This window comes from Pseudomonas sp. PAMC 25886, assembly GCF_000242655.1.
Classification (GTDB): Bacteria; Pseudomonadota; Gammaproteobacteria; order Pseudomonadales; family Pseudomonadaceae; genus Aquipseudomonas.
In genome coordinates this window covers 57,672-107,527 of sequence record NZ_AHHC01000031.1, presented here as the reverse complement: position 1 = coordinate 107,527, position 49,856 = coordinate 57,672, and the positions used below count along the sequence as shown (strand labels likewise).

Below are 49,856 nucleotides of genomic sequence, written 5' to 3'. Positions count from 1 at the left end.
CCGCTGCACCATGTGTTGCCCGCGCAGTTGCCGCCCGGTCGTCGCGTGGTGTTGTCGGCCGGCATGTTACCGGGGTTGTCCGGTCTGTTTCCCAAGGTGTTGGCGGCGTCCTTTGAACGTGTCGACACCGTGCGTTGCTATGCCGTCGGGCTGGGGCGGCTGTCGACAACGGCCGCCGAGGATTTTCTGTTGAGCCTGGGCAACGGCTACGGCCAGGCCTCGATGGGTTGGGCCGAGGGCCGTGCAGTCAAGTCCGCCGTGCCCGCCGATGAACACTTCGAGCGGCCCTGGCTGGTGGGCGGTGCGGTGACGGCCTATCCCTACCTCACCACCGAACAGCGACGCCTGTTTACGGCGTTGCGGGTGCCGCAAGCGGAGGGCTACAACCTGTTCGACGGCGGGCACCTGCGAGCGGCACTGGGGCGTATCCAGGGTTCGCCGCCGGCACTCAGGCACTCGGCAGAAAACGTCACCAGCCTGGTGCAGGCCAGTGCCCTCGACCTGGCAGGGCGCACGCCCTACCAGTTGCTCGCGGTGGAAATGGAAGGCCTGCAACACGGCGAACCTCAGCAGGCCAGCGCCTGGCTGCGTGCCGGTGATGGTTCGGCGTTGACCGGCACGGTGGCGGCCATCTGCGCGCTGCAATGGGCCCGGTTGCCCGAGGGCACGCACTACGCCGCTCAGGTGATGGACGCCGACGACTGCCTGCGCCAGGTGCTGCGCTGGTTGCCGCACACCCGGATCCACGTCACCACTGAGCTGGAGGAGGGCGTGCTATGAAAAAAGTCGCCAGCCCGTGGCTGCGGCGTTACCCGCAGCCTCACACCCCGCGTTGCCGATTGGTCTGTCTGCCCCACGCGGGCGGCAGCGCCGGATTTTTCAGTGGTTGGCAGGCGCTGTTGCCGGTCGACATTGAAGTGGTCAGCGTGCAATACCCCGGCCGCGAAGAGCGTCTGGCCGAGACCTGGCCCGGCAGCCTGGAATGGATGGCAGGCACCATTACCCGGGCGCTCTGGGACCTGTCCGACCGGCCGTTGGTGCTGTTCGGCCACAGCATGGGCGCTGCCTTGGCCTATGAGGTGACGCGGCGCCTGCACCGTCAGGGCAAGGCCCTGCAACGGCTGATTGTTTCCGCCCATCCGGCGCCTCACCGACAACGCCACAGCCAATTGCACCAGGGGCCGGATGCCGGGTTGCTGGCGGATGTGCGACGCCTGTCGGGGGGTGCGCCTTCGCCATTGGATGACCCCGAGATGCAGGCACTTTATCTGCCCGCGCTGCGCAATGATTACCGCCTGATCGAAACCTATCGCGGCGATATCGGCGAGCTGCTGGACGTCCCTGTGAGCGTGTGCCTGGGCACCACCGACCGCGAAGTGGACCAGGAAGAAGCCCACGCCTGGTCGGAGGTCACGCGCCAGGTCACCGACTTTCGAACCTTCGACGGCGGGCATTTTTACCTGCGCGACAGCCAGGCCGACCTGATCGAGCACCTGGAGCTGTTGCTGGGCAGTCCCGCCGAACCGGCCTGGCAGTGCTGGCCGTCGACCCCATGAGCAGAGAATCCTATGAAAACACCTGAGCAGTGCACCGGGCTGGAAGACGTCCGCCTGGGTATCGACACCCTGGACGAGCACATCATCCGCGCCCTCGGTCAGCGATTGGCCTATGTGAAGGCTGCGGCGCAATTCAAACCGACCGAAGCCAGCATCGCCGCCCCCGAACGGGTCGCCGCCATGCTGCCCCATCGCCGTCGCTGGGCGGAGCGCGAAGGGCTGGACCCGATGTTTGTGGTGCCGCTGTTCGCGCAGATCATCCAGTGGAATATCGACCAGCAAGTGCGCCATTGGCGCCAGCAGCATCAAGGAGCCGAGCATGAGTGAGCGTCTGCCGGGATTGCTTCAGGCGCTGACCCAGGGCGAAACCCTGGCGCGCGATAAGGGCGCCGCGGTGCTGGTGGTCTTCAGCCTGGCCTGGGAGCGCCTGGACCCGCTGCGGCTGTTCGCCGCCAACCGCCAGGTGCTCGGGCAGAGCCTGTTTTGGTCCAGCGACCGGGGCGCCATGGGCGTGGCCGGGTTTGGCTGCACCGAAGAAATCAGCCCCGGGGTGGATGATCGCTTCAACGCGAGCGCCCTGGCGTGGCAAGCGCTGCTGAGCGAGGCCCACCGGGTGGGGCCGCGCCAACCGTTGCTGTGCGGCGGTTTTGCCTTCGACCCGCAGGGGCCGCGTTCGCTCAAATGGCAGTCGTTTGCCGCAACGTCCCTGGTGCTGCCACGCATCCTGCTGCTGCGCGAGGCCGAGCAACACCATGTGATCTTCAGCCAATGGCTGGAGCCGGGGGCCGACGCCGAGCGTTGCGCCCGGAGCCTGGAAGCTCAGTGGGCCCTGCTGTTGTCGCGCTACGCCAGTGCGCCACGCCAGGAGATTCCCCTCGGCACCCCCAATGACGAAAACGTCATCAGTGCCCAGCAGTGGCAGGACAGCGTGGCGATGGCCGTGCAGCGCATCAACGCCGGTGACCTGCGCAAGGTGGTACTGGCCCGCGAAGTACGGCTGTGTACCGAGCGCACCATTCCCTGTGGCCCGCTGCTGGAAAACCTCAAGGCGGCCTATCCCCAGGCCTACCTCTTTGCGTTCAGCCGGGGTGACAGCTGCTTTCTGGGCGCCACCCCCGAGCGGCTGGTGCGCGTGGCCCGTGGCACACTGAACACGGTGGCCCTGGCCGGCACCTGTCGCCGTGGTCGCCATGAGCAACAGGACACCGAACTGGGCCAGGCCCTGATGGACAGCCCCAAGGACCGCCACGAACACGCCCTGGTGGTGCAAACCCTGCGCGACGCCTTGCAGCCGTATTGCGCGATGCTCGACATTGCCAGCCAACCGCAGTTGCACCGGCTGGCTAACGTGCAGCACTTGTTGACGCCGGTGATGGGCCGCTTGCATCCCCACGTGCAACTGCTGCAACTGGTTCAGGCGCTGCATCCGACGCCGGCGGTGGGCGGCCTGCCACGCCGTGAGGCAATGGCGTATATCCGCGAACACGAGCAACTCGATCGGGGCTGGTACGCCGCGCCGGTGGGCTGGATGAATGCGGAGGGGGACGGTGAATTCGCCGTGGCATTGCGTTCGGCGCTGATCCGTGGCTGTGAGGCGCACTTGTTCGCCGGCTGCGGCATTGTCGCCGAGTCGGACCCGCAGAGTGAGTACGAGGAAACCTGCCTGAAACTGCGGACCATCCGCGATGCCTTGCGGCCCTCGGGAGTGGCACAGGTGGCATCAGCCTGAAGAAGCTTCTCGCCCGGCAGGCCGGGCGAGAGTATGACGGGTGTTGATCAGTTCAGGCCAAGCTTGCCACGCAGCGTGGACAGGTCTTCAGCCAGGGTATTAACCGGGCCAACCAGGGCTTTACGGTCGGCTTCCTTGACCTTGTCGTAGGTCTCAAAACCGCCATCCTTGGTTTTGTACTTGGCCAGGATCTTGTCCACGGTGGCGAAGTTTTTGTCGACTTTGGCAACGAACGCCTTGTCTTGCTTCTCGATCTGCGGACGGAACAGGTCGACGATTTTCTTCGCGCCGTCGATGTTGCCCTGGAAGTCATACAGGTCGGTGTGGCTGTAACGGTCTTCTTCACCGGAGATTTTGGTCGCGGCGACTTCTTCAAGCAGGGCAGCAGCACCGCCTACGACTTTTTCCGGCGGGAAGGTCAGGCCGTCCACGCGGGTTTTCAGGTCTTGTACGTCGCTGTTGAGCTTGTCAGCCAGGGCGTCCAGGCCTTTGGTGGTGTTCTCGGAGAACAGGGTGTACTCGATGCGGTGGAAGCCGGTGAAGTCTTCGGCTTTCACGCCTTTTTCGTGGTCGTCTACGCGTGAGTCGATGGAGGCGTCGAGGTCGCTGAACAGCTCGGCGATCGGCTCGATGGACTCATAGTGAACGCGGGTTGGCGCGTACAGCTTCTTGGCCGTCGCCAGGTCGCCTTTTTTCACCGCATCGGTGAACGCCTGGGTCTGGGTGACCAGCTCACCGATTTCTTCGGTGACGTAGATTTTGTAGTCCGACACCGGCCCTACCAGATCCAGTGGCGCGGTGGCGGCAAAGGCGGCCAGCGGCGAAAGGCTCATTAACAACGACAATGCGAGAGACGACTTCTTCATGGGACGATTTCCGCTCTGGGGTTTGTTTTAGGTATTGGCAGTGGTTTGTGGATGTGTCGCATCAAGCAGCGTGCGCCCGATGAAATCCTGGGGCCCGGTGACGCCTGGCAAGGTGAAGAAATAACCGCCGCCGACCGGCTTCAGGTATTCCTCCAGGGGCTCGCCGTTGAGCCGGGTTTGTACGCTGATAAAGCCTTTCTCCAGGTCAGCCTGGTAGCAGATGAACAGCAGCCCCATGTCCAGCTGACCGTTTTTATTGACGCCGTTGGAGTAGTTGAACGGCCGGCGCAGGATCAGGTTGGCCTGGGTCTGCGGGGTACGCGGGTTGGCCAGGCGGATGTGCGCATCGAGCTTGGTCAACTTGCCTTCCGGGTCCTTGCTGTAGTCCGGGACCTGGGTTTCTTTCTGGCCGTCCATGGGCGCGCCACTGGTCTTGATCCGGCCAATGATGCTTTCTTGCTCTTGCAGGGGCGTGCGGTCCCAGCGTTCGACGAAGTTGCGGATGATCCGCACCGCCTGGTAGCTGCCATTGGCGGCCCAGGCCGGTTCGTCACTGCCGGGTTGAACCCACACAATCTGGTCCATCGCCTTGTTGTCGTTGGAGTTCGGGTTGGCCGAACCGTCGCGAAAACCGAGGAAGTTGCGCGCACTTTGTGCCGGCTCACCGGGACGGGCAGGGGCCTGGGGCGGCACGCTGCCTTCCTGTTTCCAGCGCACCAGCAACAGGTCCGGCATGTTCTTCACGATGTCGCGCAGGGCGTGGATGTTGGTGTCCGGGGTGTTGGAGCTGAACTGCAGGCTCAGGTCGCCGTGGCACTGCGCCGGTTCCAGCGCATCGTTGGGGAAACCGACCATGCGGATCAGGCGCTTGGGCTTGACGGCGGCCAGGCCGAAACGCTCGTCGAACAGCGACTCGCCGACCGAGACGGTGATGGTCAGGTTATCCGGCGTCACCACCGGGCCGAGGATGCCGGAATCGGTAGGCGGCAGTTTCGGGTCGACTTGCACCACGGTGCCGCCGGTCATCAGGAACGCGATGCGCTCGTTGAGGGTGCGGAACAGCCGCTCCAGGTCTTCGCGGTCACTGGCCAGTACGTCAAACGACACCAGCATGCCGCAGGCCGGGCGCGGGGTGACGATGCCGGTCTGGTGCTTGCCATGGAAATCGTGATGGTCCTGGGTTTTTTCACTGCTTGGCGCGGTGGTCACTTGCGCAGCCGCGTTGGCGGCCATGGCCGGGCAGCTCAGGCTGCTGCCGGCAATGGCGGCGCCGGTGGCAGCCATGCCCAGCAATACACGACGACGCTGGGCGGAAAATTGTTCTGAATCACTCATGTCTACGGTCGTCTTCACTTCAGGCCGGAAAGGCCAAGGGCGGGGTCGATTCCATCGAGTGCAACGGCCAGAGCCTTGGCCTTGTCGGCGATCTGCTTGCGCTGATCGGCGGTAACGCTGTCATACGTGGCGTAGCGGCCATCGACTTTCAAGCCGTTGAGCTGGGCGTCGAGGGCGGTGATCGCACTGTCGATGCCCGGCAGCAATGGCTCGGCCGATTTGGTCAACAGGGGGCGCATCAGGTCGACCACCTTGCGGGCGGCGTCCAGGTTGGCGGCGAACCCGTTCAGGTCGATATGGCTGTAGCGTTCTTCCTCGCCACTGGCGGCGCGGACGTCAGCCAGGCTGTTGAGGTTGCGCACCACAATGCTCACCAGTTGTTCCGGCGGCAGCGACTGGGCCAGCAATTGTTGCTTGAGGCTGGTGACGTCGGTGACCAGGCGCTGGGCGACCGGGGTCAGGCCGTCGAGGTTGCGCTGCTGGAACAGGCCGTATTCAAGGCGGTGGAAGCCGCTGAAGGCCGGGTCCTGCTCGCGTTTTTCAAAGTAGTCGGCGCGGGCGTTGATCGCGTTGTCCAGTTCCGCCAGGCGTTGCGAGGCCGGAGCCAGGCGCTGGTAAGCCTGGCGGGCCGGCACGTACAGTGCCTGGGCCTGGGTAAGGTCGCCGGCTTCGATGGCTTGTTCAAGCGCGGTAACGGCCTTGACCAGGGCGCTGCCCTGGCTGCTCAGGTACACGCGGAATTCCGACAGCGGGCCGATAAACGCCACCATCGACGGCTTGGCCTTGGCTTGCGCGTCTGACTCGGCTGTTGGCGTGACCTTCAAGGTGCCGCGCGGGTTGCTCAGCAGGCCGCAGGTGATCTGGTAGTCGCCGGGCAGCAGGTTGGCGTTGATCACCTGGCTCAGGCCCGGGGCGATGTTTTCGCGTTCTTCGACCACCAGCACGCCGTCAAGGATTTCCCACTCCACGGCACGGTCCGAGCGGTTGATGATGCGGAAACTGGCGTGGCCGGCCGGCACCGTCAGCGCGTTCGGCTCGCAGCTGTGGGCGTGGATGGTCACGGCAATTTCATTGTGGTTGGCCTGGCGCTTGGAGGCGGCCAGTTGCGAAGCGTAGTAGAACAGGCCACCGGCGGCGATCATCACGACCACCGAGCCGCCCACCGCCCAGCGCAAGGCGCGGGAGGGCGGAGCCGGTTGAGGGGTTTGGTTGGACAAGAGGCGGTCCTTACTGGCTGGAAACGGAAGAGGTTGTACGGGTGGCCGGCTTGCTCGGCGGCGCCGGCAAGAAGAACATCACCAGGGCCACGGCCAGGTAGATCAGGTAGGCCCCGAGGGTGCTCACGGTCGGGGCGTCCTGGTAACCGAACATGCCGGCCAGCACCGAGCCCAGCGGGCCATCCATCGGCAGCGTCGCGCTGAAATCGAACAGGACGGTTTGCAGGTGGTTCCACACCCCGGCTTCGTGCAGGGCTTGTACCGAGTTGGCCAGGATGCCGGCGGCCACCACCAGGATGAACAGGCCGGTCCAGCGGAAGAACGCACCGAGGTTCAGGCGCATGCTGCCGGTGTAGATCAGGAAGCCGACGATGATCGCCAGGATCAGGCCGAGCAGGGCGCCAATCGGCGCGCCCGGGCCTTCGCTCTGCTGGAACACGGCCAGCAGGAAGAACACGGTTTCCAGGCCTTCGCGGGCCACGGCGAAAAACACCATGGCGATCAGCGCGGTAACCTGGTGTTTGGACCCGGCCAGGGCGTGATCGAGGGATTCATGCAGGGAATGCTTGATGGAGCGCGCCACCTTGCGCATCCAGAACACCATGGAACTGAGAATGCCCACGGCTACCAGGCCGACGATACCTTCAAACAGTTCCTGTTGTTTTTGCGGGAATTCGGCACTGACCAGCTCCAGGCCACCGCCCACCAGCAGCGCCAGGGCGGCTGCCAGAAAAACGCCGATCCACACTGCTGGCATGTACTGGCCACGGCCAGTCTGCTTGAGATAACTGGCAATAATGCCAACGATCAAGGCCGCTTCTATGCCTTCACGCAGCATGATTAAAAATGGAACAAGCATTCGGCACCGAATCATCATTAGATAGGATGCTAAGTTGTAACATAATGATACTCATTACTAAACAGTAAATATTGACCTTTACTGAACCTTGACTGAACGGTGGTGGCAAACCGCAACCGCCACTAGAATGCGCGGCATCGTTCCAGCCACCGGACTGCGCCATACCCCATGTCGGAAAAAGACACGATCTCCATCCATCTGGTGCGCGAAGCCCTGTTGCAGAGCTGCGCGCCGGGTGCGGCGACCCACGAAGTGCTGACCAAGGTCGGGATTGATCCGGCGCTGCTGGAACAGCCAGCCGCACGCGTCCCTGCGACGGCTTACGCGCGTCTGTGGCGCCTGCTGGCACGGCGCATGGACGATGAATTTTTCGGCATGGACCCACGCAAGCTCAAATCCGGCAGCCTGGAATTCCTTTGTCGCGCCTCGATGGCACAACCGACCCTGGCCGCAGCGCTGGAAACCGGCCTGGGCTTTCTGTCGCTGATGTTCGAGCGCATGCCTGCACAACTGGTACACCAGCAGAGCCTGGCGGAAATCGTATTGTGGGAGCCGGAGCCGGAACCCAAGCGGGCCTTCACCTATTTCGCCTACTGGATGATCGTCCATGGCGTTGCCTGCTGGCTGGCAGGGCGGCGCATCCCGATCCTGGCGATTGAATTGCGCTGTCCGCAACCGGACTTTTGCGACGACTACCAGGTGATGTTCTCCGACAACCTGCGTTTCGACCGGCCCCGCACCCGGATGATTTTCTCCGCCGACTGCCTCGACCTGCCGATCAAGCGCAGCCCGGAAGAGCTCAAGCGCTTCCTGGCCCATGCCCCAGCCAATATCCTGGTCAAATACCGCGACCCCGACAGCCTCGCCACCCGCATCAAGACCGACCTGCGGCAAATGCCCGCCGACACCTGGCCGGAAACCGAAGGGCTGGCGGCGTCCCTGTGCATCTCGGCGTCGACCCTGCGCCGGCGCCTGGCGGAAGAAGGGCAGACCTACCAGGGCCTCAAGGACAGCGTGCGCAAGGAACTGGCGATCGTGTGGCTGGCCGATGCCGACATCAGCTTTACCGAAATCGCCACCCGCCTGGGGTTTGCCGATGCCAGCTCGTTCTACAAGGCGTTTCGCAAGTGGTCGGGCTCAAACCCCGGGCATTACCGAAGTTTGATTCTCAATGAGGCCAGTTGAATCACGCAGCCTCGCTATATCCATTTGCTACCTCTTCAGGGAGATATCTGTTGCGAAAATTATGGGCTGTGTTTTTTTGCTGCGCGCTCTTCCCGCTGACCGCCTGGTCGGCGATGGGTATCGGTGATTTCACCCTGGGCATGCCGCGCCAGCAGGTCATCGAGATCCTGCAGCGCCATTTTCCGGCAGTGACACTGGAAAAGAACATGCTGTTTGAGCCGCCGATGCCTTACTACAGGGCACTTGAACCGAACCGCGCCTATAACCTGGGTGATGTTCCGATATACGTTGTGCGGGCCTACTTCGATGGGGCCGACCGGCTCAGTCAGCTCGGCATAAGCTTCAACACTACCGATGCCGAGCGGGTCAAAACGCTGGTGCCGTTGATGCGCCAGGCGCACCTGGCCCCAGGCACAGATGAAGGTCGGTACGAAGCGCTTTTCGATGACGGTGAGCTGACCTATTCAGTCAACAATTTTTATGAGTGGACAACCGTCGAGATCGCTGACAAACGCATGTCAGACCTGAATATTCGGATGCGCGTCCACGACGACCAGTTCGCCCGTTCGGTCCGGGAAAAGCACCCGCAGCTCTTCACGCCGTCCAAGTAGTGTGTGAAAAATCCACGCGCCCGTTCCTGGTCGTTGATCCAGGCAAAAAAAAGCCCCGCGACCGAATGAGTGCACGGGGCAAAAAATTGGCTGGATGCGACCAACCAAAGGAGCTCTTTAAATCACATCACTTGGCACTGGCGATGGTGGTACTCGGCTGCCAGCCACCCCCCAGCGCCTTGTAGATCGCCACGATGCCGCGATACAGATCCACCTCGGCCTGGGCCTGGGAATCCTCGGCGGCCAGACGCTCACGCTGTGCGTCCAGCAACACCAGGAAGTCCACCGTACCTTCGCGGTAGCGAATCTCCGCCAGATCGGCAGCGGCGCGGCTCGACTCACTCTGACGAATCAGCGAGACCAGGCGCTGCTGGCGTTTGCCGTAATCACTGAAGGCATTTTCTGATTCTTCCAGCGCCAGCAACACCTGCTGCTCATACGTCGCCAGGGCACCATCAGCCTCGGCATCCGCGCCCCGCAACCGCGCCCTCACGCTGCCCAGGTCGAACGCCGCCCAGGTAATGCTTGGGCCCAGGGACCAGGCATTGGCTGCTGCCGAACCAATCTGCGAACCACGCCCGGCGGTAAAGCCGAGGAAGCCGCTGAGGCTCACCCGCGGAAACAGATCAGCCTTGGCCACGCCAATCCGCGCGGTGGCTGCTGCCAATTTACGTTCGGCACTGAGGATGTCCGGGCGACGTTGCAGCAGTTGCCCCGGGTCCCCAATCGGCAATGCCTTGGCAATCGCCGGCAAGTCTTTCGGGCTCAGGTCCACGGTCAACTTGTCCGGGCGCTCGCCGAGCAGGGTGGCGATGCGGTTACGCTCGCGCACTTCCTCGGCCTGCAGTTGCGGCACGCTGGCTTCTACAGCGGCCAGACGCGCATCGGCACGCACCACGTCGAGCTGATCGCCCACACCGGCATCCCGCAGGCTGACGGTGATGCCCCGTGAATCTTCCTGGTTCTTCAGGTTGGCAACGGCGATTTTCTCGCGCAGTTGCGCGCCCCGCAGTTGACCGTAGGCATCCACCAGCTCGGCAATCATGGTGACTTGCAGCTGATACAGATCGGCTTCGGCTGCCTGTTGGTCAGCGTCGCTGGCTTCCAGGTTGCGGCGGATGCGCCCGAACAAATCCACTTCCCAGGCCATGTCCAGGCCCAGGTCATACCGCTCGCTGTTGACGCGGTTGGTGGTCTGGCCGGGAATCTGGCCTTTGCCCACGTCGCTGCTGACGCGGCTGGTGATCACCGGCATCACGTCGTTGGCGGCGTCGTCACGAATCGCCCGGGCGGCCCGCAGGCGGGCAAATGCCACCCGCAGGTCACGGTTGCCGTTCAGGGCTTGAGTCACCAACTGGTTGAGGGTCGGGTCGTCGAATTGCTGCCACCAGATGCCTTCGTACTTCGCGTGGTCGTACTGCTTGGCGTCGGCGGCGGCCGTTACGTTGGCCGCCTCCAGTGGCTGGGTTTTATAGTCCGGGCCCACGGCACAGGCGCTCAGCGCCAGTACCAGCAAGCTCGGCAGAAATACTTTCACGCTCATTGCTGTGTCTCCAGCTTCAAGGCCTTGGCCGCTTTGCGGGCCTCACCGCGCTCAACAAACCGGCGGATCAGTACATAGAACACTGGCGTCAGCAGCAGACCGAAGAAGGTCACGCCGATCATCCCGGAGAACACCGCCACACCCATGGCATGACGCATCTCGGCACCGGCACCGCTGGACAACACCAGAGGCACCACACCCATGATGAAGGCGAACGAGGTCATCAGGATCGGCCGCAGACGCAGACGGCAGGCTTCCAGTACCGCGGCGAGCGGGTCGAGGCCTTCCTGCTGTTTATCCTTGGCGAACTCGACGATCAGAATCGCGTTCTTACAGGCCAGGCCCACCAGTACGATCAGGCCAATCTGGGTAAAGATGTTGTTGTCGCCGCCGGAGATAATCACCCCGGTGATGGCCGACAGCAGGGTCATCGGTACGATCAGGATCACCGCCAGTGGCAGGCTCCAGCTTTCGTATTGGGCGGCCAGTACCAGGAACGCCAGCAGTACGCAGAGCGGGAACACGAACAGCGCGGTGTTGCCCGAGAGGATTTGCTGATAGGTCAGGTCGGTCCACTCGTAGGTCATGCCGTTGGGCAGTTCATCTTTCAACAGTTTCTCGATCGCCGCCTGGGCCTGGCCGGAGCTGTAGCCCGGTGCGGCGTTGCCGTTGATCTCTGCAGTGATGAAGCCGTTGTAGTGCATCACGCGGTCCGGGCCCGAGGTGTCGCTGACCTTGATGAAGGTCGCCAGCGGGATCATCTCGCCTTTGTTGTTACGTACTTTCAACTGACCGATCTGGTCTTCATCCAGGCGGAACTGTTGATCAGCCTGCACGTTGACCTGGTAAGTCCGGCCGAAGCGGTTGAAGTCGTTGGCATACAACGAACCCAGGTAGATCTGCAGGGTGTCGAAGATGTCGCTGATCGCCACGCCGTGGGTCTTGGCCTTTTCGCGGTCGATGGCGGCATCGACCTGGGGCACGTTGACCGTGTAGCTGGTGAACAGGCCGAACAACTCGGGGGTGGTGCGGCTTTTGGTAATGATGTTCTGGACTTCTTTATACAGCTCGTCGTAACCCAGGTTGCCACGGTCTTCGACCTGCAGGCGGAACCCGCCAATCGTACCCAGGCCCTGTACCGGCGGCGGTGGGAAGATCGCCATGTAGGCTTCCTGGATACTGCTGTATTTGCCGTTCAGTGCACCGGCAATCGCGCCGGCCGACATGCTCGGGTCTTTACGCTCATCGAACGGTTTCAAGGTCACGAACACGATGCCGCTGTTCGGGCTGTTGGTGAAACCGTTGATCGACAGGCCCGGGAACGCTACGGCACTTTCCACGCCTGGCTGTTTCAGCGCGATGTCGGACATGCGCTTGATCACGTCTTCGGTACGGTCCAGGCTCGCGGCGTCCGGCAATTGCGCGAAGGCCACCAGGTATTGCTTGTCCTGGGCCGGTACGAAACCGGTAGGTGTGTGGGCAAAGCCCAGCCAGGTCAGGACCATCAGGCCGGCGTACAGGAACAGGGCGATACCACTGCCGCGAATCACTCGGCGCACAGTGCCGACGTAACCATGGCTGGCCTTGTCGAAGAAGCGGTTGAACGGTTTGAATAACCAGCCGCCCAGCAACTTGTCGAGGAACTTGGAGAAGCCGTCTTTCGGTGCGTTGTGACCTTTAAGCAATACCGCGGCCAGTGCCGGCGACAAGGTCAGCGAGTTGAACGCCGAAATCACCGTCGAGATCGCAATGGTCAAGGCGAACTGCTTATAGAACTGCCCGGTCAAGCCGCTGATAAAGGCCGCTGGAATGAACACCGCACACAGTACCAACGCGGTCGCGATGATCGGGCCGGTCACTTCGCTCATGGCCTTTTCAGTGGCCGGGAACGGTTCCAGTCCAAGCTCGATGTTCCGCTCGACGTTCTCCACCACCACGATGGCGTCGTCCACCACGATACCGATGGCGAGTACCAGGCCGAACAGTGACAGTGCGTTGAGTGAGAAGCCGAACAGGTGCATCACCGCAAACGTACCGATCAACGATACCGGCACCGCCACCAACGGAATGATCGAGGCGCGCCAGGTTTGCAGGAACAGGATCACCACCAGCACCACGAGGATCAGTGCCTCGAAGAGCGTGTGTACCACCGCTTCGATGGAGCCACGCACGAAGATGGTCGGGTCATAGACGATGCTGAAATCCATGCCTTCCGGGAAGCTCTTTTTCAGCTCCGCCATCTTGTCGCGTACTTCGTTGGAGATCTGGATTGCGTTGGAACCCGGGCGCTGGAAGATCGGGATCGCCACCGCCGGCTGGTTGTTGAGCAGCGAGCGCAGGGCGTATTGGCTGGAACCCAGCTCAACCCGTGCGATGTCTTTGAGGCGGGTGATCTCACCGTTATCGCCGGAGCGGATAATGATGTTCTCGAACTCTTCCTCGGTGACCAGGCGGCCCTGGGTGTTCACCGACAACTGGAAGCTGGTGGCATTCGGTGCAGGTTGCGCACCCAGGGCACCGGCGGCCACTTGACGGTTCTGCTCGCGAATCGCGGTCACCACATCCGTGGCGGTCAGGTTGCGCGAAGCGGTCTTGTTCGGGTCCAGCCAAACACGCAGGGAGTAGTCGCCCATGCCGAACAGTTGCACGTCACCCACGCCGCCCAGGCGTGCCAGCTCATCCTTTACGTTGAGCAAGGCATAGTTGGACAGGTAGAGCATGTCGTAGCGCTTGTCCGGGGAGGTCAAGTGCACAACCATGGTCAGGTCGGGGGAGGCCTTGTCCACGGTAATACCGATACGCGTCACTTCCTCAGGCAGCTTTGGCTGAGTCCGGGTGACACGGTTCTGTACCTGTACCTGCGCGTTGTCCAGGTCGGTGCCCAGGGCGAAGGTGATGGTCAGGGTCAGCTTGCCGTCGGCGGTCGACTGCGAGGACATGTACAGCATGTTCTCGACGCCGGTGATCGCTTGCTCCAGGGGGGCGGCTACGGTTTCACCGATGACCTTGGGGTTGGCGCCCGGGAAGTTCGCACGTACCACGACGGTCGGCGGCACCACTTCCGGGTATTCGCTGATCGGCAGCTGGAACAGCGAGATCGCACCCGCGATCAGGATCAGCAGCGAGAGCACCGCTGCGAAGATCGGCCGCGAAATGAAGAACTTGGAAAAATTCATCTTGAGTTGTATCCCTTAACCGCGTGGAGTCGCGACACTGGCGAGCTTGGGCGCGGCTTTATCCGGCGCCACTTGCTCCAGGTTGCTGGCTTCAAGCGCTTGTCGTTGTTGTGCCAAGGCGGCGAGGGTTTCCTTGCTGGCCATCGGGATGGTTTCCGGCGCAACCGGCGACCCCGGGCGAACGCGCTGCAGGCCCTTGACGATGATCGTGTCGTCCTTGTTCAGGCCGCTGCGCACGATGCGCAAGCCTTCGATCTTCGGCCCCAGTTCCACGGCGCGATAGGCGGGCTTGTCGCCGTCCATCACCAGTACGAACTTCTTGCCAAGGTCAGTGCCCACGGCTTCATCGTTGATCAGCACGGCGGAGTAGGTGCCGCTGCCGACCAGCTTCAGGCGGGCATACAGGCCAGGGGTGTATTCACCCTTGCTGTTGTCGAACACGGCGCGACCGCGAATGGTGCCGGTGGCCGGGTTGACCTGGTTGTCGACGAAGTTCATCTGGCCCAGGTGCGGGTTGCCGTCTTCATTGGACAGGCCCAGGTACACCGGGGTGGTGGCGCCACGGCGACCCTGGCGTGCGAGTTCGGTGTACTTGAGGTACACGCGCTCATCGGCGTCGAAGTAGGCGTAGACCTTGTCGGTGGACACCACGCTGGTCAGCGCGGTGACATCGGCGGTCACCAGGTTGCCGGCGGTGATCTCGGCACGGCTGACACGGCCGCTGATGGGCGAGGTGACGCGGGTGAAGCTCAGGTTCAGCTTGGCCAGGTCCAACTGCGCCTGGATCCCGGCCACCGTGGCGTGGGCTTCCTGGGCGGCGGTGGTGCGCGAGTCGGCCAGTTCGGCGGAGATCGCATTGCTCTGGCGCAGGCGTTCGCCGCGCTGGGCTTCGTTATCGCTGCGGGTGGCGGCGGCCTTGGTTTGGGCAAGTTGTGCTTCGAGGCGGCGCACTTCAGCCTGGAACGGACGCGGGTCGATCTGGAACAGCAGGTCGCCTTTCTTGACCAGTGCGCCTTCGGTAAAGGCTACCTGATCGATCTGGCCCGACACGCGCGGACGAATCTGCACGGTTTCCGGTGCTTCGAGGCGGCCGGTGAACTCGTCCCACTCGTTGACCGGTTGTTCCAGCACCTTGGCCACGCTGACGTGGCTCGGTGGCATGGCGGCCGCTTGTTCTGGGGTCTTGCCGCACGCGCTCATCACCATCACGGCCAAAATGGCCAGGGGATAGCGCAAATGTTTGAGTGACTGTTCCATGAGGTGCATCCGCCAATGTATTTAAGATGGGCGGATCATGCTCGGCGGGGTGCTATCTCAGAAATCGAATGAAACAAAGGTAACTATCATTCGGAATGATATAAGCGTAAAGCGAGCCCTCTAGCATGAGGGTTTCGTTAGGGAGCTATCAATAGCGTTGATGACAAAGGAGTGTTGCGCAGGATGCAAGGAACAGCGCGCCGTGCAAACTGTCGAGGGTGGCTGCTATTCGAATGTGCACAGCGCGGGGTTGGTTGCCTTGCATTCGTTTCCTGTCCAGGCGCTGCCAACAGGCTTGGCGTTGGCTTGGTTTTTCAGGGTCATGCTCACCGGTTCATGGTTCTGATCGAGGTAGTGGCATGCCACAGACGACTGACCCTGGCTGCTTTGGATCACCGCCTTTTCGAACTGGACCTGGTGCAGGTCCTTCTGCTCTGTCATCGGGTTTTGCCCGGTCCATTGCTGACCGCTCGGGCCGGACGCGGTGTAGGCAACCACTTCGCCGGACGGCGTCTTTTTGAAAGCATCTTTAAGGGCATTGGTGGGCGGGCAGGCGCCAGCCCCAGCATAGGCGTTGCCCACCAACGCCATCAGGGTAATCACGAGGGCTGAGGTTTTCTTGAGCTGCCTATTCATCACGCGTGCTCCTGATCTTGAGAAACAGTGACGTGAAGACTAGCCCAAACCGGTAACGCCGGACGCTGTTAAATCCACACGTCGTTGATCGCGGTGCGCTCCCCACCTTCCGTGCCGGTATTCAACACACCGCAGGGCTCGATCAGCAGCAACTTCACCTCACCCAATGCGTGCGGCTTGTGCTCGACGCCTATGGGCACCACGTACATTTCCCCTTGCCGGATTGTCACGGCGCCATCGCGAAAGTCGATGCGCAGCGTGCCTTCCAGCACGATAAAGGTTTCATCGGTGTCGGCATGGTCGTGCCAGATGAAGTCACCTTCAATCTTCACCACCTTGAACTGGTAGTCGTTCATTTGCGCGACGACCTTGGGCGCCCATTGCTCGCTGAACAGGGCGTATTTGCTGGCGAAGTTGATCGGTGTGTAATTCGTCGAGGTGGAGGTGGCAGGCATTGGAGGTTCCAGGGTTTCATTAGGTCGGAGCCCTAAGTTAGGCGCATCGGTCCCGCCGGATATTGAATGATCGTGCAGCGCGCAACGCTGGGGTGTGGACGCAACTGTTGGCTGGGCAACAGCAGTCGGACAGTTGTGGTTTGCGCGGGACAGCGCAATACCGAGTGTTGTTTTCATCCAGTTGATTTTATTGATATTTATTTGTGGCACGGGCTCTGCAATACACACAGGTGAACCCTTTCACCCGTCGCTCAGCGGAGCCTTGTATGCCTTGCACCTTTTTCTCGCGTTCACGTTTCATCTGGCTGGGCGCAGCGCTCTTGCTGGGCCACGCCGCCATCTCCCAGGCCGCCGAGGGCGACGACACGGTGCCGTCCCTGGCCGGCAAGCGCATTGCCGTGAGCATGACCGGCACCAGTCACTATTTCGATATCAAGGCCTTCCAGGCACAGGTCGACGAGATCAAGCGCCTCGGCGGCACGCCCATCACCCTGGATGCCGGGCGCAATGACAAGAACCTGGTGACCCAGCTGCAAACCGTGGTCACCCAGAAACCCGATGCCGTGATCCAGACCCTTGGCACCCTCAGCGTGATCGACCCGTGGCTCAAGCGCATCAGCAAGGCCGGCATCCCGCTGTTCACCATCGATGCGCCTTCGCAGTACAGCCTCAACAACACCACCTCCGATAACGTCGCCACCGGCAAGGCCCTGGCCGACCAGTTGATCAAGGACGCCGGTGGCAAGGGCAAGATCCTGGTGTTCAACGGCTTCTATGGCGTGCCGGTGTGCGCGATTCGCTACGACCAGCTGAAGCTGGCGCTCAAGGATCACCCACAACTGGAGATCATCCAGCCGGAGCTGCGGGATGTGATCCCCAACACGGTGCAGGATGCCTATTCCCAAGTGTCTGCGTTGCTCAACAAGTACCCGGCCGGCAGTGTCTCGGCGATCTGGGCGGCGTGGGACATTCCGCAACTCGGCGCGAGCAAGGCGTTGATCGATGCCAAGCGCACTGAGATCAAGACCTACGGGGTGGACGGCACGCCTGAAGTGCTGGAACTGCTTGGCCAGGCGAACTCGCCGGTGGGCGCGGTGGTGGCCCAGCAACCGGCGCTGATCGGCAAGACCGCGGTGCAGAACGTCGCCCGTTACCTGGCCGGGCAGCGGGACCTGCCCAAGGAAACCCATGTACCGACGTTGCTGACCACCGCTGCCAACCTGGCGCAGGTCCAGCAATTGCGGGGTGACTGATGGCGGCGTTGCACCTGCAGCATCTGCGCAAACGCTTCGGCGCCACCCTGGCGCTGGATGATGCGAGCCTGAAAGTCGAGCGCGGCACCATTCACGGCCTGGTGGGCGAGAACGGTGCCGGCAAATCGACCTTGATCAAGGTGTTGGCGGGTATCCATAAGGCGGATTCGGGGCAGGTGAGCATTGACGGTCAGTCGTACGCCTCGCTCTCGCCGCGCCAGGTGGACGCGCTGGGTGTGCAGTTCATTCATCAGGAGCGGCTGTTGCCGGCGAGTTTCACCGTGGGCGAAGCGCTGTTCTTCGGGCATGAGTTGCGCCGGGGCCCGTTTGTCGATCGGCGGCGGCAACAGCGCGAAGCCGAGCGCTTGCTGGCGAACTATTTTGAACTGCAACTGCCGGCCGGCGCACTGGTGGGCGAGCTGAACAGCGCTGAACGCCAGGTGCTGCAAATTACCCGGGCGTTGATTCGCCAGCCGAAGATCCTGGTGTTCGACGAGCCCAGCGTGGCCCTGGTCAAGCGTGAAGTCGATCAATTGCTGCGGATCGTCAAGCGTCTGCGGGACCAGGGGTTGTCGATCCTCTACATTTCCCACTATCTGCAGGAAATCGACAGCCTCTGCGATGAGGTGACGGTATTGCGCAATGGCCGCGATGTGGCGGTGGTGCAGCCGCGGCACACCTCCAGCGCGCGGATTGCGCGGTTGATGGTCAATCGCGACGTCCAGGAGATGTACCCCAAGGCGCAGGTCGAACCCGGCGAGCCGTTGCTGCAAGTGCGCGGGCTGAGCCTTGCCCGGCGCTACCGGCAGGTCGACCTGGAACTGCGCCGGGGCGAAATCGTCGGCCTGACCGGGCTGGTCGGCTCGGGCGCCAAGGATTTGCTCAAGACCCTGTTTGGCGTGGTGCGTGCCGACAGCGGCAGCATTCATCTGGAAGGGCGTTTGTTGCGCCTGCGTTCCCCTGGGGACGCCATCGCCCAGGGGATTGCCCTGGTGCCGGAAGAGCGCCGCAGCCAGGGGATTTCGCCGCTGCTCTCGGTGCTGGAAAACCTCACGCTTGCTGGCCTTGAGCGCTTCAGTCGCTGGGGTGTGCTGAGCAAACGCCAGGAACAGGCCGAAAGCCTGCGGCTGATCAATGAATTGGCAATCAAGGCGCCGGGCCCGCAGGCAGCGGTCAGCCAGTTGAGCGGCGGCAACCAGCAGAAGGTTGCCCTGGGCAAATGGCTGAGCCGGCGCTCGGCGGTGTACCTGCTGGATGAGCCGTGCGTGGGGGTGGATGTCGGCGCCAAAGTCGAAATTTATCGCCTGATCGGGCGTCTGGTGGAAGAGGGCGCTGCGGTGCTGGTGCTGTCCTCGGACCTGCCGGAGCTGCTGGGCATTTGCGACCGCATCCTGGTGTTGCACCGAGGCGAGATTGCCGGCGAATTCCAGGCCGGTGAGGCGGACAGCGATCAACTGCTGGCGTGTGCGACGGGCGCGGTGCTACCCACCGCATCCGTACCGGTGAAACAGGAGGTGGCGCATGTCCCTGCTTGAAACGGCTACCCCGGGTTTGTCCCAGCGATTATGGGTGCTGCTGTTGCGCCGTGGTTCGGCGGGGGTGTTCCTCGCGATCTTGCTGGGGTTTGCCGTCTCTGCGCCGAATTTCCTGTCAGTGGGCAATATCGCCAATGTGTTCAGCCAGTCGGCGATTCTCGGTGTACTTGCCTTCGGCCTGACCTGCGTGATTATCGGCGGCGGCTCCAACGTGGTGGCCGGCGGCCTCGACCTGTCGCTGGCGGCAAACCTGGGGCTGTGTGCGGCGGTGTTCAGCCGGCTCAACAACGCCGGCCTCGACCTTTGGGCCAGCCTGTTGCTGACCCTGGCCTGCGGCCTGGCGGTCGGTCTGCTCAATGGCCTGGCCGTGGTGGTGCTGCGCCTGCCACCCTTGCTCGCGACCCTGGCAAGCATGAACGTGCTGGCCGGGCTGGAGCTGGTCCTGACCGAAAACACCGTGGTCTCCACGGACTCGCCGTTGCTCGACCTGCTCAGCGGCGGGACCTGGCTGGCCGTGCCGGCGCTCGCCTGGGTGTTGCTGGTGACAGCCTTCCTGCTGACGTTGCTGATTCAGCACACCGCCTACGGGTTGCGCCTGCATGCTGTCGGCGAATATCCACACGCTGCCGAGGCCGCCGGGATTCGGGTGCCGGCCTATGTGCTTTCCAGCTATTTGCTGTCGGGGCTGTGTGCAGCGGTGGCGGCCTTGTGTTCAGCCGCCTTTTTCAGTGGCAGCACCACGGGCTCCGGCGACATGCTGTTGTCGGTGGTGGCGATCGCTTTTCTCGGGGTGGTGTTTTCCCGGCGACTGGTGGCGAGTATTCCCGGGACCTTGCTGGCGACCTTGTTGATCGGCTTTTTGATCAACGGATTTCAGTTGCTCAACCTGTCGAGCTTCTGGGTCAACGGTGTGCAGGGCGTGCTGATTCTGCTGGTGGTCGCGGCCTCCAGCGCATTGAACCGGGGAGAGCGGTCATGAGTCGGGTCACAGCGTTAAAGGTGCAAGGCGGCTGGCGTTCGCTGTTGCCCCTGACGTTGCCGCTGGTATTCGTGGCAATCGTGCTGGTGTTTGCCTGGCAGGCGCCCGCATTCCTCAGTGGCGGCAACCTGAAAAGCCTGGTGCTGAACAACTTCGTGCTGCTGGGGATTGTCGCCATCGGCATGACCTACGCGGTAGCGGCCGGTGGCATTGATTTGTCGGTAGGCACCGCGCTGGATTTCGCCAGCTTCAGCTTCGTGGTGTTGCTGAATGCCGGGCACGGGTTGGGTGTGGCGATTGCTGGCGCGTTGGCCGCCGGGTTGCTGGTCGGGCTGTTCAATGCCGGGTTGATCGCGGGGCTGCGGATCAGTCCGTTCCTGGCAACCCTGGGCACCTTGTTTATCGGCACCAGTGCCCAGCAGTTGCTCTCGGACGGCGGCCAGCCGATCTACATCGCCCAAGGCTTCAAGCCCGAGCTGGCGAGCTTCAGCCTGTTGGGCGTGCCCTTGCCGTTATTGATCGTGCTGGTATTGGCCGTGGTCTACGGCTTGTTGCTGGCCCGTGGACGCCTGGGGCGCGAACTGCTGGCCCAGGGCACCCAGCCGTTGCTGGCGTATTACTCGGGGCTGTCGGTGCGGCGCATCGTCACCACCACGGTGCTGGCGGCGGCGCTGGCGTGCGCGGTGGCGGGGATTCTGCTCAGTTCGACGGTAAGCGCGTATGTGCCGCTGTCGGGCAATGCGTTCCTGCTGAATGCGATTGGCGCGGTGTTTATCGGCACCACCCTGAATCGGCAAGGTCGGGCGAATATCCCGGGCACGCTGCTGGGGGTGCTGTTTATCAATGTCATCGCCAATGGCTTGCTGTTGATCGGCTGGAATTTCTACTGGCAGCAGGTAGCCACCGGTGTGCTGATTTTTGTGGTGCTGGCCTTCAGTTTTATCAGCCGCAGGATTGCGCAGAACACCTGAGGCGCGGCGCCCCAGGTGTGCATCTGGCCGTTACTTTTCCCAGTCAGCCTTGGGAATCAACAGGCCGTGGTTGCCGTTATAGGCGGCGCGCTCGGGTTGTTTCCAGCCCTCCAGCAGCGCGTCGTCAAGGCGGTAGATCTCAACCCCCAGCGGCCGGCAGACCTTCAGCGGGTCTTCGGCGTCCGGCCCCCACATCGGCAGCGACAGGTCGCCACCGGGGCAGGTGGAGAGGGCGCACAGCAGGTCGATTTCGGCAAAGAACTCCAGGTAGTCGCCCTGCTTGGCCGGGCAGGCTTTCATGAAGTACATGTCGTCGTGATTGAGGCCGGTGCACTGGAAAATGTTCAGCACGTCATGCACGTCGAACTCGGTCAGGCCGTGGGGCAGCACCGCACGGGTCAGGTTGGAGTGGCAGTGGTGGTGGAAGTCTTCGCCGGTGAGCATCTTGTTCACATAAGGGTCGCAGCGCGTGCCCAGCAAGTCGTGCAGGCGCCCGCCGTGTTCGTCGATGCCGTAGTCGGCCAGGCTGTCGTCGGTGATGGTGACCATCGGCCGCAAAAACGGCAGGTTCGACCACAGGCGGTCGTAGGTCGTGACGTGGGCGCCTTGCAGTTGGCGGGTGCGTGCCGCCCACATGCGTTCGCGGGGGTCGTTGGCGCTCCACACATTGAAGTCGCCGACCTGCGGGCCAACCGGTGTGGTCACGCGGAACACATGGCCCGCCGGGACTTTCCAGGCGCGGCCGGTGCGGATCGGCACTTCGAACTGCTCGATCAGGGTGCGGCCATCCCGGGACTCGCGCACGCGGTCATAGAAAGCCTTGTCGACCTGCAAGGCAGCACCTTTGCTGACTTGGTAGGCGGCTGGGTAGTCCTTGTACATGGTGGGTCCTCGCTTCAGGGTTTTGGGTGGCTGCTGAGGATGTCCAGCAGCAGCGATTCGGAGTCGTTGAGGTAGCTGGCGAGGGCTTCGCCGGCGGCTTGTTTGTGGCCGTCCACCAACAGGTCGTGGATCTGCCGGTCACGTTCCAGCCAGGGCCTCTGGAAGGTTTCCTCGCTGGGCGCGTTGGAAAACACCAGGCGCATCTGGGCCGCAATATGGGTGAAAAACTCGTCGAATAACGGGCTGCGCATCAGCCCGACGATGTGTTGGTGAAACCGCAGGCTGTGGGTACCGAAGGCTTGCCAGTTCTCGCGGTCCTGGGCCAGTTGCGCGGCCTCGATGGCTTCCAGCATCAGGTCGGACTGGTACTCGCGCAGCGGCTTGCTGGCGGCAATCGCCTGCAACTCCAGGGTGCGCCGCACCTTGAAGATGTCGCGCACTTCATCCACCCCCAGGCGGCGCACGATCACCCCTTTATTGCGCACGTAACTGGTCAGGCCTTCACGGCCCAGGTGGTGCAAGGCTTCGCGCACGGTGTTGCGCGAAGCGTTGTAGGCGTTGACCAGCTCGCTCTCCACCAGCGGCATGCCGGGCAGCAGGCGGCCGCCGATGATGTCTTCGCGCAGTTCAATGGCAACCTGGTCGGCCAGCGACAGGCTGGGTTCCTTGGCTTGACTCACGGTGGGGCTCCTTGGGCTCACGCCAGTTGGACGTCTTTGAGGAACTTGGTCATGCGTTCGCTGCGTTGTTCGAGCATGTCACGGGGTGCGGCGTCCTGGATAATCTCGCCGCCTTCCATGAACACCACACGATCGGAAAGCTTGAACGCGAAGTTCATTTCATGGGTGACGATGACCATGGTCATGCCTTCGCGGGCCAGTTCTTCGATCACCGCCAGCACGTCGCCCACCAGTTCCGGGTCGAGGGCCGAGGTGGGCTCATCAAACAGCATCACCGAAGGCCGCATCGCCAGGGCCCGGGCAATTGCCACGCGCTGCTGTTGGCCGCCGGACAACTGGTGCGGGTATTTGCCGGCGTGCTCCAGCATGCCCACCTTGCGCAGCAGGGCGAGGCTCAACAGGCGCAGTTCTTCGCCGCCGCCGTGGGCATGGTAGACGGGCGCCAGCATCACGTTCTCAAGCGCGGTTTTGTGCGGGAACAGGTTGAACCCCTGGAACACCATGCCCACATGCACGATGCCGCGCATATGCACCTTGTGGCCCAGTGCGCCTTGCGGCTCCCGGGTACCGCGCAGGAACGGCTGGCCTTGCAGGGTGATTTCGCCCCGGTCCAGGCTTTCGAGGCCGTTCATGGTGCGAATCAGCGTGGTCTTGCCTGAGCCCGACGGGCCGATGATCGACACCACCTCGCCCCAGCGCACATTCAGTTCAACGCCCTTGAGCACTTCCAGGTCGCCATAGGCCTTGCGCACGGCGCGGGCCTGCAAGGCGAACTCGCCAGGCTCGGCCTGGCCGGCTGCACGCCGTGTCGCCACCCCGTCGAGTTCGGCGGGGGCGATGGCCTTGGGTTTTCGGCGGGTCACGTCCAGGTGGTTTTCCAGCACACGCAACACCCAGCTGAACACCGTCACGATGAACACGTAATAGAACGCCACGGCCAGCATGGTCTCCATCACCAGGAAGTTCTGGGTGTAGAGCTGTTGGCCCACCAGCAGGATTTCCGAGAGCGAAATCACTGACACCAGCGAGGTGAGCTTGACGATAGTGATGTACTCGTTGGCCAGGGTCGGCAGTGCCACCCGCAGCGCCTGGGGCACCACAATCAAGCGCTGCACGCCGCGATAACCGACGCCCAGCGCCTTGCCGGCTTCGCGCTGGCCCTTTACCACCGCCAGCAGGCCGCCGCGATGGATCTCGGCAATGTAGGCCGCCTCACTCAGCACCAGGGCGATCAGGCCCGCCGAGTAAGGGTTGGACAGCACCACGCTGGTGGACGGAAACACCTGCGGCAGGTTGTAGACGAAGATCAGCAGGACCAGCAACGGCAGGCTGCGGAAGAACCAGATGTAGGCGCCGGCGGAGTCCCGCAGCCAACGGCGTTCCGACTGCCGGGCCAGCGCCAGGAAAAACCCCAGCACAATGCCCAGCAGCCAGGTTTCCAGGCTCAGTTCAACCACGGTGCCGACGGCTCGCCAGAAGTCGCCGTTCCATAACAGGCCCAGGGTGTAGTGCCAATCGAATTGCATACGTGTGCTCCGTGTTTCAGTTACCCAGTGCCGCACTGATCTCGGCGGCGTTCGGCTCGGCCAGGTTGTAGCGCGCCAGCAGCTTGCCGTAGCTGCCGTCCTGCTTGATCTGGCTGAGGGCGCCGGTGAGCTCCTGGAGCAGCGCCGGGTTTTCCTTGCGCACGGCCAGGCCGACCACCACCGGGTAGATCAACTCGTTGGAGCTGATCACGGTCTTGCCTTGCAGTTTTTCCACGGTGATCTTGGCCACCGCCGCGTCTTCCATCTGTACATCGACCGCCTGGGCCAGCAGGGCCTGGGCGGCTTCCGGCGAGGTCGGGAACTCGCGGGACTCAATCGCCGGCTTGCCCGCTGGGAGGCAGTATTCAGCCGAGACTTTGTTCAGTTTCGGCACCCAGGAGGCGCCCTTGATCGAGCCGACGCGCTTGCCGCACAGGTCTTCCGGGCGCTGGGGTTTGAAGTCGCCGGCGCTGAGCACCATCAGTGAAGAACCGGTCTTCAGGTAGCTGAGGAAATCCACCTGCCTGGCGCGTTCGGGCGTGACATACAGCGCCGAGGCCACCACGTCGAAACGTTGCGCGTTGACGCCGAGGATCAGATTGGCGAAACGGGTGTCGAGAAAACGCGGTTTCACCCCCAACTGCTTGCCCATCAACTGCATGAACTCCGGATCGAAACCGGCGGGAGTCTTTTGCTCAAGGTAGGTGTAGGGCGGGTAGGTGAGGTCAGAGCCGATCGACAGCTCGCCCGGTTTGAGGGTGCCTTTGATCTCGGCCGCCGACACTAGCGGCGCCACACACGCCAGGGTGATCGCTAGCCCCAGGGTGCGCATGGTGTTCTTGCCCGTCAGACCTTTTTGCATGTTCGTCGCCTCGGTTGCTGGATACAGGGGGTGATTTGGATTGTTCAACAATCCTGTATTAGCTAGTAAGCGGTTATCGTGCCAACTAAGAATTTTTCGAGATTTCTGACGGGTTTTGACGCGTGAGAGAGCTGTTTTTTGTAAGCGCGCACACCAATTCGGGGCAATTCGTTACCGGGCGCCACGTTGTGAGGCAGGCATTTCGCGGACCATAAAGGACGCACTTATTGATAAAGTGCCGATTCGAAACCATGAGTGAACAGCAATGACGTCGATGTCCCAACGCCGCTCAACCCTGATTGCCTTGCTGGTCGCCGTCACCTTCTTCATGGAGAACCTCGATGCCACGGTGATCGCCACCGCATTGCCGGACATCGCCAAGACCTTCGGCGTGGGCGCGGTGGACGTGAACATCGGCATGAGCGCCTACATGCTCGCCGTCGCGGTGTTCATTCCCATCAGCGGCTGGCTGGCGGACCGCTTTGGCTCGCGCCTGGTGTTCGGTTGGGCGATCGTGCTGTTCAGCCTGTCGTCATTGCTGTGCGGCTTGAGCGACAGCCTGCAGACCTTCGTCGCCGCGCGCGTGTTGCAGGGCATCAGCGGGGCGATGATGGTGCCGGTAGGGCGCCTGGCGGTGTTGCGGGCTACCGAGAAAAAAGACCTGGTACGGGCGATTTCATTTATCACCTGGCCTGGTCTGGTTGCCCCGATACTCGGGCCGCCGGTAGGCGGTTTTATCGTCACTCACGCATCTTGGCCGTGGATTTTCTACCTCAACCTGCCGCTGGGCCTGCTGGCATTGATCGCCACGCGGATGTTGATCCCCAAGCATGACGAGGTCGATTCCAGGGCGTTCGATTTCAGGGGCTTCCTGCTGGTGGGCGTTGCCAGTGCGGCGCTGCTGTACGGTGTCGAACTGCTCGGTCAAAGCCGTGGCAGCTTGTTGCAGGGCCTGTTACTCAGCGGTGCGGGCGTGATGCTTGGTGCCTTTGCCTGGCGCCATATGCGCCGGCATGCCCAGCCGTTGATGGCGCTGGGTGTGGTGAGCGTGCGCACCTTCAGTGTGTGCCTGTGCGGCGGGTCGATTTTCCGCGTAGCCATCAGCACCTTGCCGTTCCTGCTGCCGTTGATGTTTCAACTGGCCTTCGGGCTGTCTGCCTTCGATGCGGGGTTGCTGGTGCTGGCGGTCTTCGCGGGCAACCTGGCGATGAAACCCTTCACCACCTCGGTCATGCAGCGTTGGGGCTTCCGCCCGGTGCTGATGATCAACGGCATCCTTGGCGTACTGGCGATTGCGGCGTGTGCAGGGCTGGATGAGCGCATGAGCTGGGCGCTGATCCTGTTCATTCTGTTCGTGGGCGGCCTGTCACGCTCGATGCAGTTCACCTTGTTCAACACCCTGGGGTTTGCCGATATTCCCAAGGCGCAGATGAGCGACGCTTCAACCTTGTTCAGCATGTTCTTCCAACTGAGCATGGCCATGGGCGTGGCAATTGGCGCGCTGTTGTTACGTTTTGCCATGAATTTACACGGCAACACCGGGCAGGCCGCGACCGCCGATTTCCAGCTGACGTTTCTGTGGGTGGCGGTGATCGCGGGCGTGGCGTTGCTGGATAACCTGCGGCTGCCGCCCCGGGCGGGTGAGTCGGTGCTGCAGCGAAAGTGAACCACGATACCTTCGGGGTATGAAGCCACACCTATTGAATATTGGACGGCCTGCATCCCCGGCATCACCCTGCGTTGAAGTAGGGCTTTAGGGGCCAATAATAATAAAAGAGGCGCAACCATGACCGTGCTATTGAGTGAGCGCAGCCAGATATTTGATCGTGCCGATGCCTATGTGGTGTCGGATTATGTCAACCAGCATGTGGGCAGCCACCGCATCCGCTTGCCCCCGAAGGGGCGCCCGCAGGCCAGTATCAGCCACCGGACCTTTTCCAGCCTGGACCTGTGCCGTATCAGCTACGGCGCTCCGGTCAGGGTGACGTCGGTCGCGCTGCAAACGATTTATCACCTGCAGATCCTGCTCAACGGCCATTGCCGCTCGGCCGCCCGTGGCGAGGAGCAGGTATTCGGGCCGGGGGAAATCCTGCTGATCAACCCGGATGACCCGGTGGACCTGACCTATTCCGCGGACTGCGAAAAATTCATCATCAAGCTGCCGGTTCGCCTGCTGGAAAACGCCTGCCTGGAGCAGCACTGGACGCTGCCCCAGGATGGCATCCGGTTCGCGGCGACGCGCCATGTGCTGACCGAAATGGGCGGGTTCCTGCCGTTGCTGGGGCTGATCTGCCACGAAGCCGAAAATGCCGCAGAGCCCGAACTGCAAGGCCTGTATGAACGTGTCGTGGCCAACAAGCTGCTGGCGCTGCTAGGCAGCAATGTGCTGCGTGTGATGCCCCGTCCCGATCAACGCGGCGGCTTTGAAGCGGTGCGCGAGTTTATCGAGGAGCATCTGACCGCGGACATCAGCATCGAACAACTGATGGCCATCGCCAAGGTCAGCGAGCGCTCCTTGTATACCTTGTTTGAACGCCAGGTCGGCGTTTCGCCACGTGACTATATTCGCCAACGCAAACTGGAGCGGGTGCACGCGGTATTGCTGCGGGGCAGCGCGCGCAGCGTCACCGAGGTGGCGCTGGACCACGGGTTCGTGCACCTGGGACGCTTCTCCGAGGCCTATCGCAAACGCTTTGGCGAGCTGCCTTCCTACACCTGGAAGCGCCGACTTGCGCCAGGCGGATAACGAATTGCAGCCAGCGGATATTGACGGGTAGGGCAAGCACATAAGGTGGAGGGGCCTGATACAAGAACAACCGAGGGCCTACCCCATGATCAGCACATTCGACCGACTCGCCCGACAATTGCGCGACTCTGTCCAGGAAGATCCCGCCACCGGGGTGTTCCGTTGCCGCCGCGACATCTTCACCGACCCCGACCTGTTCGACCTGGAGATCAAGCACATTTTCGAAGGGGGTTGGGTCTACCTGGCCCATGAAAGCCAGGTGCCAGAGATCAACGATTACTTCACCACCTGGATCGGCCGCCAACCCGTGGTCATCACCCGTGATAAACAAGGCACGCTGCACGGCCTGGTCAACGCCTGTGCCCACCGTGGCGCCATGCTCTGCCGCCGCAAACAAGGCAATAAAGGCTCATTTACCTGCCCGTTCCACGGCTGGACCTTCAGCAACGCCGGCAAGCTGCTCAAAGTGAAAGACGCCAAGACCGGCGCCTATCCCGACAGCTTTGACTGTGACGGCTCCCACGACCTCAAGCGCCTCGGCCGCTTCGAAAACTACCGCGGCTTCCTGTTCGGCAGCCTCAGCGAGACGGTGCCGGAGCTGAGCGACTTCCTGGGGGAAACCCGGGTGATCATCGACCAGATGGTCGATCAGGCACCGCTGGGCCTGGAGGTGCTGCGGGGCAGTTCGTCGTATGTCTACGACGGCAACTGGAAGCTGCAGATCGAGAACGGCGCCGACGGCTATCACGTCAGTTCTGTGCACTGGAACTACTCGGCGACCATGGGCCGGCGCAACTACGAAGCCGAGGGCACCCGTACCGTGGACGCCAATGGCTGGTCGAAAAGCCTGGGCGGCGTGTACGCCTATGAGCACGGCCATATCCTGCTGTGGACGCGCCTGCTTAACCCTGAAGTGCGCCCGGTGCATGCTCACCGTGAGGCGTTGGCCGAGCGCCTGGGCCAGGCGCGTGCCGATTTTATCGTCGATCAAACCCGCAACCTGTGCCTCTACCCGAACGTGTACCTGATGGACCAGTTCTCCACGCAGATCCGTGTGGTGCGGCCGATTGCGGTCGACAAGACCGAAGTCACCATCTACTGCATGGCGCCCAAGGGCGAAAGTGCCGAGGAGCGCACCACGCGCATTCGCCAGTACGAAGACTTCTTTAACGTCAGCGGCATGGGTACCCCAGACGACCTGGAAGAATTCCGCGCCTGCCAGACCGGCTATCAGGGCGCGACCACCCTGTGGAATGACCTCAGTCGCGGCGCGAAACAGTGGGTCGAAGGCCCTGACGAAAACGCCCGGGCCATGGGCATGAACCCGCAGCTCAGTGGCGTGAAAACCGAAGATGAAGGCCTGTTTGTTCGCCAGCACGCCCATTGGGCGCAAAGCCTGCAACGCGCGATCCAGCGGGAGCAACAAGGCCTGATCGCCACGGACAAGGAGGTGCTGTCATGAGCGCTTCCCGTGACCGCCTGCTGGACTTTCTGTACCGCGAAGCCCGCCTGCTGGACGACCGCCAGTGGGACGAATGGCTCGAATGTTACTCACCCAAGGTCGAGTACTGGATGCCTGCGTGGGACGACCACGACACCCTGACCGAAGACCCCCAGAGCGAAATTTCGCTGATCTATTACCCCAGCCGCGACGGCCTGGAAGACCGCGTGTTCCGGATCAAGACCGAGCGTTCCAGCGCCAGTACGCCGGAGCCTCGCACCGCGCACCTGATCACCAACCTCGAAGTACTGGCCGATGACGGCCAGAACGTGGAACTGCGTTTCAACTGGCAGACGCTCAGTCATCGCTACAAGACCACGGATACGTATTTCGGCACCTCGTTCTATCGCCTCGACATCAGCGCCGACCAACCGCTGATCACACGCAAGAAGGTCGTGCTGAAGAACGACTACATCCACCAGGTCATCGACATCTACCACATCTGAGGACGCGCCCATGACGTACTCCATCGCCCTGAACTTCGAGGACGGGGTGACCCGTTTCATCGACTGCAAGGTGGGTGAAAAGGTCCTCGACGCGGCCTTTCGCCAACGTATCAACCTGCCCATGGACTGCTCGGACGGGGTGTGTGGCACCTGCAAATGCCACTGTGAAACCGGTGCCTACGACTTGGGTGACGACTACATCGAAGATGCCCTGAGCGAGGATGAAGCCAGTGAACGCCAGGTACTGACCTGCCAGATGGTGCCGCAATCGGACTGCGTGATTGCCGTGCCGGTGGCGTCCGGCGCGTGCAAGACCGGCACCGCGCAGTTTGCCGCGACAGTGGCGAGCATTACCCGGCACGCCGATGCGGCCCTGGAGGTGAGTTTCGACCTGGACCAGGCGCCGGTATTTCTGCCGGGCCAGTACGTGAATATCGGCGTGCCCGACAGTGGGCAGACCCGCTCGTATTCCTTCAGCAGCCGCCCCGGCGACAAACGCGCCAGCTTCCTGATCAAGCATGTGCCCGGCGGTTTGATGAGTGGCTGGCTGGAACGTGCCCAGCCGGGGGACGCCGTGCCGATGACCGGGCCGCTGGGCAGTTTTTACCTGCGTGAAGTGGCGCGGCCCTTGTTGCTGCTGGCGGGCGGCACCGGGTTGGCACCGTTCCTCTCGATGCTGGAAGTGCTGGCCGAACGTCGGGAAAACCGGCCGGTCACGCTGATCTACGGCGTGACCCGGGACCAGGACCTGGTGATGGTCGAGGTGCTGGAAGCCTTCGCCAAACGCCTGCCCAGCTTCAGTTTTGTCACCTGCGTGGCGGACCCACAGACCGCGCACCCCCGCCAGGGCTATGTCACCCAGCACATGGCTGCCGGTGTGCTGAACGACGGCGACGTGGACGTGTACCTGTGCGGCCCGCCACCGATGGTCGACGCGGTGCGCCAGCACTTCAAGCAGCAGGGCGTCACCCCCGCGAGTTTCCACTACGAGAAGTTCACCCCCAACGCCATCGTCACCGGCGATGCCGCCTGAGGAGTCCCCATGAGTCTACGTTTTAACACCCGGGTTGCATTGGTCACCGGCGCCGCCCAGGGCATCGGCCGGCGTGTTGCCGAGCGGTTGCTGGAAGAGGGCGCCTGGCTGGTGGCGGTCGATCGCTCGGAACTCGTGCATGAATTGCAGCATGAGCGGGCGCTGATCCTCACCGCCGACCTGGAACAGCACGCCGAGTGCGCCCGGGTGATGGCCGCCGCGAAGGCGCGCTTCGGGCGTATCGACATCCTGGTCAACAACGTGGGCGGCACCATCTGGGCCAAACCGTTCGAGCACTACGCCGAGAATGAAATCGAGGCTGAAGTGCGCCGCTCGCTGTTCCCGACGCTGTGGTGCTGCCATTGCGTGTTGCCCTACATGCTGGAGCAGGGCAGTGGCGCCATCGTCAATGTCTCGTCCGTGGCCACGCGCGGGGTGAATCGCGTGCCCTACGGCGCCGCCAAGGGCGGCGTCAATGCCCTGACCGCGTGCCTGGCCCTGGAGACCGCCGGCAGTGGCATTCGGGTCAACGCCACCGCACCGGGCGGCACCGAAGCGCCGCCACGGCGTATCCCGCGCAACAGCCAGCCCCAGAGCGACCAGGAGCGCGTCTGGTACCAACAGATTGTCGACCAGACCCTCGGCAGCAGCCCGATGAAACGCTACGGCAGCATCGACGAACAGGCCGGCGCGATTCTGTTTCTTGCCTCCGATGAGGCTTCCTACATCACCGGCGTCACGTTGCCGGTAGGAGGCGGCGACCTCGGCTGACCCACCGCTGTACCTGCAGACACTGACTCACAACAACAATAATGAGAGCACTGCCATGCGTACCCATGACGTCAATTCGATTATCGATAACGCCCGTTTCAACCGTTTCCACTGGCTGGTGGTCAGCCTGTGTGCCTTGCTGTTGATCTTTGACGGCTATGACTTGTTCATCTACGGCGTGGTCTTGCCGTCGATCATGAAGGAATGGGGCCTGACGCCCTTGCAGGCCGGTGCGCTGGGCAGTTATGCGCTGTTTGGCATGATGTTCGGGGCACTGGTCTTCGGCAGCCTTGCCGACAAGTTCGGTCGCCGCAAAGGCATCGCCATCTGCTTTGCCTTGTTCAGCGTCGCCACGGTGATCAACGGCTTTGCCAGCAACCCGACTGAATTCGGGATCTGCCGGTTTATTGCCGGGCTTGGCTGTGGCGGCCTGATGCCCAACGCGGCCGCACTGATTACCGAATACGCACCGAAGAAAATGCGCAGCATCCTGATGGCGGTGATGTTCGGCGGTTACTCGCTGGGCGGCATGCTTTCGGCCGGTGTGGGGATTTTCATGCTGCCGCGTTTTGGCTGGCCTTCCATGTTCTTCGCCGCAGCGATCCCGCTGCTGCTGATGCCGCTGATTGTGTATTGGCTGCCCGAATCCATCGGCTTTCTGATTCGCCAGGGCCGCAAGGAACAGGCGCGTGAGCTGCTCAAGCGCCTGTCGCCTGATACCCGGATCGACCCGGACGATGAGCTGCACGTCAGTGCCGGCAAGGGCAAGGGCGCCTCGGTGCTGGAGTTGTTCCGCCACGGCCTGGCCTTGAGGACGGCGGCGATCTGGGTCGCGTTTTTCTGCTGCCTGTTGATGGTCTATGCCCTGAGTTCCTGGCTGCCCAAGCTGATGGCGGGTGCCGGTTACAGCCTGGGGCCGAGCCTGTCGTTCCTGCTGGCGCTGAATTTTGGCGGCATCGCCGGGGCGCTTGTCGGTGGCTGGCTGTGTGACCGGCTTAACCTGGTGAAGGTGGTGATTGGCTTCTTTATCGCCGCGCTGGTCTCCATCAGCCTGCTGGGGATCAAGAGCCCGATGCCGGTCCTCTACCTGCTGATCTTTTTTGCAGGCGCCACCACCATCGGCACGCAAATCCTGTTGTACGCCGGCGCTGCGCAACTCTATGGCTTGAATATTCGAGCCACCGGCCTGGGCTGGGCTTCCGGCATCGGCCGCACCGGCGCCATCGTCGGCCCGCTGCTGGGCGGCGCGCTGATGGGGATTGAACTGCCGCTGCACCTGAACTTCATGGCCTTTGCCATCCCCGGGGCCATCGCCGTGCTGGCGATGACGGCGTATGCGCTGAATGAGCGTCGAGGCCGGCTTGGGGTGATCGCCGCCCCGGCGCAGTAACTGTCGATAACAATAACCAAGAGCAACGACATGAAGACACAACGTATCTGGCTGTCCCTGCTGGGCATGCCCCTTGCGGCGACGGCGGCCGAGGGTGGTTTTATCGAAGGTTCCACGGCCACCTTGCAGGCCCGTAATTACTACTTCAGCCGCGACTTCTCGGACATCGTCGGGGCCAACAAACAGTCGAAGGCCGAGGAGTGGGGCCAGGGTTTTATCCTGACCTACAAATCCGGCTACACCCCGGGGCCCGTCGGTTTTGGTTTGGATGCACTGGGCACCCTGGGCCTCAAGCTCGACAGCAGCCCGGACCGCACCAATACCGGCTTGCTCCCGGTCAAGGGCGATGGCAGCGCGCCGGACGATTACAGCCGTTTGGGGCTGACGTTCAAGGCCAGGTTCTCCAAGACAGAGTTGAAGGTCGGCGAACTGCAACCCAACCTGCCGGTGCTGGCGTTCAGCGATATCCGCCTGCTGCCGCCGAGCTATCAGGGCGTGAGTGTCAGCTCCGGTGAAATCGCCGGCCTTACGCTGCAGGCCGGGCACTTGACCACCACCAGCCTGCGCAACGAGGCCGGCGACGAGAAGATGATCGCCATGCTCGGCCACGTGCCGCAGCGCGGCGCTGAAAGTGATGCGTTCAACTACGTCGGCGGCGACTACGCCTTCAACACCAACCGCACCACGCTCAGCTACTGGCACGGCCAGTTGAAAGACATCTATCGCCAGGACTTTGTCGGCCTCAAGCACAGCCAGCCGATGGGCGACTGGGTACTCGGCGCCAACCTGGGTTACTACGATGCCCGGGAAGACGGCGACAAACTGCTCGGCAAGATCGACAACCAGGCGTTTTTCTCGCTGCTGTCGGCGAAGCACGGCGGCCATATCTTCTACGTCGGTTACCAGGCCATGTACGGCGACAGTGCGTTCCCACGGGTCTTCGCCAATATCTCGCCATTGGGCAATGAGGTGCCCACCTACGAGTTCGCCTACACCGACGAACGCTCCTGGCAAGCGCGCTATGACTACGACTTCGCTGCGCTGGGCATTCCCGGGCTGACCACCACCGTGCGCTATATCACCGGTAACAACGTGACCACCGGCGCCGGTTACGAGGGCAAGGACCGCGAGCGCGACCTGGATATCGGGTATGTGGTGCAAAGCGGCACCTTGAGTGGACTGGGTATTCGGGTGCGCAACGTCATGGCCCGCTCGAACTACCGCAGTGATATCGACGAGAACCGGCTGATCCTCAGTTACACCTGGAAGCTGCTTTAAACGCTGCCCTGGCAAGTACCCATGACCTGGTAGTTGACGGTGTGGCGCACGCCCTGGCTGTCGAGATAAACCATCGTCGCCGGTTCCACCTGGCAACTGCCGGGCACGGGTGTGATTGAAACGATGCGCTGGATGTCCGGCGCTTCATTGCTGCCGGCCGCCATGGCGCCGGTGGCGGTGAACAGCATGATCAGACTGAGCCATTTGATATTCATGATGAGTCCCTCTGTGAGTAGGGTTCATTTTAGTGATTGCCCCGCCGGGATAAAGACAGGAACAGGTGAATGACTCGTACGGATCAGGTAGCAATCGAGGGGCAGCGCTGATGGACCTGCTCAATGGCATGCAGGTGTTTGCCCGGGTTGTCGACACGGGCAGCTTTGCGGCGGCGGCGCAGGCGCTGGGCATGTCCGGGGCGCACGTGTCGCGGTTGATCGCCGAGCTGGAAAAACACCTAGAGACCCGCCTGTTGCAGCGCACCACCCGGCGCCTGAGCCTTACAGACTCGGGCGAGCGGTTCCTGTTGCGCTGCCGCGACATTCTTGAGGACGTGAGAGAAGCCACGGCAGAAGCCAGTGGCGCCCACCTCAACCCGCGCGGGCGGTTGCGGGTGCATTGCATGAGCGGCTTGGGGGTGCTGATCACGCCGTTGATTGCCCGCTACAGCGAGCACTGCCCGGACGTTTGCATGGAATTGACCCTGTCACAGCACAACCCGGACCCGCTGGAAGAGGGCCACGACGTGGTGATTTCCATCGCCCATTCATTGCCGGATTCGGCGCTGGTCAGCCAAACGGTGGGGCAGTTGTTCAGCGTGCCCTGTGCGGCGCCGGGCTACTTGGCCAGGTACGGCGTGCCCGAGCATCCGCAGCAGTTGATGCAACATCGACGCTTGCATCTTCAGGATTTCCAGGAAGATGCGTGGCTGTTCAAGGGCGAGGAGGGCGAGATTGCGATTGCGCCGGGTGACACCTTCAGGACCAATGTCGCGGATGCGATGGTCAAGGCCACGCAAGAGGGCATGGGCATCAGCCTGTTGCCGTTTTTCAGCGCAGCCCCGGCGTTGCGCGACGGCTCGCTGGTGCGGCTGTTGCCCGCTTATCGGCTAAGGGAACGGAGCATTTTTGCGGTGTACCCGTCGAGGCGCTTTCTGGATGCCAAGGTGCGGACGTGGGTGGCGTTCTTGCAGGCGCATCTGCCGGTGTTGCTGGCTGAACAGGTGGGGGGCTAGCGCGTTGCGGTACCGCGGATGTAGCGCGCCGGCGACGAGCCAAGGGTCTTGCGAAACATGCTGATGAACGAACTGACCGACTCGTACCCCAGCGCCTCGGCGGTTCGTTGCACCGACTCGCCCTCGGCCAGGCTCTGCAAGGCCACGATGATTTGCCATTGTTTGCGCCACTGGCCAAATGTCAGCCCTGTTTCGTTCTTGACCAGGCGCGCCAGGGATCGCTCGCTCATGGCGACCTGACGTGCCCATTGGGCCATGGTGCAACGATTGGCCGGGTCCTGGGCCAGGCCGCGCGCGATAAACCGCAACTGCGTGGTGGCGGGAAGTGGCAGGTACAACTGCTCCGAGGGGGCCAGCTCCAATTGTTCCAGGAGCACGCTCGCCACGCGGGCATTGGCACTCGCCGGCGGATAATCCTGGGCCTGGGCGCTCAGGTGCAGGATCAGCTCGAGGACCAGCGGGGATAGCACCAGCGTGCAGCATTTCTCCGGTAACGCGGCGGCGCCCGGCTCGACAAACAGAAAGCCGATCCTGCCGTTGGCGGTCACCCGGTTGCTGTGGGCAACACCGCCGGGAATCCATACGCCGAAGCCCGACGGCACCATCCACACGCCATCCTCTACGGTGCACACGATGCCGCCGTGGTACGCCACCACCAACTGGCCTTTGCGGTGGCTGTGCACGGGGAATTCGGTGTCGTTGCGCTGGCTGCCGAGCATCAGCGCGACGGCGGGCTGGGCGAAACTGTCCAGTTCGAATTGATCAATTCCTTGAAGCTTCATCTCGCCCACGCCCTGTCGCCTCGATTGTCCGAATTTGATTATATGCTGGCAGCATACTCAATATCGGCAGGACCTTGCAGTCCCTACCATCGTCACCAAGGCCATCAAGGTGATTGCCGACTGCGAGATTCAACCGATGCTCAGCGAAATTACGATTGCCCACCTCTACCTGCCTCCGTTCCTGCTCTACGTGGGGGTTGCCGCCCTGGTGTACGGGCTGCTGGAGCGGACCCTGCAACGCTGGCTGGATTGGACCTGGCACCCGAGCCTGGCGCGCTTCTTTGTGTCGCTGATCGTGCTCTCGACCCTTGTCCTGAAGTGCTGAGGGCGCCGCAATGACCCTCAAACACATCCTCAAGACCCTCGTCACCCTGGTGCTTGGGCTCACGGCGTTGCTGTTCTGCACGCAGTTGTGGCGCGCCTATGAATTGGCACCCTGGACGCGGGACGGGCGTGTCAGCGCGCAAGTCATCCGGATTGCCCCCGAGGTGTCCGGCCAGGTGGAACAACTGCAGGTGGGCGACAACCAGTGGGTGGCCAAGGGCGCCTTGCTGTACCAGATCGACCGCAGCAGCTACCTGCTGGCCCAGCAACAGCGCATGGCCGAGCTTGCCGAAGCGCGCAGTGTGTTCGAGCAGCGCAGCGCACAGCTCAAACGCCGCAATCAGCTCGGCGATGCCATCGCGCGGGAGGAAACCGACAATGCGGCCCGGGACTTCGCCGTAGCCAGGGCGCGCCTGGAGGCTGCGCAGAGCCAATTGGCCCATGCACGGCTTGACCTGGACCGCACCACCATTCGTTCGCCGGTCGACGGTTATGTGACCCAATTGCGCCTGCAGCCGGGTGACTACGCGGCGGCGGGCGAGACCAATATCTTCGTGGTCGATAGCCATAGCTTCTGGGTCACCGGTTACTTCGAGGAGACCAAGCTGGCCGGTATCCGGGTGGGTGCCAGGGCGTCAATCAAACTCATGGGGTTTGCACCGCTGCTCGAAGGGCATGTGGCGAGCATGGGCCGGGGCATTGCTGACGGCAACGAGTTGCGCAGTAACAGCGGCTTGCCCCAAGTGGCGCCGACGTTCAGCTGGATACGCCTGGCCCAGCGCGTGCCGGTGCGGATTGAACTGGACACCGTGCCGCAGGACGTAGAGCTGGCAGCGGGGATGACCGCCAGCGTCGAGGTCGCGGAGGCAGGGACCGCACCGCGCTGGAGGCTTGTGCAATGGCTCCAGGCATTCATGTGAGGGTCCGGGCGCTGCGCATGCTTGGGGCATGGGAACCGGCTACATCGGGCTACGTGGTACGCAGTCTGATGGCGGCCTCATTGGCCCTGTGGCTGGGGTTCCAATTGCACCTGGACTCGCCGTTCTCGGCGGCTTCAACGGTGTTGCTGCTGATCCACCCGCTACAGGGCGCGGTGGTCGGCAAGGGGTTCAATCGGGTGCTGGGCACCCTGGTGGGATTGGCTGTCGCGCTGGTGCTGATCAGCCTGTTCGCCCAGAAAATGCTGCTGTTTATCCTCGGGATCGGGGTGTGGCTCGGCCTTTGTGTCGGTGCCATGACCGTGCTTCGGCACTACCAGGCCACGGCGGCAGTGGTTGCCGGCTACACCGTTTGTCTTGCCCTGGGGCCGGCCATTGTCGCGCCGCAGCAAGGTTTCGAGCATATCGTCGGGCGGGGCACCGCCGTGGTACTCGGGGTGTTGAGCCTGAGCCTGGTGGCCACGCTGTTCAGCCGCAAGACCGTGGAGCGCAAACTGCAAACGGCGCTTCAGGACGTCTCATCCCGCACCCTGGGTGTGCTGGCCACGCGGGTTAACGCAGACGCGACGAGTGCGCCGGGCCCGCTCATCCTTGATATCAGCAAGGTAGACGAACTGCTCGGGATGGGTCGAGGTGAGTCATTCCTGATCCGCACCAGGCGGGTGACCCTGCAGGCCGGGCTTGCGTACTTACATGCCGTGGTGCTGGACGAGTGTGTGCTGCCTTCGCAGGCTCGAATCGGCGCGGACCTGCAACAACTGGCGCAAGCCATGCCCGGGTTTGCCGTGGCGGCCGACCGCGTCCGGGCGCTGCAATCCAGCCTTGAAAGCAGTACGGGCCAACAACGCCTGAATGAACAACTGACCGACCTGGCCAGCGCCTTGTCGAGTTTTGCCTGCCTTGAGCGCGCGCCTCAACCGCCGGCCCGCGCCGTGGGCTTCCACCGGCATTACGGCGCCGCAGTGCGTAACGGTGTGCGGGCCTTGCTGGCCACGCTGGCGACTGGGGCTGTCTGGTACCTCACCGGCTGGGACCAGGGGCCAACCTTGCTGGCCGTACTGGGTCCGTTCTGCACCTTGCTGGCCATCAGCCCGGCGCCCGAGCAAGGCATCGCAAGCTTTGCCAGGGGAATCTTCTACGGAATACTGGCAGCGGCGGGGTGCAAGTTCCTGCTGTTGCCCCATGTCAGCGGGTTCGGGTTGCTCGCGGTGGTGCTGATTGCGTTCTGGTCGGTCGGGATTCATGCCACCACCCGGCCGCGCCATGCCCTGCAAGGCATCGCCTACCTGATTACCTTTAACACCCTCGTCGGCACCGGCGGGACCGCCCAATACGACTTCACCGACTTCGCCAATCAGGCATTCGCCTGGATGGTGACGATCGCTATCTGCCTGCTGGCCTTCCAGCTCATACCGGGGAAAACCGCCAGCCACGCTCACGTCCTGAGGAAGGCCCTGCACAAGGACACGCGCCGGTTACTTCGCCATGGGCACCGCATGGACCTGCTCAAGTGGCAGGCAACGCAACAGCACCGGATGGTTGCCTTGCAGGCGCTGTCGGGCGCCGATGAGGCCGGCTCGGTGTCGCTTCAATTGGGCCGGCAGTTGAGGTTGCTGCACCGCAAGACACGCGACCTGGAACCCGACTCATCCATCGCCCAGTGCGTGCAAACCGGCAACCGGCGCATTTCCAGGCATGCCTCCCATTCAGCGATCAGCGCGGCCCAGGCCCGGCGAACATCGAAGTCGTTGACCCGGTTGGGCGCCCACGACCTGGCGGCTTGCTACCAGGATCTAGCGGGGTTGCTCGACCACTACACACAGGTTTCAGCCAACACAACGAAGGTGAGATGAAATGAAGCAACTCCTAGTCTGGACGCTGTTCGGGATGATCGTGTCTGCACCAGTCGCGGTGCAGGCATCGGACGGGGCTGAGGCGCTGGCGCGCTGGCAGCAGCAATTCAGGCAAGAGCAAAAAAAGCGCACTGAGCGTCGGGCGAGCGAGCAGCATCCGGCACCTGGGGAAGCTGATAGGAATAGGCAACGCTCATAGATTTACCGGCATAGGTCGACAGTGATTAGCTGACTACCATGGGTGCACGTCAACCGAGAGGCATCTCCCATGAGTATTCACAAAACCCTGTTCATCACCGGCATCAGCAGCGGCTTCGGCAAGGCGCTGGCGGCAGAGGCGTTGGCTGCCGGTCACCGTGTCATCGGTACCGTGCGTAACAAGGAAGCGCTGCAAGCCTTTGAGGCGTTGTCCGCGGAGCGTGCTCACGGGGTAATCCTCGATGTCACGGACTTTGAGCGCATCGACAGCGTCGTTGCCGAGGTCGAGACCCGCTTCGGGCCGGTGGATGTTCTGGTGAACAACGCAGGTTACGGGCACGAGGGCATTTTCGAAGAGTCGCCGCTGGAAGACATGCGTCGTCAATTCGACGTCAACGTGTTCGGCGCCGTGGCCGTGACCAAGGCCTTCGTGCCGTACTTGCGCCAGCGCCGCAGCGGCCACATCATCAACATCACGTCCATGGGCGGCACGATTACCATGCCGGGCATTGCCTACTACTGCGGCAGCAAGTTCGCCCTGGAAGGCATTTCCGACACCCTGAGCAAGGAACTCAAGCCATTCAATATTTTTGTCACCGCGGTGGCGCCGGGCTCGTTTCGTACCGATTGGGCCGGCCGCTCGATGCAGCGTACGCCCCGCAGTATTGCCGACTACGACGCCAGCTTTGATCCGGTGCGCCAGGCGCGGGAGGAGAAAAGCGGCCACCAACTGGGTGACCCGCAAAAAGCCGCACAGGCGATGTTGACGCTGATTGCCAGCGACAACCCACCGGCGCATCTGCTGCTGGGCAGTGATGCGCTGGGTTATGTGCGGGAAAAACTCGCGCAGTCCCTGCGGGATATCGATCAGTGGGAGGCAGTCACGCGGTCTACGGATGGTTGAGCGGTGGATCAGCGGCTGTCCGGGTTTACTGATCGAGGTTCGGCGAGAACAACGCCACGGAACTACGATCAGGCGGGAGCCCGTTTTGATAACTGCGCTCGGCGCTCCATATGCTCATTCGCGACTCTTACCGCCTCGTCAGTTCGCCCCCACAGCCCCGTTATCTGTGCGACGATCTCTGGCCGCGCGGTACGCGGGTTGCCCGAGCTCATTGTCGGCTGCGGGTCGTACTCGAGCACGAGTTGCGTAAACTCAGCCGCGTCCCGACCTTTGAGCTCGGCGATGACCTTCAGCGCAAAGTCGATACCTGCCGTTACACCGCCACCTGTGATTCGGTTCCTGTCGACGCATACCCGTTCGTAGCTCGGTTCGATACCCAGTGCGATGAGGGGGGCGTAGAAAGGCCAATAGGTCGCTGCACGGTAGCCCTCCAGTAGTCCCGCCATAGCAAGAAGTACAGAGCCTGTGCATACGGCGGTTACATAGGTGGCCGTCTTTCCTGCGCGAGCAATAAAATCGAGCAGCTCCTGGTCCTTCATGATTTCAGGCGTTCCTCCACCACCTGCGACAAACAGCACGTCCAGGTTATCTGGAACGTCATCAATCGTGATCGTGGGGTTCAGGGTGACGCCCATATCCGTGGGAACGGGCTCCAGCGTCTTCCAGATGATGTGGGTCTTGGCATGAAGGCCGAACGCCGTCTGTGGGCCAGCCAAGTCCTGCAGAGTGAAACCAGGAAAAATCACCATGCCAATCTGCAGTTGGCGGTCTTCAATCGCATTGCTCATCTCATCAGGCATTACCGTCTCCTCTCTTCGTAATTGACGAAAGAGTATTCCTGCTGGACGCTACAGGTGAGTGGCTTAAACGACATCAAGCGATCGTTTACTGCCAATTATTTTAAGTGTGAGAGCAGAGGCCAACGTCGTGCATAAAATTGCGGTTCTGGTATTGAATGACGTGGTGCCGTTGGACTTTGGTATCGCCTATCAGGTTTTCGCTTTGGCTTCCCAGGTCGATGGCCGCAACGCATACGAGGTTGAGGTGTGCGCACCCGAGCGGACAATTCGGTCCGCAAGCTTTGATATGCAGGTGCGGTACGGCCTCGACCGTCTTGAGCTAGCCCACACTATCGTCGTTCCAGGGTGTGAAGACCCGTTTGGAGAGGTTCCAGAGGCAGTAAGCATCGCCCTTCGCGAGGCATATGTTCGTGGTGCAAGATTGGTATCAATCTGCACGGGGGCTTTTATCCTTGCCGCGAGCGGTCTTCTTGATGGAAAACGCGCTACCACCCATTGGCGTTTCGCCGAGGACTTGGCCAGGCTTCACCCAGAGATACAAGTAGAACCTAATGTTCTGTTCGTCGATGAAGGAAGCATCGTGACTTCGGCCGGCGCGTCAGCAGGACTGGATATGTGTTTGCATCTCGTGCGACGCGATTATGGTCAGTCTGTTGCGGCAAACACTGCCCGTCTAGCGGTCGCGCCACTCTACCGTGACGGTGGTCAGGCGCAGTTCATTCGTCAGGAGCTTCCAGGCTCCTCAACGAGCTTAATGCCCTTGATCGAATGGATACGGGACAATCTGAACAGTTCACACACGGTCGACAATCTTGCGGCGCGTGCCAACATGAGCTCTCGCACCTTCGCTCGGCGATTTCAACAACAGACCGGGACTACACCTCTACAGTGGCTTCTCACCGCTCGTATTGATCGAGCGCGTGCATTGCTTGAGGAGAGCGAGACATCGATTGATCAAACGGCATTTCTTTCCGGATTCGGGTCTGCGGTGACCTTCCGTTCACGGTTTCGGAGAGTCGTTGGCCTCACGCCCACGGAGTACCGGCGTCGTTTCAACTCGGCAAGCTAACGTTGTCATCGCAGAACCATGCCGGCGCTGTTTCCGGCAAACGAAGATGACGCCGCCGTCGCGGGGGATTCCATTACAGGCTATCCGGATCGCCAAAAAACATCTGAATCCGCGACCTCAACCAACGTTCCCCCGGATCATTGTCCTGGGAACCGCGCCACGCCATGTGCAATTCAAACGTGCGCACCGGCAATGGCGGCTCCTCAGCCCGCAAGCCACCCGCTGAAGTCAACGCTTCAGCGGCATAGTCCGGCACGGTCGCGACAATATCGGTCCCCGCCAGCAATGTCCCCAGCCCATTGAACTGCGGCACCGCGAGCACCACGTGGCGCTTGCGGCCGAGTTTTTCCAGTTCTTCATCCAGAAACCCGCTCAAGTCCCCGGCGAATGACACCAGGGCGTGGGGGCGGGCGCAGAAGTCGTCCAGGCTCATGGAGCCCGGCATGCTGTCGGCCCGCAGCAGCATCGGTTTGCTGCGGCGCAGGACCTTGCGCTTGGCGTTGGCCGGTAAATCGGTGGTGTAGCTCACCCCGATGGAGATTTCCCCGGAGGCCAGCAGGCCGGGCATCAAGATGTAGTTGACCCGACGCACCACCAGCACGATGCCAGGAGCTTCGGCCCGCAGGCGTTTGAGCAGTAGGGGCAGCAGGGCGAATTCGACGTCGTCGGACAGGCCGATGCGGAATACGGCGGTGCTGGTGGCCGGGTCGAATTCGGACGCGCGGCTGACGGCCGTGGAAATCGAGTCCAGGGCCGGGGAGAGCAGGGCGAAGATTTCCACCGCACGGGCTGACGGCTCCATGCTGCGCCCGGTACGCACGAACAGCGGGTCGTCGAACAGGCCGCGCAGGCGCGACAACGCCGCGCTGATGGCCGGCTGGCCAAGGAACAATTTCTCGGCAGCGCGGGTCACACTGCGCTCATGCATCAAGGTTTCGAATACGATTAACAGGTTGAGGTCGACACGACGCAGGTCGTTACGGTTCATCTTGTGTCCCAGGCGGCGTCAGTAAACTTGACGGGAGCGGTCATATAAGAACAATGACCGGCATGAATCTTACGGGGAAAGGCTGGTACTCTGCACCGGCTAATTCAGTTTTCCTACATGGCTTGGTACGTTTTCCGTACGTGCGGAATCAATGACAGGCATGTCGACTATTAACGGCGACCGGTGGTCTTGCTCCGAAAGCCCAGATAGAGTTCATGGCAATAGAGGTTACTTTGACGAGGTTTGCGATGTCCCGCACGATCCGTTTTCACAAGTTTGGTCCGGCCGAGGTGCTCAAATGCGAAGAGCATGCAGCCGCTAAGCCCGCACCGGGCGAAGTGCAGGTGCGCGTCGAGGCGATTGGCATCAGTTGGTACGACATCCTGTGGCGCCAGAACCTGGCGTCGTCCCATGCCCGCCTGCCATCAGGCCTGGGCCATGAAATGGCCGGTGTGGTCGTGGCGGTTGGCGAGGGTGTCGACGACCTGGCAGTGGGTGACAAGGTCGCCAGCTTCCCGGCCGAAAGCCCCAATGATTACCCGGTGTATGGCGAACAGATCGTCCTGCCCCGTTCGGCCCTGACCCGTTACCCGGATGTCTTGAGCCCGATTGAAGCCAGCGTGCACTACACGCCGCTGCTGATTGCCTATTTTGCGTACATGGACCTGGCGCGGGTCAAACCCGGGCAATTCGCCCTGGTGACAGACGCCAGCCACTGTGCCGGCCCGTCGTTCGTGCAACTGGGCAAAGCCCTGGGTGTACGGGTGATTGCCGCGACCAAGACCAGCGACGAGCGTGAGTACCTGCTGTCCCTCGGGGCAGAGAAGGTCATCGTCACCGAAGAACAGGACCTGTTGATGCAAGTCAACAAGTTCACCGATAACCGCGGCGTTGACGTGGTGTTCGATGGCTTGGGTGGCCCGCAGATGTCGCTGCTGGGCGACGTATTGGCGCCCCGTGGCAGCCTGGTGCTGTATGGCCTGCAAGGTGGCAACCAGACGCCATTCCCGGCCTGTGCGGCGTTCCAGAAGAACATTCAGTTCTTTGTGCACTGTATCGGCAACTTCACTGGCAAACCGGAACTGGGCATCATCCAGGACCAGGTGGCCTTGCAGCGCGCCCTGCGTGATATCAACCAACTGACGGCCGACAAGGTGCTGGTACCGCTGAAAACCACGGTATTTCCCTTCAGCCAATTCGTCGAAGCGCACCGCTATATGGATGAATGTCCATGCCGCGAGCGTGTTGCCTTGCAGGTAGAAGCTGTTTGATCTGTGGGAATATTCTCAAGGGAGTATTCCTGCCCCTGGGCGCATGGGGCAAATGCGCCATTTGACAGGATTTAACCTGCTCGCCGTTTAAACCGGGACTTAAGCGTTTCAGCCCGGTAAATCAGCTGCCTCCCCCTGACGCCGCCCTGAATCCCAGCGCGGCGTTGTCGTGTCTGGACGCTCCAGACCCACTGCATGCGCCCATCTGAACTGGTTTTAGCTCGGCTTCTGTATCTGTTAATCATTATTCAAGCGCTGATAATTGCCCGGTCACTTTCATCTCAAGGATTGAGCAATGATTGAATATCTGAAATCACCCTGTGCATCCGTTAAACCCAATAACGTTCCGTGTGCCTGTTCCGGCGGAAAGCCATTATTAAAGTTGCTTGTGTCGGATGCTTCTTTAGTTTTCAAGTTAAAACAGCGTAGGAAGTTGTAAGAGCGTTCCTAGGGCTGCCCGGTTGAGCTGCGCGCCGCGATGCCAGGCGTTTCCGGGGGCTGGAAGCCCCTCGAAGTGCCCTCGGCGGGTATGGCCCGGTGCTAATCTTCATTGAATGTCACATGTTGCAATAGACAACGCCCCCTACAGAAACAACAGGTCCGGCAAGTGCCGTTAACGGTTGCCCGAAACTGATATTTCAACTCAGGTAGTAGAACTATGAGCGCTATTCACGAGCAAGCCATGAACTATGTCTATCAACAAGTATTGCAACGCCTGGTAGGGCATTTTTCTCGAACAGAACGCACCTCGCTTCAGTTGTTGATTCAACGCATCGTCGTGGCAGCAGGTGGCATGGAGCGGATCGGTGAGTACAAGGTATTGGTCGCCCACGGCACAGGCGCCGGCAGCAGCTATGCACTGGCGTTGCTGCGTGCGGCACAGTTGACCCTTGCGGGCCGCACGCCGCGCACCTTTCAATTGCGCGTCGCCACCTTGCGCCATGCCGGCATGACGCAAACCGCGCTGGACACCCTGCATCGCGGCTACAGCGCGCTGTTTCTGCATGACGATCCGCGTGTCGAACTGCTGATGGTGGAGAATCAGGAGGTGTTGCCGTTCAACCATCTGCGGCCGGCCTCCGGCGCAGCGCGCGATACCAGCCGGCGCAACCTGTTGATGGTGGGCCACCTGACCTCTGGGGATCTTCGCCAGACGCTGTGCAATGACGGCTACCTGGCCCTTGGCGACTTTTACCAGCGCGTGAGCACTTGGAATGGCGGCGTGCATGCACTGGTCAGCGGTGATTCCTCACGCAAGCAGCGTGCGTACCTGGCGTGGCTGAAGAAGGCTGCACTGTCGGCCGGCGTAGCGGTCCCCGCGCGGGAACCCCTGGTGCTCAGCGGGTTGTTCGCGCGCATGGACGAGTGGAGCAACGGCTATTACTGCGACCTGTACGGCGAGCATTACGATGTCGCCGATATGTCCGAGAAGGACGACCACCGCCACATCGCCTATATCGGCATTGCTGACCTGATGGAAGCGGTCGAATACTCGTCCGGGCCTTTGGTGCGGCAGTTTCTGGCCTACCAGCCGGACGAGTTCGGCTTTCATTACAGTCATCCGACCTACGTGAATCCGTTGCTGATGGCCCACCTGTGCGGCCTGCAAGCCGAGTGCCTGCGGGAACTGGACTATGCGGAGGGCGCAGCGGGCTTTGTGCAGCAGGCCACGCCGTTCATGCGGCGCAAGCAGATGCCCGAACAGCTGATTGCCCAGGCGGCGACCCAGGAAGGGCGCGCCTTGGCGGCCGACTACGTTCAGGAGCTGTTTGGCCTGGACGAAAATCAACTGAACTGCCTGATGTTTTCGCCGTTTATCCGTCACGGCGAACGCCTCGACAGCTTTTTGCGCCAATGCCACCCCGGCATGCTGGTGGCACTCCCTGAGCTGCATAAGGCACTGCAAGGCAAGCCGGTGGCCGAGATGCTGGGGCAATGGGCTACCGACATCAGCGGGTTACCCATTGATTTGCTGCAACACCTTTATCGCAAGCGGTCTGCCACTGAAGTGGCGTGCATGGCCACGGCGCCGCAACAAGACGCGCCCGCCGTTGCAACCAGCCAACTGTCCGGGCGTTAAGCGGGTGACGGTGGGTGAACGGCGATGAGCTTCAAGGATGACAGGCAAACCGACTTCGCCTACCAGGCGGTGTATCGCTACATGATCAACCTCATCAGCGAGGTCGGCACCGATGCCCGGGTGAAGTTGCCGTCGTTGCGACAACTGTCGGAACGCCTGAACGTGTCGATCTCGACCATTCAATACGCGTATTCACTGCTGGAGAAGGAAGGCCGGGTCTATTCAGTGGCCAAGTCGGGCTATTACGCCTGGCCGGTGCTGAATAAACCGCCCGGCAGCAACGGTGGTGACCTGCTGGAAAGGCTTTATGCGAACGCGCGGCGCCCAGGCATGCTGGTCCTCAGCGCCGACGAGCCGGCGCTTGGGGTGTCTCTGGACGGGGCGCTGTTGCTGCTGGAACGCGAACTGTTGCGTCATTACCCACGCCATTTGCAGCCATGGTCGCAGCCGTGCGGCGTCTGGGAACTGCGTGCGGCCCTGGCGGCGCGCTACACCTCGTCGCCCACCCGTTGTTGGCAGGCGGACGAGGTGTACATCGGCGCCGACCTGCGCGGGGTGCTGGAAATCCTGATCGAGGTGCTGGGGCTCAAGGGCGCCGCCGTTATCGTGGAATCACCCTGTGACTGGCTGATTCTGCGGTTGTTGCAGGGGGCGGGCGTGAGGATCATCGAATTGCCGGTTACGGCGGACGACGGCCTGGACCTGACGCTGCTGGAGCAGTTGCTCAACAATGAGCCGGTGCAACTGGCGCTGCTGTCATCAGGCGTCAGCCTGCCGTCGGGCGTGCTCTTGTCCAACCATGACCGCATGCAGTTGGTACGGCTGCTGGACCGGCACGGGTGCTGGTTGTTAGAAAATGACAGCCATGGCGACCTTGGCTTCGAACAGCCGATCACTGCGCTGCGGGACCTGGCCAACCCCGAGCGACTGATGGTGTTTTCCACCTTCGAGAAGGTGCTCGGCCCGGAAGCGCCCTTTGGATACTTGCTGTCGCGCCACCTCGGCAACGAGTTGCAGCGCCAATTCCTGCTGCGCGCGTTCCGGTTGTCGTCCATCCGCCAGCGAGCCATTGCCCGGCTCTATCAGAGCGGGCGGATCGACCAGCATCTGCGGGAGTTGCGACCCCAGCTCAAGGAGCAGGCCTGGCGAATGAGTCAGCGCCTGGACGAGCACCTGAGGGATCACGTGACTTACCAAATGCCGGCGGCGGGCGCGACCTTTTGGCTGCGCTCCCGGGCGGCGGTGGACATGCGCCAGGTGTTTCAACGGCTGCTCGGCCAGCAGGTGGTGATAGCGCCAGGCGAGCTGTTCAGCATCAGTGGCCTGCATCGCCAGCACCTGCGGCTCAGTCACACGTTCGACGGGGCGTACAACCTGGGGAACGCCCTGAGCGACCTGGCCCTGGCATTGACCCAGGCGCAGACCGAATGAGAATGAAATATCGCTGATTGTTGTAGGATTTATAACGTCGCGGAGCAGTCCAACTCCCAGTAAACTGCACTCTATTTCCGAATCCTTCTCTTTCAGAGGTTTATGCATGACTCTCAGTCCTTTTGCGGGCAAGCCGGCACCAGCTCAACTGCTGGTAGACATCCCGCGACTGGTAACGGCCTATTACACCGGCCAGCCTGATGCAGCGATCTCCACCCAGCGCGTCGCCTTTGGTACCTCCGGGCACCGGGGCAGCTCGTTCGACCTGAGCTTCAACGAATGGCACGTGCTTGCCATCAGCCAGGCCATCTGCCTGTACCGTGAGGCCCAAGGCATCAACGGCCCGTTGTTCGTTGGCCTGGACACCCATGCGCTGTCCACCCCGGCGGGCGCCAGCGCCCTGGAAGTGTTGGCGGCAAACGGCGTGCACGTGATGCTTGCCGAAGGCGATGAGTACACCCCGACACCGGCGATTTCCCACGCCATTATTTGCTACAACCGTGGCCGTACCAGCGGCCTGGCCGACGGCGTCGTGATCACGCCTTCCCATAACCCGCCACAAAGCGGCGGCTACAAGTACAACCCGCCTAACGGTGGCCCGGCCGATACTCACATCACCAAATGGATCGAAGCCAAGGCCAACGAACTGCTGGCCAATAAACTGGCCGGGGTCAAACGCATCACTCACGCCCAGGCGCTGAAGGCTGACACCACCCATCGCCACGACTACCTCAACACCTACGTGGCCGACCTGGTCAACGTCATCGACTTTGATGCGATCCGCAACGCCGGCCTGCGCCTGGGCGTGGATCCACTGGGTGGAGCAGGGGTGCGCTACTGGTCGGCCATCGCCGAGCATCACCGCCTGAACCTGGACGTGGTGAACACCGAAGTCGATTCGACCTTCCGCTTCATGAGCGTCGACTGGGATGGCCAGATCCGCATGGACCCGTCCTCCAGCTACGCCATGCAAGGCCTGATCGGCCTCAAGGACCGTTACGACGTGGCCTTCGCCTGCGACCCGGACCACGACCGCCACGGCATCGTGACGCCAACCGGCGGCTTGCTGGCCCCGAACAACTACCTTGCGGTGTCCATCGACTATCTGTTCCAGAACCGTCCTGAGTGGCGCGCGGATGCCGCCGTGGGCAAGACCGTGGTCAGCAGCGGCTTGATCGATCGCGTGGCCAAACGCATCGGCCGCCGCCTGTACGAAGTGCCAGTGGGCTTCAAGTGGTTTGCCGACGGCCTGTTCGACGGCTCCCTCGGTTTTGGCGGCGAAGAAAGCGCCGGCGCCTCGTTCCTGCGCAAGGACGGCAGCGTCTGGAGCACCGACAAGGACGGTTTGATCCCGGCACTGCTGGCCGCAGAAATGACTTCACGCAAAGGCCAGGACCCGAGCCAGATCTACCGCGGCTTGACTGACGCGCTGGGCGAGCCGTTCGCCATCCGGGTGGACGCCAAGGCGACACCGGCGCAGAAAGCCTTGCTGGGCAAGTTGTCGCCGGACCAGGTGACGTCCAAGCAACTGGCGGGGGAAAGCATCCAGCAGATTCTCAGCCACGCGCCGGGTAACGACCAGGCGATTGGCGGGCTGAAAGTCATGACCGAAAACGGCTGGTTCGCCGCGCGGCCATCGGGCACCGAGGACATCTACAAGATCTACGCCGAGAGCTTTATCGGTGAAGATCACCTCAAGCAACTGGTGG

45 protein-coding genes (1 of these 45 only partly in view) are annotated in these 49,856 nt (G+C 62.1%); 28 read left to right on the top strand and 17 right to left on the bottom strand.

Annotation, left to right across the window (positions count from 1 at the left end; genetic code table 11):
- The 4 genes from MUM_RS0110005 to MUM_RS0109990 all read left to right on the top strand — a co-directional run.
- Positions 1–780: hypothetical protein (locus MUM_RS0110005; protein WP_010169500.1), on the top strand; the 780-nt coding region annotated here is incomplete at its 5' end.
- Positions 777–1,556 carry a thioesterase II family protein gene (locus MUM_RS0110000; protein WP_010169499.1) on the top strand — a complete coding sequence of 260 codons (780 nt, stop codon included), beginning with the start codon at positions 777–779 and terminating at the stop codon, positions 1,554–1,556. The genes MUM_RS0110005 and MUM_RS0110000, both read left to right, overlap by 4 nt.
- 12 nt (positions 1,557–1,568) lie before the next feature.
- Entirely contained in the window at positions 1,569–1,883 is a 315-nt protein-coding gene (locus tag MUM_RS0109995) for an isochorismate lyase (RefSeq protein WP_010169498.1), read from the top strand.
- Positions 1,876–3,285, top strand: coding sequence for an isochorismate synthase (locus MUM_RS0109990; RefSeq protein ID WP_010169497.1), 1,410 nt, complete (start codon positions 1,876–1,878; stop codon positions 3,283–3,285). The genes MUM_RS0109995 and MUM_RS0109990 overlap by 8 nt, the downstream gene beginning before the upstream one ends.
- A 47-nt stretch (positions 3,286–3,332) precedes the next feature.
- Here the strand turns inward: MUM_RS0109990 and efeO (MUM_RS0109985) are convergent, their stop codons facing one another.
- Genes efeO (MUM_RS0109985) through efeU form a run of 4 tightly spaced genes read right to left on the bottom strand, consistent with a single transcriptional unit; the run spans position 3,333 to position 7,562 of the window.
- Positions 3,333–4,151, bottom strand: a complete 819-nt coding sequence (efeO, locus tag MUM_RS0109985; protein WP_029615831.1) for an iron uptake system protein EfeO — start codon at positions 4,149–4,151, stop codon at positions 3,333–3,335.
- Between the two features lie 27 nt (positions 4,152–4,178).
- The gene (gene efeB / locus MUM_RS0109980; RefSeq protein WP_010169495.1) at positions 4,179–5,486 is read right to left on the bottom strand and encodes an iron uptake transporter deferrochelatase/peroxidase subunit; all 1,308 of its coding nucleotides are present in this window, start codon (positions 5,484–5,486) and stop codon (positions 4,179–4,181) included.
- A 14-nt stretch (positions 5,487–5,500) separates the two neighbouring features.
- Complete coding sequence (gene efeO / locus MUM_RS0109975) at positions 5,501–6,703, bottom strand: iron uptake system protein EfeO (RefSeq protein WP_010169494.1); 1,203 nt, start codon at positions 6,701–6,703, stop codon at positions 5,501–5,503.
- A 10-nt stretch (positions 6,704–6,713) separates the two neighbouring features.
- Entirely contained in the window at positions 6,714–7,562 is an 849-nt protein-coding gene (gene efeU, locus MUM_RS0109970) for an iron uptake transporter permease EfeU (RefSeq protein ID WP_010169493.1), read from the bottom strand.
- A 168-nt stretch (positions 7,563–7,730) separates the two neighbouring features.
- Here efeU and MUM_RS0109965 point away from each other — a divergent pair, with 168 nt between their 5' ends.
- A complete protein-coding gene (locus MUM_RS0109965) occupies positions 7,731–8,747 on the top strand; it encodes an AraC family transcriptional regulator (RefSeq protein ID WP_010169491.1) in 1,017 nt (338 codons plus the stop codon).
- A gap of 50 nt (positions 8,748–8,797) precedes the next feature.
- Complete coding sequence (locus MUM_RS01000000132465; RefSeq protein WP_010169490.1) at positions 8,798–9,358, top strand: hypothetical protein; 561 nt, start codon at positions 8,798–8,800, stop codon at positions 9,356–9,358.
- A gap of 127 nt (positions 9,359–9,485) precedes the next feature.
- Here MUM_RS01000000132465 and MUM_RS0109955 read toward each other — a convergent pair whose 3' ends face one another.
- The 5 genes from MUM_RS0109955 to MUM_RS0109935 form a co-directional block, all read right to left on the bottom strand.
- Positions 9,486–10,901 (bottom strand): efflux transporter outer membrane subunit, encoded by a 1,416-nt coding sequence (locus tag MUM_RS0109955; protein WP_010169488.1) that lies wholly within the window; start codon positions 10,899–10,901, stop codon positions 9,486–9,488.
- Entirely contained in the window at positions 10,898–14,077 is a 3,180-nt protein-coding gene (locus tag MUM_RS0109950) for an efflux RND transporter permease subunit (protein ID WP_010169485.1), read from the bottom strand. The genes MUM_RS0109955 and MUM_RS0109950 overlap by 4 nt, the downstream gene beginning before the upstream one ends.
- Before the next feature lie 15 nt (positions 14,078–14,092).
- Positions 14,093–15,334, bottom strand: coding sequence for a multidrug efflux RND transporter periplasmic adaptor subunit MexE (mexE, locus tag MUM_RS0109945; RefSeq protein WP_010169483.1), 1,242 nt, complete (start codon positions 15,332–15,334; stop codon positions 14,093–14,095).
- 225 nt (positions 15,335–15,559) lie between these two features.
- Positions 15,560–15,970, bottom strand: a complete 411-nt coding sequence (locus MUM_RS0109940; RefSeq protein WP_010169481.1) for a DUF3757 domain-containing protein — start codon at positions 15,968–15,970, stop codon at positions 15,560–15,562.
- A 68-nt stretch (positions 15,971–16,038) separates the two neighbouring features.
- Positions 16,039–16,425 carry a cupin domain-containing protein gene (locus MUM_RS0109935; RefSeq protein ID WP_010169479.1) on the bottom strand — a complete coding sequence of 129 codons (387 nt, stop codon included), beginning with the start codon at positions 16,423–16,425 and terminating at the stop codon, positions 16,039–16,041.
- 266 nt (positions 16,426–16,691) lie between these two features.
- Between MUM_RS0109935 and MUM_RS0109930 the strand changes: the two genes are divergently transcribed.
- Genes MUM_RS0109930 through MUM_RS0109915 form a run of 4 tightly spaced genes read left to right on the top strand, consistent with a single transcriptional unit; the run spans position 16,692 to position 21,163 of the window.
- Positions 16,692–17,678, top strand: coding sequence for a sugar ABC transporter substrate-binding protein (locus MUM_RS0109930; protein WP_010169477.1), 987 nt, complete (start codon positions 16,692–16,694; stop codon positions 17,676–17,678).
- Positions 17,678–19,213 (top strand): sugar ABC transporter ATP-binding protein, encoded by a 1,536-nt coding sequence (locus tag MUM_RS0109925; RefSeq protein WP_010169475.1) that lies wholly within the window; start codon positions 17,678–17,680, stop codon positions 19,211–19,213. The genes MUM_RS0109930 and MUM_RS0109925 overlap by 1 nt, the downstream gene beginning before the upstream one ends.
- Complete coding sequence (locus MUM_RS0109920; protein ID WP_010169473.1) at positions 19,200–20,192, top strand: ABC transporter permease; 993 nt, start codon at positions 19,200–19,202, stop codon at positions 20,190–20,192. Before MUM_RS0109925 ends, MUM_RS0109920 begins: the two co-directional genes overlap by 14 nt.
- Entirely contained in the window at positions 20,189–21,163 is a 975-nt protein-coding gene (locus tag MUM_RS0109915; RefSeq protein WP_010169472.1) for an ABC transporter permease, read from the top strand. The genes MUM_RS0109920 and MUM_RS0109915 overlap by 4 nt, the downstream gene beginning before the upstream one ends.
- 30 nt (positions 21,164–21,193) lie before the next feature.
- Here MUM_RS0109915 and MUM_RS0109910 read toward each other — a convergent pair whose 3' ends face one another.
- From MUM_RS0109910 to MUM_RS0109895, 4 genes are read right to left on the bottom strand one after another with little or no spacing between them, the layout of a single operon-like run.
- A complete protein-coding gene (locus tag MUM_RS0109910; RefSeq protein WP_003210853.1) occupies positions 21,194–22,045 on the bottom strand; it encodes an urea carboxylase-associated family protein in 852 nt (283 codons plus the stop codon).
- A 14-nt stretch (positions 22,046–22,059) separates the two neighbouring features.
- Entirely contained in the window at positions 22,060–22,725 is a 666-nt protein-coding gene (locus MUM_RS0109905) for a GntR family transcriptional regulator (protein ID WP_010169469.1), read from the bottom strand.
- Between the two features lie 17 nt (positions 22,726–22,742).
- Positions 22,743–24,251: an amino acid ABC transporter permease/ATP-binding protein gene (locus tag MUM_RS1000000134870; protein WP_010169468.1), complete on the bottom strand. Its 1,509-nt coding sequence runs from the start codon at positions 24,249–24,251 to the stop codon at positions 22,743–22,745.
- 16 nt (positions 24,252–24,267) lie between these two features.
- A complete protein-coding gene (locus tag MUM_RS0109895; RefSeq protein ID WP_010169466.1) occupies positions 24,268–25,113 on the bottom strand; it encodes an ABC transporter substrate-binding protein in 846 nt (281 codons plus the stop codon).
- 265 nt (positions 25,114–25,378) lie between these two features.
- On the opposite strand from MUM_RS0109895, the gene MUM_RS0109890 reads away from it, so the two are divergent.
- The 8 genes from MUM_RS0109890 (at position 25,379) to MUM_RS0109855 (ending at position 34,278) form a co-directional block, all read left to right on the top strand.
- Entirely contained in the window at positions 25,379–26,779 is a 1,401-nt protein-coding gene (locus MUM_RS0109890; RefSeq protein WP_010169464.1) for a DHA2 family efflux MFS transporter permease subunit, read from the top strand.
- 120 nt (positions 26,780–26,899) lie between these two features.
- Positions 26,900–27,859 carry an AraC family transcriptional regulator gene (locus tag MUM_RS0109885; RefSeq protein ID WP_010169463.1) on the top strand — a complete coding sequence of 320 codons (960 nt, stop codon included), beginning with the start codon at positions 26,900–26,902 and terminating at the stop codon, positions 27,857–27,859.
- An 85-nt stretch (positions 27,860–27,944) separates the two neighbouring features.
- On the top strand, positions 27,945–29,321 hold the full coding sequence (locus MUM_RS0109880; protein WP_010169460.1) for a Rieske 2Fe-2S domain-containing protein: 1,377 nt from the start codon (positions 27,945–27,947) through the stop codon (positions 29,319–29,321).
- Positions 29,318–29,806 (top strand): benzoate 1,2-dioxygenase small subunit, encoded by a 489-nt coding sequence (gene benB, locus MUM_RS0109875; RefSeq protein ID WP_010169459.1) that lies wholly within the window; start codon positions 29,318–29,320, stop codon positions 29,804–29,806. Before MUM_RS0109880 ends, benB begins: the two co-directional genes overlap by 4 nt.
- 10 nt (positions 29,807–29,816) lie before the next feature.
- Complete coding sequence (gene benC / locus MUM_RS0109870) at positions 29,817–30,839, top strand: benzoate 1,2-dioxygenase electron transfer component BenC (RefSeq protein ID WP_010169457.1); 1,023 nt, start codon at positions 29,817–29,819, stop codon at positions 30,837–30,839.
- 9 nt (positions 30,840–30,848) lie between these two features.
- Complete coding sequence (locus MUM_RS0109865) at positions 30,849–31,610, top strand: 1,6-dihydroxycyclohexa-2,4-diene-1-carboxylate dehydrogenase (protein ID WP_010169455.1); 762 nt, start codon at positions 30,849–30,851, stop codon at positions 31,608–31,610.
- Between the two features lie 55 nt (positions 31,611–31,665).
- Positions 31,666–33,000, top strand: coding sequence for an MFS transporter (locus tag MUM_RS0109860; RefSeq protein ID WP_010169453.1), 1,335 nt, complete (start codon positions 31,666–31,668; stop codon positions 32,998–33,000).
- A gap of 30 nt (positions 33,001–33,030) precedes the next feature.
- Positions 33,031–34,278 carry an OprD family porin gene (locus tag MUM_RS0109855; RefSeq protein ID WP_010169451.1) on the top strand — a complete coding sequence of 416 codons (1,248 nt, stop codon included), beginning with the start codon at positions 33,031–33,033 and terminating at the stop codon, positions 34,276–34,278.
- On the opposite strand, the gene MUM_RS0109850 is transcribed toward MUM_RS0109855, so the two are convergent.
- On the bottom strand, positions 34,275–34,493 hold the full coding sequence (locus MUM_RS0109850; RefSeq protein ID WP_010169449.1) for a DUF2790 domain-containing protein: 219 nt from the start codon (positions 34,491–34,493) through the stop codon (positions 34,275–34,277). The genes MUM_RS0109855 and MUM_RS0109850 overlap by 4 nt on opposite strands.
- A gap of 110 nt (positions 34,494–34,603) precedes the next feature.
- Here MUM_RS0109850 and MUM_RS0109845 point away from each other — a divergent pair, with 110 nt between their 5' ends.
- On the top strand, positions 34,604–35,509 hold the full coding sequence (locus MUM_RS0109845) for a LysR family transcriptional regulator (RefSeq protein ID WP_010169447.1): 906 nt from the start codon (positions 34,604–34,606) through the stop codon (positions 35,507–35,509).
- Here the strand turns inward: MUM_RS0109845 and MUM_RS0109840 are convergent.
- Positions 35,506–36,291, bottom strand: a complete 786-nt coding sequence (locus MUM_RS0109840; protein ID WP_010169445.1) for an AraC family transcriptional regulator — start codon at positions 36,289–36,291, stop codon at positions 35,506–35,508. The two genes, MUM_RS0109845 and MUM_RS0109840, sit on opposite strands and share 4 nt — an antisense overlap.
- A gap of 136 nt (positions 36,292–36,427) precedes the next feature.
- Between MUM_RS0109840 and MUM_RS0109835 the strand changes: the two genes are divergently transcribed.
- The 4 genes from MUM_RS0109835 to MUM_RS0109815 all read left to right on the top strand — a co-directional run bounded on the left by MUM_RS0109835 (position 36,428) and on the right by MUM_RS0109815 (position 40,508).
- Complete coding sequence (locus tag MUM_RS0109835; protein ID WP_029615829.1) at positions 36,428–36,616, top strand: DUF1656 domain-containing protein; 189 nt, start codon at positions 36,428–36,430, stop codon at positions 36,614–36,616.
- 10 nt (positions 36,617–36,626) lie between these two features.
- On the top strand, positions 36,627–37,535 hold the full coding sequence (locus MUM_RS0109830; protein ID WP_010169442.1) for an efflux RND transporter periplasmic adaptor subunit: 909 nt from the start codon (positions 36,627–36,629) through the stop codon (positions 37,533–37,535).
- Positions 37,514–39,406, top strand: coding sequence for an FUSC family protein (locus MUM_RS0109825; RefSeq protein ID WP_081480064.1), 1,893 nt, complete (start codon positions 37,514–37,516; stop codon positions 39,404–39,406). The genes MUM_RS0109830 and MUM_RS0109825 overlap by 22 nt, the downstream gene beginning before the upstream one ends.
- A gap of 268 nt (positions 39,407–39,674) precedes the next feature.
- The gene (locus MUM_RS0109815; protein ID WP_010169438.1) at positions 39,675–40,508 is read left to right on the top strand and encodes an oxidoreductase; all 834 of its coding nucleotides are present in this window, start codon (positions 39,675–39,677) and stop codon (positions 40,506–40,508) included.
- A 68-nt stretch (positions 40,509–40,576) separates the two neighbouring features.
- On the opposite strand, the gene MUM_RS0109810 is transcribed toward MUM_RS0109815, so the two are convergent.
- A complete protein-coding gene (locus MUM_RS0109810; protein WP_010169437.1) occupies positions 40,577–41,308 on the bottom strand; it encodes a DJ-1/PfpI family protein in 732 nt (243 codons plus the stop codon).
- A gap of 127 nt (positions 41,309–41,435) precedes the next feature.
- Between MUM_RS0109810 and MUM_RS0109805 the strand changes: the two genes are divergently transcribed.
- Positions 41,436–42,377 carry a GlxA family transcriptional regulator gene (locus tag MUM_RS0109805; RefSeq protein ID WP_010169436.1) on the top strand — a complete coding sequence of 314 codons (942 nt, stop codon included), beginning with the start codon at positions 41,436–41,438 and terminating at the stop codon, positions 42,375–42,377.
- 73 nt (positions 42,378–42,450) lie between these two features.
- Here the strand turns inward: MUM_RS0109805 and MUM_RS0109800 are convergent, their stop codons facing one another.
- Positions 42,451–43,365: a LysR family transcriptional regulator gene (locus MUM_RS0109800; RefSeq protein WP_003217142.1), complete on the bottom strand. Its 915-nt coding sequence runs from the start codon at positions 43,363–43,365 to the stop codon at positions 42,451–42,453.
- Between the two features lie 248 nt (positions 43,366–43,613).
- Between MUM_RS0109800 and MUM_RS0109795 the strand changes: the two genes are divergently transcribed.
- From MUM_RS0109795 to pgm, 4 genes are all read left to right on the top strand, one after another.
- Positions 43,614–44,636, top strand: coding sequence for a zinc-dependent alcohol dehydrogenase family protein (locus MUM_RS0109795; RefSeq protein ID WP_010169435.1), 1,023 nt, complete (start codon positions 43,614–43,616; stop codon positions 44,634–44,636).
- A 658-nt stretch (positions 44,637–45,294) separates the two neighbouring features.
- Positions 45,295–46,716 (top strand): hypothetical protein, encoded by a 1,422-nt coding sequence (locus MUM_RS0109790; protein WP_010169434.1) that lies wholly within the window; start codon positions 45,295–45,297, stop codon positions 46,714–46,716.
- Positions 46,717–46,740: 24 nt separating this feature from the next.
- Positions 46,741–48,147, top strand: coding sequence for an aminotransferase-like domain-containing protein (locus tag MUM_RS0109785; protein WP_010169433.1), 1,407 nt, complete (start codon positions 46,741–46,743; stop codon positions 48,145–48,147).
- A 106-nt stretch (positions 48,148–48,253) separates the two neighbouring features.
- Positions 48,254–49,856, top strand: partial view of a phosphoglucomutase (alpha-D-glucose-1,6-bisphosphate-dependent) gene (pgm, locus tag MUM_RS0109780; protein WP_010169432.1) — the 5' portion only. 44 nt of this gene lie beyond the right edge of the window; 1,603 of the gene's 1,647 nt are visible here — the first part of the coding sequence; the start codon lies at positions 48,254–48,256; its stop codon lies off the right edge, out of view.

Bases quoted from the DNA above. Each gene is read 5' to 3' on its own strand.
- MUM_RS0110000 (WP_010169499.1), top strand. From the start codon at position 777: ATGAAAAAAGTCGCCAGCCCGTGGCTGCGGCGTTACCCGCAGCCTCAC.
- MUM_RS0109995 (WP_010169498.1), top strand. From the start codon at position 1,569: ATGAAAACACCTGAGCAGTGCACCGGGCTGGAAGACGTCCGCCTGGGT.
- MUM_RS0109990 (WP_010169497.1), top strand. From the start codon at position 1,876: ATGAGTGAGCGTCTGCCGGGATTGCTTCAGGCGCTGACCCAGGGCGAA.
- efeO (WP_029615831.1), bottom strand. From the start codon at position 4,151: ATGAAGAAGTCGTCTCTCGCATTGTCGTTGTTAATGAGCCTTTCGCCG.
- efeB (WP_010169495.1), bottom strand. From the start codon at position 5,486: ATGAGTGATTCAGAACAATTTTCCGCCCAGCGTCGTCGTGTATTGCTG.
- efeU (WP_010169493.1), bottom strand. From the start codon at position 7,562: ATGCTTGTTCCATTTTTAATCATGCTGCGTGAAGGCATAGAAGCGGCC.
- MUM_RS0109965 (WP_010169491.1), top strand. From the start codon at position 7,731: ATGTCGGAAAAAGACACGATCTCCATCCATCTGGTGCGCGAAGCCCTG.
- MUM_RS0109955 (WP_010169488.1), bottom strand. From the start codon at position 10,901: ATGAGCGTGAAAGTATTTCTGCCGAGCTTGCTGGTACTGGCGCTGAGC.
- MUM_RS0109950 (WP_010169485.1), bottom strand. From the start codon at position 14,077: ATGAATTTTTCCAAGTTCTTCATTTCGCGGCCGATCTTCGCAGCGGTG.
- mexE (WP_010169483.1), bottom strand. From the start codon at position 15,334: ATGGAACAGTCACTCAAACATTTGCGCTATCCCCTGGCCATTTTGGCC.
- MUM_RS0109940 (WP_010169481.1), bottom strand. From the start codon at position 15,970: ATGAATAGGCAGCTCAAGAAAACCTCAGCCCTCGTGATTACCCTGATG.
- MUM_RS0109935 (WP_010169479.1), bottom strand. From the start codon at position 16,425: ATGCCTGCCACCTCCACCTCGACGAATTACACACCGATCAACTTCGCC.
- MUM_RS0109930 (WP_010169477.1), top strand. From the start codon at position 16,692: ATGCCTTGCACCTTTTTCTCGCGTTCACGTTTCATCTGGCTGGGCGCA.
- MUM_RS0109925 (WP_010169475.1), top strand. From the start codon at position 17,678: ATGGCGGCGTTGCACCTGCAGCATCTGCGCAAACGCTTCGGCGCCACC.
- MUM_RS0109920 (WP_010169473.1), top strand. From the start codon at position 19,200: ATGTCCCTGCTTGAAACGGCTACCCCGGGTTTGTCCCAGCGATTATGG.
- MUM_RS0109915 (WP_010169472.1), top strand. From the start codon at position 20,189: ATGAGTCGGGTCACAGCGTTAAAGGTGCAAGGCGGCTGGCGTTCGCTG.
- MUM_RS0109910 (WP_003210853.1), bottom strand. From the start codon at position 22,045: ATGTACAAGGACTACCCAGCCGCCTACCAAGTCAGCAAAGGTGCTGCC.
- MUM_RS1000000134870 (WP_010169468.1), bottom strand. From the start codon at position 24,251: ATGCAATTCGATTGGCACTACACCCTGGGCCTGTTATGGAACGGCGAC.
- MUM_RS0109895 (WP_010169466.1), bottom strand. From the start codon at position 25,113: ATGCAAAAAGGTCTGACGGGCAAGAACACCATGCGCACCCTGGGGCTA.
- MUM_RS0109890 (WP_010169464.1), top strand. From the start codon at position 25,379: ATGACGTCGATGTCCCAACGCCGCTCAACCCTGATTGCCTTGCTGGTC.
- MUM_RS0109885 (WP_010169463.1), top strand. From the start codon at position 26,900: ATGACCGTGCTATTGAGTGAGCGCAGCCAGATATTTGATCGTGCCGAT.
- MUM_RS0109880 (WP_010169460.1), top strand. From the start codon at position 27,945: ATGATCAGCACATTCGACCGACTCGCCCGACAATTGCGCGACTCTGTC.
- benB (WP_010169459.1), top strand. From the start codon at position 29,318: ATGAGCGCTTCCCGTGACCGCCTGCTGGACTTTCTGTACCGCGAAGCC.
- benC (WP_010169457.1), top strand. From the start codon at position 29,817: ATGACGTACTCCATCGCCCTGAACTTCGAGGACGGGGTGACCCGTTTC.
- MUM_RS0109865 (WP_010169455.1), top strand. From the start codon at position 30,849: ATGAGTCTACGTTTTAACACCCGGGTTGCATTGGTCACCGGCGCCGCC.
- MUM_RS0109860 (WP_010169453.1), top strand. From the start codon at position 31,666: ATGCGTACCCATGACGTCAATTCGATTATCGATAACGCCCGTTTCAAC.
- MUM_RS0109855 (WP_010169451.1), top strand. From the start codon at position 33,031: ATGAAGACACAACGTATCTGGCTGTCCCTGCTGGGCATGCCCCTTGCG.
- MUM_RS0109850 (WP_010169449.1), bottom strand. From the start codon at position 34,493: ATGAATATCAAATGGCTCAGTCTGATCATGCTGTTCACCGCCACCGGC.
- MUM_RS0109845 (WP_010169447.1), top strand. From the start codon at position 34,604: ATGGACCTGCTCAATGGCATGCAGGTGTTTGCCCGGGTTGTCGACACG.
- MUM_RS0109840 (WP_010169445.1), bottom strand. From the start codon at position 36,291: ATGAAGCTTCAAGGAATTGATCAATTCGAACTGGACAGTTTCGCCCAG.
- MUM_RS0109835 (WP_029615829.1), top strand. From the start codon at position 36,428: ATGCTCAGCGAAATTACGATTGCCCACCTCTACCTGCCTCCGTTCCTG.
- MUM_RS0109830 (WP_010169442.1), top strand. From the start codon at position 36,627: ATGACCCTCAAACACATCCTCAAGACCCTCGTCACCCTGGTGCTTGGG.
- MUM_RS0109825 (WP_081480064.1), top strand. From the start codon at position 37,514: ATGGCTCCAGGCATTCATGTGAGGGTCCGGGCGCTGCGCATGCTTGGG.
- MUM_RS0109815 (WP_010169438.1), top strand. From the start codon at position 39,675: ATGAGTATTCACAAAACCCTGTTCATCACCGGCATCAGCAGCGGCTTC.
- MUM_RS0109810 (WP_010169437.1), bottom strand. From the start codon at position 41,308: ATGCCTGATGAGATGAGCAATGCGATTGAAGACCGCCAACTGCAGATT.
- MUM_RS0109800 (WP_003217142.1), bottom strand. From the start codon at position 43,365: ATGAACCGTAACGACCTGCGTCGTGTCGACCTCAACCTGTTAATCGTA.
- MUM_RS0109795 (WP_010169435.1), top strand. From the start codon at position 43,614: ATGTCCCGCACGATCCGTTTTCACAAGTTTGGTCCGGCCGAGGTGCTC.
- MUM_RS0109790 (WP_010169434.1), top strand. From the start codon at position 45,295: ATGAGCGCTATTCACGAGCAAGCCATGAACTATGTCTATCAACAAGTA.
- MUM_RS0109785 (WP_010169433.1), top strand. From the start codon at position 46,741: ATGAGCTTCAAGGATGACAGGCAAACCGACTTCGCCTACCAGGCGGTG.